The sequence below is a fragment of the Shinella pollutisoli genome, from assembly GCF_024609765.1.
Taxonomy (GTDB): Bacteria; Pseudomonadota; Alphaproteobacteria; order Rhizobiales; family Rhizobiaceae; genus Shinella; species Shinella pollutisoli.
The window spans coordinates 54,342-109,268 of record NZ_JANFDG010000002.1; the positions used below are offsets into that span (position 1 = coordinate 54,342).

The 54,927-nt window shown below is 68.0% G+C and carries 52 protein-coding genes (2 of these 52 running past the window's edge); 12 read left to right on the forward strand and 40 right to left on the reverse strand.

The features are described from left to right. The 8 genes from NNZ72_RS01805 to NNZ72_RS01840 form a co-directional block, all read right to left on the reverse strand. On the reverse strand, positions 1 to 247 hold the 5' portion of the coding sequence (locus NNZ72_RS01805) for a hypothetical protein (RefSeq protein WP_257311823.1). It extends 1,112 nt beyond the left edge of the window; 247 of the gene's 1,359 nt are visible here — the first part of the coding sequence; its start codon is at positions 245 to 247; its stop codon lies beyond the left edge, outside the window. 34 nt (positions 248 to 281) lie between these two features. Beyond that, entirely contained in the window at positions 282 to 587 is a 306-nt protein-coding gene (locus tag NNZ72_RS01810; protein ID WP_257311826.1) for a DUF2249 domain-containing protein, read from the reverse strand. Positions 588 to 794: 207 nt separating this feature from the next. Next, entirely contained in the window at positions 795 to 2,690 is a 1,896-nt protein-coding gene (locus NNZ72_RS01815) for a nitric oxide reductase activation protein NorD (RefSeq protein WP_257311828.1), read from the reverse strand. Positions 2,691 to 2,700: 10 nt separating this feature from the next. Further along, positions 2,701 to 3,513, reverse strand: a complete 813-nt coding sequence (locus tag NNZ72_RS01820; RefSeq protein ID WP_257311830.1) for a CbbQ/NirQ/NorQ/GpvN family protein — start codon at positions 3,511 to 3,513, stop codon at positions 2,701 to 2,703. A 67-nt stretch (positions 3,514 to 3,580) separates the two neighbouring features. Next, entirely contained in the window at positions 3,581 to 4,930 is a 1,350-nt protein-coding gene (locus NNZ72_RS01825; RefSeq protein ID WP_257311833.1) for a nitric-oxide reductase large subunit, read from the reverse strand. Positions 4,931 to 4,952: 22 nt separating this feature from the next. After that, positions 4,953 to 5,405 (reverse strand): c-type cytochrome, encoded by a 453-nt coding sequence (locus tag NNZ72_RS01830; protein ID WP_257311836.1) that lies wholly within the window; start codon positions 5,403 to 5,405, stop codon positions 4,953 to 4,955. 182 nt (positions 5,406 to 5,587) lie between these two features. Then, on the reverse strand, positions 5,588 to 5,863 hold the full coding sequence (locus NNZ72_RS01835) for a cytochrome C oxidase subunit IV family protein (RefSeq protein WP_371747681.1): 276 nt from the start codon (positions 5,861 to 5,863) through the stop codon (positions 5,588 to 5,590). 24 nt (positions 5,864 to 5,887) lie between these two features. Further along, positions 5,888 to 6,442 (reverse strand): cytochrome c oxidase subunit 3, encoded by a 555-nt coding sequence (locus tag NNZ72_RS01840; protein WP_257311841.1) that lies wholly within the window; start codon positions 6,440 to 6,442, stop codon positions 5,888 to 5,890. 102 nt (positions 6,443 to 6,544) lie between these two features. Between NNZ72_RS01840 and NNZ72_RS01845 the strand changes: the two genes are divergently transcribed. The 4 genes from NNZ72_RS01845 to gdhA all read left to right on the forward strand — a co-directional run bounded on the left by NNZ72_RS01845 (position 6,545) and on the right by gdhA (position 9,872). Continuing rightward, positions 6,545 to 6,700, forward strand: a complete 156-nt coding sequence (locus NNZ72_RS01845) for a hypothetical protein (RefSeq protein WP_257311844.1) — start codon at positions 6,545 to 6,547, stop codon at positions 6,698 to 6,700. Positions 6,701 to 6,709: 9 nt separating this feature from the next. Next, the gene (locus NNZ72_RS01850) at positions 6,710 to 7,198 is read left to right on the forward strand and encodes a hemerythrin domain-containing protein (protein ID WP_257311846.1); all 489 of its coding nucleotides are present in this window, start codon (positions 6,710 to 6,712) and stop codon (positions 7,196 to 7,198) included. A gap of 117 nt (positions 7,199 to 7,315) precedes the next feature. Further along, positions 7,316 to 8,464: an HPP family protein gene (locus NNZ72_RS01855; protein WP_257311849.1), complete on the forward strand. Its 1,149-nt coding sequence runs from the start codon at positions 7,316 to 7,318 to the stop codon at positions 8,462 to 8,464. A gap of 52 nt (positions 8,465 to 8,516) precedes the next feature. Then, positions 8,517 to 9,872 carry an NADP-specific glutamate dehydrogenase gene (gene gdhA / locus NNZ72_RS01860; protein WP_257311852.1) on the forward strand — a complete coding sequence of 452 codons (1,356 nt, stop codon included), beginning with the start codon at positions 8,517 to 8,519 and terminating at the stop codon, positions 9,870 to 9,872. Between the two features lie 77 nt (positions 9,873 to 9,949). Here the strand turns inward: gdhA and NNZ72_RS01865 are convergent, their stop codons facing one another. Further along, entirely contained in the window at positions 9,950 to 11,839 is a 1,890-nt protein-coding gene (locus tag NNZ72_RS01865; protein ID WP_257311855.1) for an MFS transporter, read from the reverse strand. Positions 11,840 to 12,206: 367 nt separating this feature from the next. On the opposite strand from NNZ72_RS01865, the gene NNZ72_RS01870 reads away from it, so the two are divergent. From NNZ72_RS01870 to NNZ72_RS01895, 6 genes are all read left to right on the forward strand, one after another. Continuing rightward, positions 12,207 to 13,688 (forward strand): sugar ABC transporter ATP-binding protein, encoded by a 1,482-nt coding sequence (locus tag NNZ72_RS01870; RefSeq protein WP_257311858.1) that lies wholly within the window; start codon positions 12,207 to 12,209, stop codon positions 13,686 to 13,688. Then, the gene (locus NNZ72_RS01875; RefSeq protein WP_257311861.1) at positions 13,685 to 14,710 is read left to right on the forward strand and encodes an ABC transporter permease; all 1,026 of its coding nucleotides are present in this window, start codon (positions 13,685 to 13,687) and stop codon (positions 14,708 to 14,710) included. Before NNZ72_RS01870 ends, NNZ72_RS01875 begins: the two co-directional genes overlap by 4 nt. A gap of 33 nt (positions 14,711 to 14,743) precedes the next feature. Then, positions 14,744 to 15,784 (forward strand): substrate-binding domain-containing protein, encoded by a 1,041-nt coding sequence (locus tag NNZ72_RS01880; RefSeq protein ID WP_257311863.1) that lies wholly within the window; start codon positions 14,744 to 14,746, stop codon positions 15,782 to 15,784. Positions 15,785 to 15,960: 176 nt separating this feature from the next. Next, a complete protein-coding gene (locus tag NNZ72_RS01885) occupies positions 15,961 to 17,205 on the forward strand; it encodes an LVIVD repeat-containing protein (RefSeq protein WP_257311865.1) in 1,245 nt (414 codons plus the stop codon). A 101-nt stretch (positions 17,206 to 17,306) separates the two neighbouring features. Continuing rightward, complete coding sequence (locus tag NNZ72_RS01890) at positions 17,307 to 17,702, forward strand: FAD synthase family protein (RefSeq protein WP_257311867.1); 396 nt, start codon at positions 17,307 to 17,309, stop codon at positions 17,700 to 17,702. 8 nt (positions 17,703 to 17,710) lie between these two features. Continuing rightward, positions 17,711 to 18,916, forward strand: a complete 1,206-nt coding sequence (locus tag NNZ72_RS01895) for a CDP-glycerol glycerophosphotransferase family protein (protein WP_257311868.1) — start codon at positions 17,711 to 17,713, stop codon at positions 18,914 to 18,916. A gap of 33 nt (positions 18,917 to 18,949) precedes the next feature. On the opposite strand, the gene NNZ72_RS01900 is transcribed toward NNZ72_RS01895, so the two are convergent. From NNZ72_RS01900 to NNZ72_RS01990, 19 genes are all read right to left on the reverse strand, one after another. Then, the gene (locus NNZ72_RS01900; RefSeq protein ID WP_257311871.1) at positions 18,950 to 22,540 is read right to left on the reverse strand and encodes a CDP-glycerol glycerophosphotransferase family protein; all 3,591 of its coding nucleotides are present in this window, start codon (positions 22,538 to 22,540) and stop codon (positions 18,950 to 18,952) included. A gap of 87 nt (positions 22,541 to 22,627) precedes the next feature. Beyond that, positions 22,628 to 23,377, reverse strand: a complete 750-nt coding sequence (locus NNZ72_RS25425) for a CatB-related O-acetyltransferase (RefSeq protein ID WP_306766157.1) — start codon at positions 23,375 to 23,377, stop codon at positions 22,628 to 22,630. A 15-nt stretch (positions 23,378 to 23,392) separates the two neighbouring features. After that, positions 23,393 to 23,812: an FAD synthase family protein gene (locus NNZ72_RS01910; protein WP_257311874.1), complete on the reverse strand. Its 420-nt coding sequence runs from the start codon at positions 23,810 to 23,812 to the stop codon at positions 23,393 to 23,395. A gap of 1 nt (position 23,813) precedes the next feature. Next, a complete protein-coding gene (locus NNZ72_RS01915) occupies positions 23,814 to 24,941 on the reverse strand; it encodes a LicD family protein (protein WP_257311876.1) in 1,128 nt (375 codons plus the stop codon). 77 nt (positions 24,942 to 25,018) lie between these two features. Further along, positions 25,019 to 25,849 carry a hormone-sensitive lipase gene (locus tag NNZ72_RS01920; protein ID WP_257311879.1) on the reverse strand — a complete coding sequence of 277 codons (831 nt, stop codon included), beginning with the start codon at positions 25,847 to 25,849 and terminating at the stop codon, positions 25,019 to 25,021. A 15-nt stretch (positions 25,850 to 25,864) separates the two neighbouring features. Further along, positions 25,865 to 26,551, reverse strand: a complete 687-nt coding sequence (locus tag NNZ72_RS01925) for an ABC transporter ATP-binding protein (protein WP_257311881.1) — start codon at positions 26,549 to 26,551, stop codon at positions 25,865 to 25,867. Continuing rightward, positions 26,548 to 27,297, reverse strand: a complete 750-nt coding sequence (locus NNZ72_RS01930) for an ABC transporter ATP-binding protein (protein WP_257311883.1) — start codon at positions 27,295 to 27,297, stop codon at positions 26,548 to 26,550. Before NNZ72_RS01930 ends, NNZ72_RS01925 begins: the two co-directional genes overlap by 4 nt. Beyond that, positions 27,290 to 28,264: a branched-chain amino acid ABC transporter permease gene (locus NNZ72_RS01935; protein ID WP_257311886.1), complete on the reverse strand. Its 975-nt coding sequence runs from the start codon at positions 28,262 to 28,264 to the stop codon at positions 27,290 to 27,292. Before NNZ72_RS01935 ends, NNZ72_RS01930 begins: the two co-directional genes overlap by 8 nt. 3 nt (positions 28,265 to 28,267) lie before the next feature. Next, on the reverse strand, positions 28,268 to 29,188 hold the full coding sequence (locus NNZ72_RS01940; protein ID WP_257311888.1) for a branched-chain amino acid ABC transporter permease: 921 nt from the start codon (positions 29,186 to 29,188) through the stop codon (positions 28,268 to 28,270). A gap of 112 nt (positions 29,189 to 29,300) precedes the next feature. Continuing rightward, a complete protein-coding gene (locus NNZ72_RS01945; protein WP_257311892.1) occupies positions 29,301 to 30,434 on the reverse strand; it encodes an ABC transporter substrate-binding protein in 1,134 nt (377 codons plus the stop codon). Between the two features lie 109 nt (positions 30,435 to 30,543). Next, positions 30,544 to 30,762, reverse strand: coding sequence for a hypothetical protein (locus NNZ72_RS01950; RefSeq protein WP_257311894.1), 219 nt, complete (start codon positions 30,760 to 30,762; stop codon positions 30,544 to 30,546). Positions 30,763 to 30,832: 70 nt separating this feature from the next. Further along, complete coding sequence (locus NNZ72_RS01955; protein WP_257311897.1) at positions 30,833 to 31,600, reverse strand: TfuA-like protein; 768 nt, start codon at positions 31,598 to 31,600, stop codon at positions 30,833 to 30,835. After that, positions 31,597 to 32,790: a YcaO-like family protein gene (locus NNZ72_RS01960; RefSeq protein ID WP_257311900.1), complete on the reverse strand. Its 1,194-nt coding sequence runs from the start codon at positions 32,788 to 32,790 to the stop codon at positions 31,597 to 31,599. Before NNZ72_RS01960 ends, NNZ72_RS01955 begins: the two co-directional genes overlap by 4 nt. Then, positions 32,787 to 33,026 (reverse strand): hypothetical protein, encoded by a 240-nt coding sequence (locus NNZ72_RS01965; RefSeq protein WP_257311903.1) that lies wholly within the window; start codon positions 33,024 to 33,026, stop codon positions 32,787 to 32,789. The genes NNZ72_RS01960 and NNZ72_RS01965 overlap by 4 nt, the downstream gene beginning before the upstream one ends. 30 nt (positions 33,027 to 33,056) lie before the next feature. Then, a complete protein-coding gene (locus tag NNZ72_RS01970) occupies positions 33,057 to 34,868 on the reverse strand; it encodes an AfsR/SARP family transcriptional regulator (protein WP_257311906.1) in 1,812 nt (603 codons plus the stop codon). Between the two features lie 7 nt (positions 34,869 to 34,875). Then, on the reverse strand, positions 34,876 to 35,313 hold the full coding sequence (locus NNZ72_RS01975) for a helix-turn-helix domain-containing protein (protein WP_257311909.1): 438 nt from the start codon (positions 35,311 to 35,313) through the stop codon (positions 34,876 to 34,878). Positions 35,314 to 35,447: 134 nt separating this feature from the next. After that, positions 35,448 to 36,203 carry an amino acid ABC transporter ATP-binding protein gene (locus NNZ72_RS01980; RefSeq protein WP_257311911.1) on the reverse strand — a complete coding sequence of 252 codons (756 nt, stop codon included), beginning with the start codon at positions 36,201 to 36,203 and terminating at the stop codon, positions 35,448 to 35,450. Further along, positions 36,200 to 36,880: an amino acid ABC transporter permease gene (locus NNZ72_RS01985; RefSeq protein ID WP_257311913.1), complete on the reverse strand. Its 681-nt coding sequence runs from the start codon at positions 36,878 to 36,880 to the stop codon at positions 36,200 to 36,202. Before NNZ72_RS01985 ends, NNZ72_RS01980 begins: the two co-directional genes overlap by 4 nt. A 107-nt stretch (positions 36,881 to 36,987) precedes the next feature. Beyond that, positions 36,988 to 37,761, reverse strand: coding sequence for an amino acid ABC transporter substrate-binding protein (locus NNZ72_RS01990; protein WP_257311917.1), 774 nt, complete (start codon positions 37,759 to 37,761; stop codon positions 36,988 to 36,990). A gap of 237 nt (positions 37,762 to 37,998) precedes the next feature. Between NNZ72_RS01990 and NNZ72_RS01995 the strand changes: the two genes are divergently transcribed. Further along, the gene (locus tag NNZ72_RS01995) at positions 37,999 to 39,141 is read left to right on the forward strand and encodes a gluconeogenesis factor YvcK family protein (protein ID WP_257311921.1); all 1,143 of its coding nucleotides are present in this window, start codon (positions 37,999 to 38,001) and stop codon (positions 39,139 to 39,141) included. Here the strand turns inward: NNZ72_RS01995 and NNZ72_RS02000 are convergent. The 9 genes from NNZ72_RS02000 to NNZ72_RS02040 form a co-directional block, all read right to left on the reverse strand. After that, the gene (locus NNZ72_RS02000) at positions 39,119 to 41,788 is read right to left on the reverse strand and encodes a bifunctional diguanylate cyclase/phosphodiesterase (RefSeq protein WP_257311924.1); all 2,670 of its coding nucleotides are present in this window, start codon (positions 41,786 to 41,788) and stop codon (positions 39,119 to 39,121) included. The genes NNZ72_RS01995 and NNZ72_RS02000 overlap by 23 nt on opposite strands. Before the next feature lie 90 nt (positions 41,789 to 41,878). Next, positions 41,879 to 42,199 (reverse strand): Dabb family protein, encoded by a 321-nt coding sequence (locus NNZ72_RS02005; RefSeq protein WP_257311926.1) that lies wholly within the window; start codon positions 42,197 to 42,199, stop codon positions 41,879 to 41,881. Positions 42,200 to 42,207: 8 nt separating this feature from the next. Further along, positions 42,208 to 43,863, reverse strand: coding sequence for a GMC family oxidoreductase (locus tag NNZ72_RS02010; protein ID WP_257311929.1), 1,656 nt, complete (start codon positions 43,861 to 43,863; stop codon positions 42,208 to 42,210). 159 nt (positions 43,864 to 44,022) lie between these two features. Further along, a complete protein-coding gene (locus tag NNZ72_RS02015; protein WP_257311932.1) occupies positions 44,023 to 44,796 on the reverse strand; it encodes a 3-ketoacyl-ACP reductase in 774 nt (257 codons plus the stop codon). Further along, positions 44,793 to 46,301, reverse strand: coding sequence for a GMC oxidoreductase (locus tag NNZ72_RS02020; protein ID WP_257311935.1), 1,509 nt, complete (start codon positions 46,299 to 46,301; stop codon positions 44,793 to 44,795). The genes NNZ72_RS02015 and NNZ72_RS02020 overlap by 4 nt, the downstream gene beginning before the upstream one ends. Before the next feature lie 7 nt (positions 46,302 to 46,308). Beyond that, positions 46,309 to 47,424, reverse strand: a complete 1,116-nt coding sequence (locus tag NNZ72_RS02025) for an ABC transporter ATP-binding protein (RefSeq protein ID WP_257311938.1) — start codon at positions 47,422 to 47,424, stop codon at positions 46,309 to 46,311. A 4-nt stretch (positions 47,425 to 47,428) separates the two neighbouring features. Then, complete coding sequence (locus NNZ72_RS02030; protein ID WP_257311940.1) at positions 47,429 to 48,310, reverse strand: carbohydrate ABC transporter permease; 882 nt, start codon at positions 48,308 to 48,310, stop codon at positions 47,429 to 47,431. Then, the gene (locus tag NNZ72_RS02035; protein ID WP_257311943.1) at positions 48,307 to 49,188 is read right to left on the reverse strand and encodes a carbohydrate ABC transporter permease; all 882 of its coding nucleotides are present in this window, start codon (positions 49,186 to 49,188) and stop codon (positions 48,307 to 48,309) included. Before NNZ72_RS02035 ends, NNZ72_RS02030 begins: the two co-directional genes overlap by 4 nt. A 166-nt stretch (positions 49,189 to 49,354) precedes the next feature. Beyond that, positions 49,355 to 50,566: an ABC transporter substrate-binding protein gene (locus NNZ72_RS02040; protein WP_371747682.1), complete on the reverse strand. Its 1,212-nt coding sequence runs from the start codon at positions 50,564 to 50,566 to the stop codon at positions 49,355 to 49,357. A gap of 369 nt (positions 50,567 to 50,935) precedes the next feature. On the opposite strand from NNZ72_RS02040, the gene NNZ72_RS02045 reads away from it, so the two are divergent. Beyond that, positions 50,936 to 51,988, forward strand: a complete 1,053-nt coding sequence (locus NNZ72_RS02045) for a LacI family transcriptional regulator (protein WP_257311949.1) — start codon at positions 50,936 to 50,938, stop codon at positions 51,986 to 51,988. A gap of 176 nt (positions 51,989 to 52,164) precedes the next feature. Here the strand turns inward: NNZ72_RS02045 and NNZ72_RS02050 are convergent, their stop codons facing one another. The 3 genes in view from NNZ72_RS02050 to NNZ72_RS02060 are tightly spaced (each overlapping or abutting the next) and all read right to left on the reverse strand, a layout consistent with a single transcriptional unit that may run on beyond the window. Next, complete coding sequence (locus tag NNZ72_RS02050) at positions 52,165 to 53,670, reverse strand: aldehyde dehydrogenase family protein (protein ID WP_257311952.1); 1,506 nt, start codon at positions 53,668 to 53,670, stop codon at positions 52,165 to 52,167. Further along, the gene (locus NNZ72_RS02055; protein ID WP_257311954.1) at positions 53,664 to 54,443 is read right to left on the reverse strand and encodes an enoyl-CoA hydratase/isomerase family protein; all 780 of its coding nucleotides are present in this window, start codon (positions 54,441 to 54,443) and stop codon (positions 53,664 to 53,666) included. The genes NNZ72_RS02050 and NNZ72_RS02055 overlap by 7 nt, the downstream gene beginning before the upstream one ends. Beyond that, on the reverse strand, positions 54,436 to 54,927 hold the 3' portion of the coding sequence (locus NNZ72_RS02060; protein ID WP_257311956.1) for an acyl CoA:acetate/3-ketoacid CoA transferase. It continues 1,122 nt past the right edge of the window; the window shows 492 of its 1,614 coding nt (coding positions 1,123–1,614); its start codon lies off the right edge, out of view — the gene reads right to left on this strand; the stop codon is at positions 54,436 to 54,438. Before NNZ72_RS02060 ends, NNZ72_RS02055 begins: the two co-directional genes overlap by 8 nt.

Genomic DNA, 54,927 nt, shown 5'->3' on the forward strand with positions numbered 1-54,927 from the left:
GCGCGAAGCGCCCGCCGACGAGCTGACGGGAGATCAGCACCGGCACGAACTGCAGGAGGGCGCCGGCCATCAGCAAGCTCAGCCAGCCGATGGCGACGACGTGGACGAGCGCCAGGGTCTCGGGCGCGGCCGTCGAGACGGTCGGATAGCCGTAGCCCGCTGCCATCATCCCCTGCCCGAGAATCAGGAAGAGGCAGGCAGCCGCGAAATAGGACATGGTCCAGCGGGAAAGGCTCGCACCGTGCATGTCGTTTCACTCCATCGGCCGGCCGCGCGCCGCATCAGTGTTCGCCGCCGCAGGAGCAGCCGCAGCCGTCGCCGTGCGCATCGGCCTCGGCCTCGCCCTTGGCAAGGCGGCCGATCTCGACGCGCCAGACCTGCGGGCCCTGCTCGAGATAGGACCAGTCGAACAGGCCCGGGAAATTCGTCTCGAGCTGGTAGTGCAGCGGGCGCGGGTCGTGGTCGCTGGTGATCGTCAGCGCATCGCCCGGCGTCAGCGCGCCCAGCGTGTCGAAGATCAGCGGATGGCGTTCGCGCGGGGGGATGGTGCGCACGTCGATGGAGGGTCTGGTGTGTCGTTCCGGCATGGTATCCGTTTCCGTCCGGCCGCGATGATGTCGCTCCGGCGGCGCGGCCCGGCCGCACGGAACCAGCCGACGCTAGCTTTCCGGGCCCGGCGCCACTTTGACGGAGCGCAAACAATTCGGGGATTTCCGGCCGCCCGAGGGCGGACGCGAAGAGGCCCGGCACGGTGGGGACTGTGCCGGGCCTCCTCCATCGCGAGCCTCTTCCCGCTATCCCGCAAGGCCGCGATAGATGGCCGGCAGGGCCGCGGGCAGCCTGCCGATGTTGCCGACGATGGCGTAGCCGCTCTGGCCGAAGATCGCCGGGACGTAGGACTGCGCCTCGCGGTCGACCGTGACGCCGAAGACGCTGACGCCGGACCGGCGCGCCTCGATGACGGCGCGGCGGCTGTCCTCCAGGGCGAAGCGGCCCTCGTAGTGGTCGACGTCGTTCGGCTTGCCGTCGGTGAGCAGCAGCAGGAGCTTGCGCCGGTTCGGCTGCTCGCGCAGGCCCTTGGCCGCGTGGCGGATCGCCGGGCCGATGCGGGTATAGAAGCCGGGTTTCAGCGCGGCGATGCGCGCCTCGACCTTGCCGCTCATCGGCTCGCCGAAATCCTTGACCGTCTCGACGCGCACCCAGGAGCGGCGGCGCGAGGTGAAGGTGAGGATCGAATGGCTGTCGCCGCAGGCGGCAAGCCCGTGCGCCAGCACCATCAGCGCCTCCTTCTCCACGTCGAGCACCCGGCGGTTGTCGAACCAGGCGTCGGTGGAGAGCGACACGTCGACGAGGATGGTCACGGCGAGGTCGTGCGCCTGCGGCCGGCTCATCAGGTGCACGCGGTCGCTGCCGGGGCCGCCGGCGGCGAGGTCCGTGCGCGCCCTGACCACAGCGTCGAGGTCGAGGTCGGCGCCGTCGATCTGCGCGCGCAGCATCTCGTGGCGGGGCCTGAGCACCTCGAACTGCCGGCGCACGCGGCGGATGAGGCTCTTCGTGTCGGCATCGGCCTCGGGAACGATGGCGTCGTCCGGAGCGGGGGCGGCGAGCACCCGGCAATGGTCGGGCAGGTAGGCGGCGGAGCGGTAGTCCCATTCGGGGTAGGTGTATTCGCCGGTCAGCCGCGTGCGGTCGAGCGCCTCCGGCGGCAGGTCGAGGTCGAAGCGGAAGCGCGCGGCGGGACGGCCCTTGCGCTCGCCGAGCGTCATGTCGTCGAGCTCGTCGGCGGCATCGGGGTCGTGGTCGTCGCTGTCGTCGCCGGGGCGGTCGACATTGACCATCTCCGCCATGGCGAGGATCTTCTCGAAGCGGTTGAGGATGAAGGGGCTGCGCTCGGTCTTGCGGTTCTCCGCCTTCTCGCGCACGGCGACATGGCGGCCGGTCTCGGCGGCCTGCGGGTTGCCGCCAGTCGCCGGCTCGTCTTCGCCGCGGCCTTCGCCTTCCTCGCGGATCAGCGCGTCCGGCCAGAGCGGCACGGGCAGCATCGGCAGGTAGCCGGCCGGCGCCCGATGCGGGAAGATCACCGGCAGCGTCGCGTCGGGCAGGCCGGCGCCCTTGCGCAGGAGCGAGAGGATGCGGTTCTCCAGGTGCCGCTCGACGGAGGGCAGCGTGCGCGCCTGCCGGGCCTCCAGCGTCGCGGCGGCGAGCCGGGCATAGCGCTTTGCCATGCCGGGGAAGGCGGCGAGGACCGCGGCGACGGTGCGCTCGGCCCGTTCGAGCCGGGCGAGGTCGCGCAGGAGCGGATCGGTCTCCGTCACCGGTTCGGACGGCATCAGCGCCATGGCGGCGGAAAGCCAGATATAGAGGTCGCGGTTGAGCGTCCGGTCGGGGAAGAGGTCGATCGCCGGCGGCAGCATCAGCGTGGCGTGGTCGCGGCCGGGCTGGACGAGCTTCTCCTCGCCGAGCCCCATGCGCTCGCGCAGCCGCAGGCGATGCGTCGAGGTGCGGCCGCGGGCCGGCGCGATCTGCACCGCGCCCTCGCCGCCGAAGCCGCGGAAGCAGACGCCGAGCACCGGCCGGATCTCCTCCAGCCGGACGGCCTCGGCCGGATGGCGCGGCCAGGAGCCCGCCTGGCCGATCAGGCGGTGCCAGGCGCGGCCGACGGTTTCCTCCAGCTCCAGGAAGTCCAGCATGGTGCGATCCTCAGCGAATGGCCGCGTCGGCGACTTCGAGGAGCGCGGCCTTGACGTCCGGCTCGTCGGTGAGCGGCTCGATCATCGCGGCGCGCACGGCCTCGCGCGGGCTCATGCCGCTGTCGATCAGGCAGGCGCAGTAGACGAGGAGGCGGGTCGAGACGCCTTCCTCCAGATCGTGGCCCTTCAGCGCGCGCAGCCGGTGGGCGAGCGCGACGAGGGGGGCGACACGCGCCGCATCGAGCCCGCTTTCCGAGCACACGACCGCGATCTCCTCCTCCTTCGGCAGGAAGTCGAACTCGATGGCGACGAAGCGCTGGCGCGTCGAGGGCTTCAGCGACTTCAGCAGGTTCTGGTAGCCGGGGTTGTAGGAGACGACGAGCATGAAGGCGGGCGGGGCCTCCAGCACCTCGCCGGTGCGTTCCAGCGGCAGGATGCGGCGGTCGTCGGTCAGCGGATGCAGCACGACGGCGACGTCCTTGCGGGCCTCGACGATCTCGTCGAGATAGCAGACGCCGCCCTGGCGCACGGCGCGGGTCAGCGGCCCGTCGACCCAGACCGTGTCGCCGCCCTTGATGAGGTAGCGGCCGGTGAGGTCGGCGGCGGCGAGGTCGTCGTGGCAGGAAACGGTGGACAGCGGCAGGCCGAGCTTGGCGGCCATGTGGCTGACGAAGCGGGTCTTGCCGCAGCCCGTCGGCCCCTTGAGGAGCAGCGGAAGCTGGCGCACCCACGCCTTCTCGAACAGGGCGCATTCGTTGCCCGAGGGGCTGTAGGCCGGGATGTCGGGCGAAAGGCGCGGCGTATCCTTGAGGAGGATGGTCATTTCGGTCTCCGTGAACGGTGTCTGCGGGAAGAAGCCGGCCCCGTGGGATGACGGGGCCGGCCCTCTCTCACTCGGCGGGCTGCTGCAGCATCCGGCTCAGGCTGTCGCTGCGTTCCTTGCCGGGAACGAGCACGGCCCAGATGAACATCAGCGCCGAGAGGAGCACGACGACGCCGGACCCGAGCCGGACCCAGTAGAACAGCGCGAGCTGGTCCTGCACGTCCATGTAGCTCTCGCCGAGCACGCGCTGGAGATGGGTCTGCACGACGCCGGCGAAGGTGAGCGCGAAGGTCATCACCGACATGGCCGTGCACATCGCCCAGAAGCTGGCGATCGAGAGCCACTGGTTGTACGGCTGGCGGCCGCGGGTCTCCGGGATGGCATAGGCCATGACGGCGAGGTTCAGCATCACGTAGGCGCCGAAGAAGGCGAGATGTCCGTGGGCGGCCGTCACCTGCGTGCCGTGGGTGTAGTAGTTCACCGACGACAGCGTGTGCAGGAAGCCCCAGACGCCGGCGCCGAAGAAGGCCATCACCGAGCAGCCGATCGACCAGAGCAGCGCCGCCTTGTTCGGATGGTTGCGGCCGGCCTTCCAGGTCATCACGAAGGTGAAGATGACCATGGTGAAGAAGGGCGCCACTTCCAGCGTCGAGAACAGCGAGCCGATCCACTGCCAGTAGCCCGGCGCGCCGATCCAGTAGTAGTGGTGGCCGGTGCCGAGGATGCCGGAGAACAGCGCCAGGCCGACGATGACGTAGAGCCACTTCTCGACGACCTCGCGGTCGATGCCGTTGAGCTTGATCATCAGGAAGGCCAGAACCGAGGCCATGATCAGCTCCCACACGCCCTCGACCCACAGGTGGATCACGTACCACCAGTACATCTTGTCGAGCGCGAGGTTCGCCGGGTTGTAGAAGGCGAACAGGAAGAACAGGGCAAGACCCCACAGGCCGAACAGCAGGATGTTGATGACCGTGGTCTTGCGGCCCTTCAGCGCCGTCATGGTGATGTTGAACAGGAACATCAGCACGACGACGACGATGCCGACCTTGGCGGCGAAGGTCTGCTCGAGGAACTCGCGGCCCTCGTGGATGCGGAACATGTAGCCGACCACGGTCAGCCCCGCCGCCACGAAGAACATCCAGAACTGGACGACGGCGAGCTTCGAGCTGTAGAGCTCCGTCTCGGTCTCCTCGGGGATCATGTAGTAGGTCGCGCCCATGAAGCCCATCAAGAGCCAGACGACCAGCGCGTTGGTGTGGATCATGCGCACGATGTTGAAGGGCAGGAGCTCGGAGAGCGTGTTGGGCAGCACGTAGATGAGACCCGCGACGACGCCGAAGAGGACCTGGGCGATGAACAGGCCGAGCGCGCCGTAGAAGTACAGCATCGCGACCTTTTGCGATTGATATTTCATGTCGTTTCTCCTTCCCGCCTCGTCAGCCCGCCTCGTTCGGCGGCCAGTCCTGGGTCATGATGCGGCTGGTCCACTCGAGGAAGTCGGCGAGATCGTCGAGCTCCTGTTCGGTCAGGTTGAACTGCGGCATCTGCCGGCGGCCCTCGATGCCGGTCGGCTGCGCCGCCATCCAGGCCTTGAGGGTGTCGCGCGCGCCCTCGGGATCGTCGACCCCGCCGTATCGCTTCCAGACGTTGCCGAGCTCGGGCGCGAAATAGGCGCCTTCGCCGAGCAATGTGTGACAGTTGATGCAGGCATTCTTCTCCCAGACGTGCTTGCCACGCGTGACGCTGTCCGTCAGCGTGGCCTCGTCGGTGGAGGTGGTCCTGATGTAGTAGTGACTGTGGGCCGTGAGCCCCACGAAGATCGCGAAGAAGAAGATGGACCCGCCATAGAAGACGTTGCGGGCTCCGGTCTTGGTCAGGCGCTCTGCCATCGCTTGCGTCCTTTCATCCGCCGGAAACCCGGCACTAATCCCCCGTCGCATGCTAGGACCGGTGATCGGCCGGCCGGCAGTGCGGGACGTCTTCCTTCTAGCGGTCGGGAAAAAGCGTTCTTTGCTCTCTGGCAAAGAGGGAGGGCAATTGCATGTGCAATCGCCCGAAGGCCGCGGATCGGTCAGCCGAGGACGGAAACGGTAATCGAGCGGACGAGCGCCAGCGCAAGCAGCATCGCCGGCCAGGCGAGCAGCGCCTGGCGCAGCGGCCCGGGCGCCTCGCGCAGCTCCATGAAGTCGAGGACCACGAAGCGGCCCTTCGCATAGGCCATGACGAGGACGGCGGCGATGGGCACGAGAAGCCCGCCGCTGTAGCCGCCGACGAAGGCGCCGCCCGCGGCAAGCGTCAGCAGCATGGCGAGCGTCGCAACGAAGCGTTCGCGGGCCTGTCGTGTCATTGCCTGCCGTGCCATGGCTAAACCTCACGCGAGATAGAGGATGGGGAACATCACGAGCCAGACGAGGTCGATCGCATGCCAGAGCGTGGCGATGAGGAAGACGTTCGCCCGCGACGGCCGCCAGGCGACCAGCAGCAGGAGGACCGATCCGAACAGCACGTGAAGCAGGTGGAAGCCGGTGACGAGGAAGTAGAGCTCGAAGAAGCCGCCCGCCGCCGGGTCGCCGACGAAATCGATCTCGCGCGAATATTCGAGGAGCTTGACGGCGACGAAGGCGAGGCCCAGCATCGCCGCCAGCACGAGCGGCCGGCGCACGGCGAGTCCTTCGTCGCGGCGGCGCACGGCGAGTGCCGCCTGCCAGCCGCTCAGCACGAGGATGAGGGTGTTGGCGCCGGCAAGGCCGGGGCTCAGGTGCCCGCGCAGTGCGGCGGCGCCCTGCGGGTCGAGAGCGGACATGACGAGGAAGGCGGCGAGCAGCGCGCCGAAGGCGACGAGTTCGCTCCAGACCAGTACCCATAGCAGGAGCGAATCGTCGCCCTCCGCCGCCGTCCCCCTGCCGATATCGTCCATCGTGACCATGCGGCTTTCCTACCGCGGGCCGCCGCCGCGGTCTTTGCGCTCGCGCAAAGAGGAGGCGCGCCGGCGGCGGCATGATGTCCGGGACGAACAAGGAACACTGTCATGACCGACGCACAGATCGGGCTTCTGGTCGCCACACCGGTGATCATCGGCTTCGCCCTGACGCTCCATCGCATGGGCGTTCTCCAGGGCGCGGGCACGCTGTCCGCCGTCGCCGCCTCCGTGGCGATCGCCGCCGTGCTCTTCTTCGGACAATAGGAGGCGACGATGCGTGCAGCACTTGCGACGGAAAGCCGGGAATTCGATGCCGCCGACATCGGCCGCCTCGAAGCCCGGCACGAGGAACTGCTCGACCTCTGCCTGAAGCTCGAGGAGGCGGCGGGCGAGATCGGCGCGGCCGGCGCTGCGCCGGAGCTCGACTCGCTGGCGGATGCCATTCCCCTTCTCCTGCGGCAGACGCACGAGCTGGAGGAGCGGGTCTTCTTCCCGGATTTCGACCGCCATGCCGGCTCCTGCTTCGCGGCGATGACGATCGAGCGGCTGAAGGCCGAGCACCGTTGCGACCGGCTCGCGGCGGACGAACTGACGCTGACGCTGAAGGCCGTGGCCGAGGGGCGCTGCGGCCTTTCCGCCGACACGGTCTCGCGCATGGTCTCCGGCTTCCAGGAGAGCCTGCGCCGGCACGTCCAGTCCGAACGGCTGATGCTGGAGGCGCTGCTTGCGGCGCGGGCGGAGGAGCGGGCGGTGTTCGCCTGAGCGCGCCGATGCGATAATGCCGCGCGCACGGGCATTTGCACCGTTTATGCCCTTGCATTGCGGAAATAATGGGCACATAAGCCTGCCCATTATGCACCTCTCCTCGTCCTAGCCTGAATGACAACGCCGCCCTCGACCGACGATGGTCAAAAAACGCGCTTTCTGACCCGATTCAGGCTTTTCAACCCGATTCTGGCGGGCGCGACCTTCAAGGAGCGGTTGATCGGCTGCCTCGGAGCGCTGATCGGGATCGGGCTGACCGGCCTCGTCTGCGCGCTCGTCTTCGGCGACGACCCCCGCCTGCCGCTCATCGCCGCGCCGATGGGCGCCTCGGCGGTGCTTCTCTTCGCGGTGCCGGCGAGCCCGCTCGCCCAACCCTGGTCCATCGTCGGCGGCAACACGATCTCGGCGCTCGTCGGCATCCTGGTCTCCTCGCTCGTCGGCGATCCGATGCTCGCGATCGGCCTTGCCGTCTCGCTCGCGATCCTCGCCATGTCGCTGACCCGCTCGCTGCATCCGCCGGGCGGCGCCGCCGCGCTGACGGCGGTGATCGGCGGCTCCTCCGTGGCCGAGGCCGGCTATCTCTTCGCCTTCGTGCCGGTCGCGGTGAACGCGCTGATCCTCGTCGCCGTCGGCATCCTGTTCCACCGGCTCTCCGGCCGGCAGTATCCGCATCGCCCGGCCGCGCCGGTCAATCCGCACAGGACGGCCGATCCGCCGCCCGCCATGCGCGCCGGCTTCAACGCCGAGGACATCGACGCGGCGATCGAGCGCTTCAACGAGACGCTCGACATCAGCCGCGACGACCTCCACGCGCTGCTGCGGGAGGTGGAGCTGCAGGCGCTGGCGCGGCAGAAGGGGGAGCTCGCCTGCGCCGACGTCATGTCGCGCGACGTGGTGACCGTGCCCGCAAGCGCCACGCCCGCCCAGGCGCAGTCGCTGCTGCTGCGGCACGACATCCGCACGCTGCCGGTGCTCCATGAGGACGGCCGGCTCGCCGGCACGGTGGGGCTGCGCGAGCTCGCGGCACTGGAGGGCGTCGGTGCCCTGCCGGTGACGCCCGCGGCGACGGCAAGCCCGTCCGATCCGGCGATCGGCCTTCTGCCCCGGCTCACCGACGGCGTCGCCCATGCGGTGGTGATCGTCGACGAGGGCGGGCGCGTCGTCGGCATCATCTCGCAGACCGATCTCCTCTCCACGCTCGCCCGCTCGCTCGCCCGGGCGCGGGGCGGCAGCGTCATGCTCGGCGCCGGCCAGGGGATATGACGCCGTGACCCGAAACTGTCCCCGAACCCGACCACATCCAAAGGAGTGCCCCATGGCCGCAATCGACGAAAAGCTTGAGCCCATTTTCGGCAAGGTGCTGCAGCGCAATCCCGCCGAGCCGGAATTCCACCAGGCGGTGCGCGAGGTGCTGGAAAGCCTCGGCCTCGTCGTCTCCAAGCATCCCGACTATCTGACGGACGCGCTGATCGAACGCATCTGCGAGCCGGAGCGCCAGATCATCTTCCGCGTGCCGTGGGTCGACGACCAGGGCCAGGTGCACATCAACCGCGGCTTCCGCGTGCAGTTCAATTCGGCGCTCGGGCCCTACAAGGGGGGCCTGCGCTTCCATCCGTCGGTCAATCTCGGCATCATCAAGTTCCTCGGCTTCGAGCAGATCTTCAAGAACGCGCTGACGGGCCTGCCGATCGGCGGCGGCAAGGGCGGCTCGGACTTCGACCCGAAGGGCCGCTCCGACGGCGAGATCATGCGCTTCTGCCAGTCCTTCATGACGGAGCTGCACCGCCATCTCGGCGAGTACACGGACGTGCCGGCGGGCGACATCGGCGTCAGCGGCCGCGAGATCGGCTGGATGTTCGGCCAGTACAAGCGGCTGACCAACCGCTTCGAGGCGGGCGTCTTCACCGGCAAGGGCCTGAGCTACGGCGGCTCGCTGGTGCGCAAGGAGGCGACCGGCTACGGCGCGGTCTATTTCACCGAGGCGATGCTCATGACCCGCAAGGCCGGCTTCGAGGGCCAGCGCGTCACGATCTCCGGCTCCGGCAACGTCGCCGTCTACGCCATGGAGAAGGCCATCCACTACGGTGCGAAGGTCGTCGCCTTCTCCGACAGCAGCGGCTACGTCCATGACGAGGAGGGCATCGATCTCGATCTCGTCAAGGAGATCAAGGAAGTCCGCCGCCAGCGCGTCTCCGAATATGTCCGACTCAAGGGCAAGGGCACGCATTTCGTGCCGGCCGGCAAGGGCTCGATCTGGGACGTGCCCTGCGCCGTGGCGCTGCCCTGCGCGACGCAGAACGAGCTCTCCGGCAAGGATGCCGCGACGCTGATCAAGAACGGCGTTGCCGCCGTGGCGGAGGGCGCCAACATGCCCTGCACGCCGGAGGCGGTACGCGCCTTCCAGGAGGCGGGCGTGCTGTTCGGCCCCGGCAAGGCGGCGAATGCCGGCGGGGTCGCGACCTCGGCGCTGGAGATGCAGCAGAACGCCAGCCGCGACAGCTGGAGCTTCGAGCAGACGCGCGAGCGCCTCAGCCAGATCATGCAGAGCATCCACGACCGTTGCGCCCAGACCGCCGACGAATACGGCTTCCGCGGCAACTACGTGCTCGGTGCCAACATCGCCGGTTTCATCCGCGTGGCCGAGGCGATGCGCGCGCAGGGCGTGATCTGATCCGTCCCGCCGCGACACGAAAAAGCCCGGCAGGCTGGCGCCTGCCGGGCTTTTTCGTCGGGCGCTAGCCCCTTCGGTCACGTCATCGTGTGGATGTCGCGGTCCTTCGTTTCCGGCAGGAAGAGAAGGCCGATGACGAGGGTGAGGCCTGCGAAGACGATCGGGTACCACAGGCCGTAGTAGATGTCGCCCTGGGCCGCGCTCATCGCGAAGGCCGTGGCCGGCAGCAGGCCGCCGAACCAGCCGTTGCCGATGTGGTAGGGCAGCGACATGCCGGTGTAGCGGATGCGGGTCGGGAAGAGCTCGACCAGCAGGGCGGCGATCGGGCCGTAGACCATCGTCACGTAGATGACGAGGACCGTGAGCACGGCGATGACCATGACCCAGTTCACGGCGGCCGGGTCGGCGACCATGGTGAAGGCCCCGCCGTTGGCGATCGTGTAGACGGCCATGTCGGTGGTGCCGGCGGCTTCCTCGGCCGTCAGCAGCTTGGCTGCGACGAGGTCCTCGGCCGAGAGCGTCGCCTTCTCGCCGGCGCGGATCGCCGCGGCGTCGAGACCGAGTTCCGGGTTGGCGGCGACGAAGGCGTCGAGCTTGGAGTCCGGAACCTTCGCCGCGCCGCGGACCAGCGGATAGCCGTTGTCGTGGAGCGCGATGTTGGTCTGCTTCTGGAAGGCGGCGTCGAGTGCCTTGGCCTGGTCGCCGGCGGCCACCGCGTCATAGCTGTTGATCGTGGTGTCGCCGATCTTGACCGTGGCGGCCGTGCCGGCCGGCGCGGTCGCGACCACGTCGTAGGGCACCGAGTTGCGGGTCAGGAACGAGGTCGCGATGTCGCAGGACGTGGTGAACTTCGCGGTGCCCGTCGGGTTGAACTGGAACTTGCAGTCGCCCGGAGCGGCCGTGACGGTCGCGCGGATCGTTTCCTGCGCCTGCGCCAGCGCCGGGTTGCCGGCCCAGGTCATCGCCTTGAACAGCGGGAAGTAGGTCAGCATGGCGAGCAGCAGGCCGGCCATGATGATCGGCTTGCGGCCGATCTTGTCCGACAGCCAGCCGAAGAAGACGAAGAAGCCGGTGCCGAGCAGAAGCGAGATCGCCACCATGATGTTCGCCGACTGGTTTTCGACCTTGAGCACGCCCGTCAGGAAGAACAGGGCGTAGAACTGGCCGGAATACCAGACGACGGCCTGGCCGACGACGGCGCCGAACAGCGCGAGAAGCGCGATCTTGGCGTTGCGCCACTGGCCGAAGGCCTCGGTGAGCGGAGCCTTGGAACCCTTGCCCTCTTCCTTCATCTTCTTGAAGGCGGGCGATTCGTTCATCTTCAGGCGGATCCAGACGGAGACGCCGAGAAGCAGGACCGACAGCAGGAAGGGAATGCGCCAGCCCCAGGCGGCGAAGGCCTCCTTGCCGACGATGAACTGCACGAGGAGGATGACGACCAGCGACAGGAACAGGCCGAGCGTGGCCGTCGTCTGGATCCAGGACGTGAAGTAGCCGCGCTTGCCGTCCGGCGCGTGCTCGGCGACATAGGTCGCGGCACCGCCGTATTCGCCGCCGAGAGCCAGGCCCTGCAGCATGCGCAGCGCGATCAGGATGATCGGCGCGGCGATGCCGATGGAGGCCGCACCCGGGAGCAGGCCGACGACGAAGGTCGAGAAGCCCATGATCAGGATGGTGACGAGGAAGGTATACTTGCGGCCGACGAGGTCGCCGAGGCGGCCGAAGACGAGCGCGCCGAACGGACGGACGAGGAAGCCCGCCGCGAAGGCGAGGAGCGCGAAGATGTTGCGCGTCGTCTCCGGATACTGGCTGAAGAAGGTCGCGCCGATATAGATCGCCAGCGAACCGTAGAGATAGAAGTCGTACCATTCGAAGACGGTGCCGAGCGAAGAGGCGAAGATCACCTTCTTCTGCTCGCCCGTCATGGGCGTGCTTTTGGCGCCACCCGTCACAGACACATTTGCCATTCTTTCTTTCCTCCTCGAAAGGCCATCCCACTCTCGCCCCCACCCCTCTCCTCAGGGCGGCGGACGGGGATGCGCTTCTTGAAGGATGTCAGAAAACGGATTGTGGCGTCAGCGCACCTTTCGCACTACGACTTTCGTCGTAACCGGACGACCGCTTCCGCACGCCTGGAGGCGACGCTTGCCACAGACGGACGGGAAAAATAGGATAAATCGACACCGCTTGTCGGCCCGGGTGCGGCGCGACCGTTCAAGGGCCGACAAGTCGTTGGAATATTTTTCTTTTCCCTATGCGGGAAGGGCAAAGGCAATGCTTGCCTTCGCGCCGTCTTTCCTGCAATTGGCCATTGTTTAAACCAGACTCGTTCCGATGCCGCTTCTCCATGCCCAAGCTCTTTCCAGGTCGTTCGGCTCGACCCGGGCGCTCGTCGAGCTGACGCTCTCGATCGAGCCCGGCGAGATCGTCGCCCTGATGGGGGCGAACGGCGCCGGCAAGTCGACCTTCGTGAAGATCCTCTCCGGCGTGCTCGCGCCGGACGCGGGCAGCGTTCTCTTCAAGGGGCGGCCATACGCGCCGTCGGTGCCGGCGGAAGCGACGGCGGCCGGCGTCGTCACCGTGCACCAATCCACCGACCTCGTCGGCATTCCGGGGCTGACGGTCGGCGATGCGCTGTTGCTCAACCGCTTCGTCGATCGGCGTGAGCCCTTCTTCGTCTCGCGCCGCCGCGTCCGCCGTGAGGCGCAGGCGATGCTGCGCGAAGCCGGCTTCGACCTGCCGGTCGACCGCAATTTCGCCGAGCTCCCGGCCGCCGACCGGCAGCTCGTCGCCATCGCCCGGGCGCTCGTCAACCGGGCCGAGCTGCTGATCCTCGACGAGCCGACGGCAAGCCTCTCGGCCGCCGAATCCCGCCGTCTCTATGCGACGCTCCTCGACCTGAAGCGGCGCGGGATGGCGATCCTCTACATCTCGCACCGCACCGCCGACCTCGCCGCGCTCGCCGACCGGGTCGCCGTGCTGCGCGGCGGGCGCGTCGTCGAGACCTTCGCCCGGCCGGTCGATTTCGACGCGGCGATCGAGACGATGATCGGCCGGCCGCTCGCCTCCGCCCGGCCCGATGCGAGGCGCGCGGACGGCGATCCGGTGTTCGAGATCTCCGGCGGACGGCTTCTGCCGGGGAGCGAGCCCTTCGACCTGGCTCTTCGCCGCGGCGAAGTGGTGGCGATCACCGGCGTGCTCGGCGCCGGCAAGAGCCGGCTGCTGTCGGCCGTCTTCGGTGCCGGACGGCTGGCGGAAGGCGCCATGCGGCTCGACGGTGCGCGCTATGCGCCGGAAAGCCCGCGCGAGGCCATCGCCGCCGGCGTCGCCATGGCCGGCGAGGACCGGCACCGCTCCTCGCTGATGCCGGCCGGCTGGCCCGGCGAGACCATCGCGGAGACGATCAGCCTGCCGCATCTTTCCCGCTGGTATCCCTCGGGCTTCATCCGGCCGCGCAGGGAGCGGGCGAAGGCCGAGGCGGCGATCGACCGGCTCGGCATCCGCGCCGCCGGCCCGACCGCCTCCGTCTGGACGCTGTCGGGCGGCAACCAGCAGAAGGTCGTGCTCGGCCGCTGGGAGGCCGAGCCCGGTAGGCTGCTCCTGCTCGACGAGCCGTTCCAGGGCGTCGACGTCGGCGCCCGCCACGACATCATCACCGCCATCCGCAGCCGCACCGACCGCGCCACGCTGATCGCCACCTCCGATCCGGAGGAGGCGATCGAGGTCGCCGACCGCGTGCTGACCATGGACCACCACACCATCCGCGAGGGCCGGGCCGGCGCCGGAGCTCGACGTATCGGGGAAGACGCACGATGACGACCGCACATGACGACACCGCATCGAGGCCGGGTGCCGGCGAGCACCTGCGCGAGTTCCTTCGCGCCGGCGCCGTCTTCATCCTGCTCTTCGCCATGGTCGTCGGCTTCACCGCGGCGCAGCCGGCCTTCATCAACATCAACAACCTGATGAGCATCCTGCAGGCGGTCTCGGTCGTCGCCATCCTCGGCGCGGGCGTGACCGTCACGCTCGCCGTCGGCGGCTTCGACCTGTCGATCGGCGCCGTCGCCGCCTCCAGCGTCATGGCGGCGAGCTACGTCATGATCGTCTGGGGGCTCGGCGCCTTCGCGACGATCCCGCTGGTGCTGCTGCTCGGGGCGGCGATCGGCTTCGTCAACGCCTTCCTTATCGTCCGCCTCAAGGTGCCGGACCTGCTCGCCACGCTCTCCATGATGTTCCTGCTGACCGGCCTCCAGCTCATCCCGACGGCGGGGCGCTCCATCTCGCCGGGCCTGATCCTGCCCGACGGCACCACTGCGACGGGAGCGTACGATCCGCTCTTCCTGCTGGTCGGCCGCTCCAGCCTGTTCGGCATCGTGCCGCTGCCGGTCGTCATCATGGGCGTGGTCGCCGTCCTGCTCTTCGTGCTGACGGAGCGCACGCGCATCGGCCGGCTGCTCTTCGCCACCGGCGGCAACGAGCTGGCCACGCGGCTTGCCGGCGGGCCGACGGACCGGCTGAAGACGCTCGCCTATGTCATCTCCGGCACGCTCGCCTCGCTCGGCGGCATCGTCGTCGCCGCCCGCGTCGGGCGCGGCGACGTCTCGTCCGGCGCGTCGCTGCTGATGGATTCGGTCGCCGCCGCCCTGATCGGCTTCGCGGTGCTCGGCCTTCGCCGGCCGAACGTCTTCGGCACGATCGTCGGCGCGGTCTTCGTCGGCGTGCTGCTGAACGGGCTCACCATGCTCAACGCGCCCTACTATGCGCAGGATTTCGTCAAGGGCGCCGTGCTGGTCGGCGCGCTGGCGCTCACCTATGGCGTCGCCCGCGGGCGCGCCTGACATCACGATCAGAATCGAACCGTGGAGATACTTATGAACGCATTGCTGAAATCCCTGACCGGCGCGCTTGCCGGCGCCCTCTTCCTCGCCGGGCAGGTCTCCGCCGCCGGCATCGAGGGCGCGCCGGCGCCCTTCGACAAGGGCGACGTCGACATCGCCGTCGTCAGCTTCCTAGGCTCGGGCGACTGGCTGCAGGCCTTCGAGGCCGGCGTGAAGCGCCAGGCCGATGCGCTCGGCGTCAACCTGACGATCTCGCAGGCGCGCAACGACAACGACACCCAGCGCAGCCTCGTCGAGCAGGCGATCAACCTCGGCGTCGACGGCATAATCATCAACAACGGCCGGCCGGAGGTGCTGAAGGACGTCGCCCAGAAGGCGCTCGACGCCGGCATCAAGGTCGTCGCCTACGACGTCAACCTCGACAATCCGCAGATCCCGCAGATCGAGCAGTCAGACGCCGACATGGCCCGCCTCGTGCTGGAACAGGCGGTCAAGGACAAGGGCGACGGTTTCGTCGGCGGCGCGGTCTATGTCGCCGGCTTCGCGCCGCTCGACCGCCGCTACGCCGTCTGGCAGGACTTCGTCAAGACGCACAACCTCACGGAAAAGGCCGTCTGGGGCGTCGTCAACGACACGGTGCCGGCCTCCGTCGCCGACCAGACCAAGGCGATCCTGCGCGCCAACCCGGACATCTCGGTGATCTTCACGCCCTGGGACGAGTTCGCCAAGGGCGTCAAGCTCGCCATCGACGAGCTGGGCGTCGCCAAGGACGTCAAGATCTACGGCGTCGACATCTCCACCGCCGATATCCAGCTGATGACCGAGCCGGACAGCGCCTGGGTCGCCACCGCCGCCACCAACGCCGCCGTCGTCGGCGAGGTCTCGGTGCGGGCCGTCTCGCTCGCCATCGCCGGCGCGTTCCCCGGCCAGTCGGTGCTGCTCCAGCCGACCCTCGTCACCCGCGACGACCTCGTCAGCAACGAGATCTCGACGATCGAGGACCTGCAGCAGAAGTTCCCGGCCTTCCTGAAGAGCGATGCCGCCACCGCATCGTGGATTCCGGCCGTCAACTGAGACCCGTTTCACCTTCTCCCCGGCGGGGGGAGGTGGCCCGAAGGGCCGGATGAGGGGGCGAGCTAACCGTATCGCGCCTACGGCGCCCCCTCATCCCGCTGCCGCGACCTCTCCCCGCCGGGGAGAAGGGATGGACGGCACAATCCGAATTCCATTTCCAGACGAAAGAACCCGCCATGACCCTGCCACCCCCCGATTTCGCCCGCAACATGAAGCTGGTCGGCCACTCCGACATCGGCGGCCGCGGCGACGGGCTGCAGCTCATGGTCCATCGCGGCTATGCCTATGTGGCCCATCCCTGGTCGCAGGGCTTCTCCATCGTCGACGTGCGCGACCCGCGCAATCCGGGCGGGACCACCTATGTCCCCGCGGCTCCGAACACCTGGAACATCCATCTCCAGACTCATGACGACCTGCTGCTCGTCATCAACGCGCTCGACCTCTTCGCCGACGTCGAGACCTTCGCCGACGAGAAGACCTATTACACGAAGTCCGTCGGCGAGAGCGTGGCGGGGGCGCGGACGAAACGTGCCTGGACGGCGGGCATGACGGTCTACGACATCTCCAAGCCCGACAAGCCGCGCAAGATCGGCCAGCTCGACGTCGACGGCGTCGGCTTCCACCGGCTCTGGTATGTCGGCGGCCGCTACGCCTATGCCTCGGCGCTCCTCGACGGCTTCACCGACTATATCTTCGTCACCATCGACATGGCCGATCCCACCCGGCCGGAGCTCGTCGGCCGCTGGTGGCTGCCCGGCATGAACAAGGCGGCGGGCGAGGTCTCCGCCACGCCGGAGGGCAAGCGCCATGCGCTGCACCATGCGCTCGTCGCCGGCGACACGGCCTATGCCTGCTGGCGCGACGGCGGGCTGACGCTGCTCGACATCAAGGACCATGCCGCCCCGAAGCTCATCAAGCACCACAACTGGTGCCCGCCCTACGGCGGCGGCACGCACTCCGCCCTGCCGCTCGCCGAGCGCGGCCTGCTCGTCGTCGCCGACGAGGCGGTGCTCGACAACGAGGCGGACGGGCGTAAGCATACGTGGGTCTTCGACATCCGCGAGCCGTCGAACCCGATCAGCATCTCCACCTTCCCGATCCCGGACGAGATCGACTATGCGAAGAAGGGCGGCCATTTCGGCCCGCACAATCTCCACGAGAACCGCCCGGGCAGCTTCGTCTCCGACACGCTGATCTTCGCCACCTGGCAGAACGCCGGCATCCGCGCCTTCGACATTTCCGATCCGTACCGCCCGGTGGAGACCGGTGCGCTGGTGCCCGCCGCCCCGAGGACGATGACGGACAAGCGCCCGGGCCGCCCGCGGGTCATCCAGTCGGCCGACGTCTTCGTCGACGCGCAGGGCCTCATCTACGCGACGGACTACAATGCCGGCCTTGAGATCATCGAATATGGCGGCTGAGGGCGGCGCTGCACGGCATGGTTGGTAAACATTTTGCGGCCTGGCCGTTGCATCCCTGGCACAAATCCTTCATGGTGGCGCCCGCGAAGCTGGAGAGGCATATGAAGCGGGTCATCACTTTCGGTACTTTCGACGTCCTTCATGTCGGGCACGTCCGTATCCTTCAGCGCGCCAGGGCGCTGGGCGACTATCTGATCGTCGGCGTCTCCACCGACGCGCTGAACTTCTCCAAGAAGCAGAAGAGACCCGTATACTCCCAGTTCGACCGTCTTGAGATCGTCAAGTCCATTGCCGGCGTCGACGAAGTGTTCTTCGAGCACTCCCTCGAGCTGAAGGGCGAGTACATCAAGCAGTTCTCGGCCGATGTCCTCGTCATGGGCAATGACTGGGAAGGCCGGTTCGACGAGTACAAGAGCCTTTGCGAGGTCGTCTATCTTCCACGCACCGAGGGCATTTCGACGACCGAACTGCTGGCGGAGATCAGGGCTTCTGCGTAAGCGCCACCATGCCTGCGAAGCCCTGCTTTGTCGTCAAGAACAAGTTCCAGATCGCGCAGTTCGAAAATCTCGCCAGAGCCTATCCTGACGCCCGCTACCTGCTGCTGAGACGCCGGACGCTGTGGAAAGAGTTCAAGCGTTCGGAAATCCGCGCCTCCGAGATACCGATAAAGCTGGTGGACGGCGACAACGTCGCCCGCATCGCCGCCGGTTCCGACGTCGTCTTCTTCCAGACGCTGTTCTCCGGGATCGAGCGGGTCAAGCGCCCGCTGGTTTCCGTCCAGTACGGCCTTGCCAAGGAGCGCCACAACTACGGCGAATGGCGCGCGCTCGCGGACATGAACCTGATGTTCGGGCCCTATTCCGCCGACAGGGTGGCGCATTTCTCGCCGAGCTACGGCGTCGGCAACATCAAGTTCGCCGACTGGGAGCCTCATCGTGCGGCGGAGGGCCGGGCGGAGGCCAAAAGGGCGATCGGGGCCGATCCCGGCAAGCCGCTGGTGCTCTATATGCCGACCTACGGCGCGCTGGGATCCTTCGGCGAGCTCATCGATTCGCTCGCCCGCCTTGCGGGCGAGTTCGAGGTGGTGATCAAGATGCACCACAACAACGAGATCAAGGGGCGCTCCTGGAGGGGCGAGGCGAAGAAGCGCGGGCTCACGCAACTCTATTCGGGTGGCGCCGACCAGAAGTCCCTGCTCGCGGCGGCGGACGTGGTCGTCAGCGACTTTTCGGGAGCGATCTTCGACGCCATCTATGCGCGCGTGCCGGTCGTGCTTTTCCAGGACGACGCCGCCCGCAGGGTGGGTGTGCAGAAATTCGATCTCAGCTCGATAGAATTCAGCCGCCGGTCCGAGCTCGGCGTCGTCTGCGAGCGGCCGGGAGAGCTCGCCGCGGCGATCCGGACAGCGCTCAGCCGGCCGCCGGAGGCGATTGCGCAGGTGGAGGCCGTGCGAGCGCAGCTCTTCGCGGATGCCGCCGGGAGCGTCGCCCGCAGCACCGAGCTGGTCGATCGGCTGCTGCAGGGCGATATCCCGCGGCTGACGTCCCCGCAGCTCTATGTGCGCGAGGCGGTGAGGGCGCTCACCGTGTCGCGGGCGATGCGCAGGCAGGCGGAGGTACCGACGTTCTGCCAGCGTTTCGAAGCGGCCGTCATGAAGCCCATATTGCGGATCTACTCCGCCGTGACGGGGCGGGGAGACGAGGACGATTGACGGAAGGCGGGCCGTCGCCTTTCGCTGCCGGCCCTAGCGGTCTTCCGTCCGGCTTTCGCCGTCGATGAGGGTATAGAAGCGCTCGATGGCGGCGTGCTGGTAGTCCTCCACCGCGAACGTGCCGGTGAAATTGCCCTTGCCGGAAAGGAACATCTCCATCGCGCCCGTCAGGCCGGCGACCGAATTGTCGACCAGCATCCCGTAACGGTCCGCAAGGACGCCCCTGTTGCCCGTGATGTCCGTTGCGATGACCGGCGTGCGGAGCGTCATCGCCTCCAGCAGGACCATGGGCTGGCCTTCATGGTTCGACGACAGCACGAGGCAGGAGGCGCGCTTCATCGCGGGGAACGCGTTCTGCCGGTGTCCGGCGAGGTAGACCTCGTCGCCGATATCGCGCGACTGGACGAGGTCGGCCAACGTTCCGCGCAGCGGTCCGTCGCCGATGACGACCAGCTTGGCCTGGTAGCCTGACGCACGGACGCGCAGGAAGGCGTCCACGAGCTTCTGGTGATCCTTCTCCGGCGACAGCCGGCCGACTGCCAGGAAGGTGGGATGCTCGCCGAACCACGGGACAAGGTCCTCCTCGAGCGGCTCCCGGCTTCGCTCCTCGATATCCCGGGCCGAGATGAGGTTGGGGCAATGCGAGAAGCGCTCCGCGGGCAGATCGAAGGCGCCGGACATCATTTCCCGGTTGTGGGTGCTGATCGCCTCGCTGACCGAGATGAACCGGTCGTGGTAGTCGAACGTACGGAAGAGCTGGCGCAGGGCCGGGTTCTTCGTGAACCATTCCTGGTACATGTCGTTGTGAAGGTAGATCACGCTGCGCGAGCTGGTCCCGTTGCCGAAGAGGGCCGACCAGAAATAGTTGTAGCCCTCGAAGTGGATGGCGGCGTCGAAATGCGTCTCGCCGAAGATCCGGACGAATTCCGTGGCATGCGCATCGTCGAAGATCGCCTTCATGCGCTCTGTCGGGAACGCGCTCATGGAGGCGGCCTTGGAGATCACCCAGCGCTGTTCGGGCGTCGCCAGCATGAGCCCGACGCGGCCGATGATCTGCAGTTCCGGCGGTAGCCGGTCGACCTGCACCTGCCTGTCCTCGCGGCCGTCGATGGCGTTGGGATCGATCCCCAGATAGGCGTCGTAGGTGCCGAAGTCGATCGCGCGCGCCAGGTTGACGAAGGACGCCGTGATGCCGTTGGCCATGAACGGCCCGGCGAAGAACAGGATGCGCTTCTTCGCCGGCGGCCCGGGCTGCGGCGCCGTATCGAAGAAGAACTGCTTGGTGCGCAGGGTGGCCTTGCCGTCGTCGTGCAGGCAATAGGCCGCGGCCGCCTTCTCGTGGCCCTGCAGGCCGACCGGCTTCGCCTTGACCGCGGCGACCAGCTCCTCGATCGTGCGCACGACCTTGCCCGGCATGTCGTGGATGTCGAGGTAGAAGCCGCGCGTGGCCGTGTAGTGCTCGTAGTCGTAGGCGTAGTAGAAGATCGGCTTGTTGGCGGGGATGAAGTCGAAGAACACCGAGGAGTAGTCCGTCACCAGCACGTCGACGACCGACAGCAGTTCGTTCGTGTCGAGCTGCGGCGGCGCGATGATGGCGTTGAACGACTTGCCCTTGAGCGCCTGCTGTTCCATCACGTGGCCGCGATAGACGACATGGTGGCCGGTGGCCGCCATCGCCTTGAGATCGGCCCTCAGCCGGTCGACGTCGGTATCGACCTCCTTGTGCGTCCCGCGCCAGGTCGGCGCGTAGAAGAGGATGGGCCGCTTGTCGGTGATGCCGAGAAGCCGGCGGATTTCCCGCTTGCGCGCCGGCGAGGCGTTCAGCATCAGGTCGATGCGCGGATAGCCCGTTTCCCTGAGCTTGTATTCGAGCAGGCCCTGCCCGCCGAAATCGCGCAGCGTGCACAGCGTCGTATGGGGATTGGGCGTGACGAGGTGGGTGGCCTGGATGAAGTTGCGGCCGCCGTTGGCGTGCTCGAGGAAACGGCCTTCCATGCGGACGCCGAGAGTCTTCAGCGGCGTGCCGTGCCAGCTGTTGAGGTATTTCTGCTCCGGGCGCCGCGTGAAATAGGAGGGGAACGTGCTGTTGTTCACCAGGTGGCTGGCGGTCGCGAGGTGCCGGCGATAGGCGTCGGTCTCCTTGCGCACGAAGACGATGTTGCCGCGGTCGCGGTATTCGGGCGGGATCGCCTCGGCTTCGTTCACCACCCAGATGTGGAGCCAGTCGGCATAATCGGGATCGGAAAGGAGATTGCGGAAGAGCGCGAGCGGCGTGCAGCTCATCGCGCTGCCGCTGTAGGATTCGTAGACGATGGTCTTGGGCCGGATCGCGAAGTTCGACCGCATCATGGCGTAGTTCTGCAGGCCCCTCCGTTCCTTCTGGACCCTGAAGATGCGGTGATCCATCCCTCGCGAACGGATATCCGGGTAAGCCTCCAGCATCGCCTGGAGCGCCGCGTCCAGCTTGCCCTGCCGCAGGAGCGCGAGGCCGCGGGCGCCGAAGACGAGAGGGCGGTGCCCGCTCAGGCGGTCGGCGAGCGAGGAAAGCCTGCGTTCGGCAAGCGGCCAGTCCTGCGACCGGAGCGCCTGGCAGGCCTTCGCGAGCGCGTCGCCGAGGTCGTCCCGCGCCGCCGATTGCTCGGCGTCTTCCAGAACGGCCTTGGCGGCATCGGTGCCGGCCGGGAAGAAATGCGCAACGAGCGTTTCGGCGGCTTCCTGCAAGCGCCCGTTCTTGAAGAGCACGTATCCGAGGCGATAGAGCCAGCCCGGTTCCGCCTCGCGAGCGAGCGCCGACCGGTAGGCCGCCTCCGCTTCGTCCCACTGTTCGAGCCGTTCCAGCACGAAGCCCAGATGGGCGCTCGCCAGCGCGTAGGCGGGATCGATGCGGCAGGCCTCGCGATAGCGTTCGGCGGCGCGTTCCCACCGATAGCAATGGTCGTGCGCGAAGGCGGCGCGATGGACGAGCTCGGCGTCGCCGGAGGCGGCCCGGGCGAGCGTCAGCTCGTAGGCGTCGGCCGCCGCCGCCCAGTTGCCGACCTGCTCGTGCAGGTACCCGATGCCGAAGCGGGCGACGTTCTCGTCCTTGGAGGCCCGGGCCGCTTCCGCGAACTGGGCGTCGGCATCCGCCGGCCGTCCGGCAGCGGCGAGCGCGAGGCCGTATTCATAATGCCATTCCCAGCGGGAAGGGTCCGCCTCGACGGCGCTCCGGAAGGCTTCGATGGCCTCCTGCAGGCGGTTCATGTCGGCGTTCACCTTGGCGAGCTTGTATTGCCGCTCGGCGGTCGGCGCGAGCTCCACCACCCGCTGCAGCGCCTCGAGCTCCTGCCAGGGCTTCTTCCGGTCGCGATAGGCGCCGGCCAGCATCTCCAGGATCTTCACGTTGCCGCGGTCGAGCACCGCCGCGCGCTCGAAGGCGGCGACCGCCTCCTCCTTGCGTTCGAGAAGGCTCAGCCATTTCCCCTGGCTGTAATGCAGGAAGCTACTTTCCGGCCATCTGTCGAGCAGCCGCTGGATCAGCTCCACCATGCGCTCCGCAGTGGTCTTGGCGATCCTGTAGGCCGCTCGGCCCATGGGGCTGGACTTGTATCGGAGGACGACTTGCTTGATGGCTCGTGTGGCTTGCATGTTGGTCTTCTGTCGCGCCTTTGAGGTTTCTTTCGGGCCGCTATCGGTGGATGTCGTTCGGCACGCCGGGCCGGGAGAGCGGTCCGCTCACCGGCCGCTCCGCTTCAGGAAGGAAAACGGTCGCGGCACCTTGGCGGGGGGTGGGTCTGCCGCCTGGCTCCAGGTCAGGTAGTCGTCGGTGCGCGGGCGCAGCGTCCCGGCCGCGACGCGCTCGGAAATCTGGTCGAGCGCCCGGTGGATGTCGGAAAAGTCGACGCCCATGAGGTCGAGGATGTCGTAATCCCACCACTTCACCTGCTGCAGCCTCGCGACGGTCTCCTCGTCGAAGCGCATGCGGATCGGCTTGGCGGGGACCCCGCCGACGATGGCGAAGGGGGCGACGTCCTTCGTGACGATGGACCCGGCCGCGACGATCGCGCCGTCGCCGATCGTCACCCCCCTCAGCACCGTCACGTTTCCGCCGATCCAGACGTCGTTGCCGATGACGGGCGCGGCCTTGCGCGTGTCCATGTCCTTCTTGAGCGCGACATGGGCCGGGTCGGGGATGAAGCGCGTCTTGTAGGGCTGGTACCAGTTGAAGCGCGTCTTCGTGTAGAGCAGGCCGGCGGTGGAGAGCCAGTCGACCGGATGATTGGTGTCGCCCACCGTGAAGCCGGGGCCGATCGAGCAATAGTTGCCGATGGAATTCAGCGAGGCGACGAGGCCGGACCGGATGTAGGAATAGTAGCCCGCCTTGAAGGAACGCTTGACCTCGACATTGCCGACAAGGCTGAAGGGAGCGCGGTATCTTATGACGACATTCTTCGAGATCAGCTTCGGCGACTTTATCTGGATCATCTTCAAGGGTGCGCTCTACACGTTGAAATGATTGATGATTTCCCGAATTTTCGTGCTTGAGGTCTGTTGCGTGTAGGGGAAGTAGACGACCGCCACGCCGCGGGCGGCGAACTCCTTCTCGAGCGCGAGCCACTTGGGCGTGCCCTTCCAGTCGTCACCCTTGAAGGTCACGTCGAAGCCGAGGTCGTTCAGCGCGTCGAACTTGTCGATGGTCGCCTCGGTATAGACGTCGTCGACGCACTTGATGTTGCGGACGATGTCGATGCGCTCCTCGAAGGGGATGATCGGATACTTGCCCTTGAGCTGGAAGACCAGCTCGTCCGTCGTCACGCCGACGATCAGGCGCTCGCAATGCTCCTTCGCACGGCGGACCACGTTGAGATGCCCGATATGGAACAGGTCGAAGACGCCTGCGGTGTAGCCCAGTTTGTACATGTCAGACTTTCTTGAGGAGAAGCCGTCCGAGTACCGCCTTCGTCGCGGCGGACGGGGACTGGACGCGGTAGCCGGGATCGGGGGTCCGCCACGTCTTGCCGTATTTCTTTTCGAGGAATTCCTCGGTGCGGTTGGGGATGAGAACCTGGTGGCCCTGGAAATCGGCGGTCCTGAGCGGCAGGATCAGGTCGGGGCCGGCCGTGATGCAGGTCGTGTTCGGGGCGAAGAATTGCTTCCCGTCGTGCCAGGAGGGGAAGATGTCGATCTTCGTGTTCTTGTTGACATAGTGCAGCAGCTTCGGCGCCTTGGCGGGGGCGAGCCGGACGGTCTTGCCGGCTTCGCGCAGCCGCGCGGCGATCTCCGAGGCCTCGTCGCCGACGGCCTCGGGCGTGGTTTCGCGCGAGAAATAGGCCGTGTCGAGATCGTCGTCGTGGGCGATGAACTCCCCGGAGCGGACGAGGCCGAGAAGCGTGCCGTAGATCAGGAAGATATCGTAGTTGAAATGCCTGGCGAAGAGCTCGCGCGCCTCGTCATGCGCGGCGAGAACCAGATCCTGCCAGCCCTGGTTCTGCGAGAGACAGCTGATGAGCATGCCCTTCTTGTTGACGAAGCTGCCTTCGGGAATTTGGACGCGTCCCTCGTCCGTCCCGACGTCGTTGTCGAAGGCCTGTTCCTCGTTTCCCGTCTCCTCGGAATAGAGGGCTCCCTTGTCGCACGTGATGGACAGGACCAGTTTCTTCGGCCATTTCGCCATGAGGATGCGGTTGAAGGCGAAGTGCAGGCCGCCCTTGGGATTGGCGACGACGTCCTTGATGAAAACATCGTCGAGAAAGATGAAATAGCGCGTCGGCTTGACCAGGAGCCGCGGCATCGCCGTGATCGTCACTCCGCCCGTCTCGTTGTTTGCCAGCTTGAATGTGCCGGCGACGTTCTGGTGCGGAAGATTGGCGGGAACGAGGCCGTTCTCCTTCAGCAGCCGGAAATTGTAGTTCTGCGCGTTCTGCGCGACCTTCTGCGCCAGGGACCGGACGGAGGGGAGGGCGAAGATCGGCACGCGCTGCTCGAACTTCAGCGACCAGTTCTGAACCTTCAGCCTGCGAATTGCATCCCCACCAGTCCAGTCCATCATCCTGCCCCGCTTCTCGGTCGTAGTCTCTTAGACGCCAACGAAATGCAAGGCAAGTCGGGCGATGGGCACCCTCGCGGCTATGGCGCGACCAGCAACCGGGTCATCGGATGGGCCGGATCGGCAAGGCCGTCGACGATGTTGAAATGGTGCCGGTCCGGCTCTTCCACGGTTGTCGTCGTGGCGCCGAGGCCGGTCCAGACATTGGCGAGAAGCGCGTTCTGGCGCAGGAACTCGGCGCGCTCGGCGGCCCCCGCCCAAGAGGTCAGGCGGACGTCGCCCGACGGGCGAAGAAGCGCCGGGCTTTCGGCGACCGCCTCGGCCTCGTCTATGCGCAGGCGCTCGTTCATCGCGGTGTTCATCAGCGGGCGCAGGTCGTGCAGGCCCGAGAGCGAGAGGACATGGCGGATGCGCGCGCGGACCGGCTCGGCGAGCGGCGAGGGAGCCGAGACCATGCGGGTGACGAGATGGCCGCCCGCGGAATGGCCGGCGAGGAGGATCGGCCCCGCAACCTCGTCCGCTGCCGTCCCGATTGCCGCCGCGATCTCCCGCACGATGCCGGCTATGCGGATCTCCGGGCAGAGCGTGTAGGAGGGCATCGCCACGGCAAGGCCATGGGCGAGGGGGCCTTCTGCCAAATGCGACCAGTAGCTCCTGTCGAGCCGAAGCCAGAAGCCGCCGTGCACGAAGACGACGAGGCCGCGTGGGCTCCCCTCCGGCAGGAAGAGGTCGAGGCGGTTGCGTTCGGCCGGGCCGTAGGCGCGGTCGAGCCTGGCGCGGCCGGCGGCGGCAAGGCGCTCGCGAAAGAGGCGGGCGGGTTCGATCCAGGCGGCCGGCCAGCGCTCGCCGCGCGGAATGTTGCCGCCGTTGTCGTAGGCGTCGTCCCAATCTGCGACCCTGTAGCCGAACATGCCGTCCTTCCTTTCTCAGACGCCGAGATAGCGGTCCTGCAGCGCCGGCGTCAGCTCGCCCGGCCGGCCGGCGAAGACCGTCGCTCCCTTCTCCAGCACGAAGCAGCGGTCGGCGACGGGCAGGAGCTCGGCGAGCGTCTTGTCGACCACGAGGATCGACTGGCCGCCCGCCTTGAGGCGGCGGATCGCCGCCCAGATGTCCTGCCGGATCACCGGTGCCAGACCCTCCGTCGCCTCGTCGAGGATAAGAAGCCTTGGATTGGTCGCGAGTGCCCGGCCGATCGCCAGCATCTGCTGCTCGCCGCCCGACAGCGTATCGGCATACTGGCCGAGCCGCTCGCCGAGGCGCGGGAAGAGGTCGACCACCCTCGCCATCGTCCACTCGCCCTTGCGGGCGGAGGCGGCGAGGTTTTCCGCGACCGTCAGGTTGGAAAAGCAGCGCCGGCCCTCCGGCACGAGGCCGATGCCGAGCCGGGCGATGCGGTGCGGCGGAAGCGCGGCGATCGGCCGGCCGGCGAAGGTGATGCGGCCGGTGCGGGCCGGCGTCAGGCCGAGGATCGCGCGGATCGTCGTCGTCTTGCCCATGCCGTTGCGGCCCATCAGCGCCACGACCTCGCCTTCGCCGACGGCAAGCGACACGCCGTGGAGCGCCTGCGAGGCGCCGTAGAAGGCCGTGACGTCTTCGAGGGCGAGCAGGCTCATGCGGCGTCTCCGAGATAGGCGCGGCGCACCTCCGGGTCGCTGCGGATCTCGGCAACGCTGCCGCTGGCGATCACCTGCCCGTAGACGAGGACGGAGACCCGGTCGGCAAGCGCGAAGACGGCATCCATGTCGTGCTCGACGAGGAGGATCGGCGCTTCCTGTCGGAGACCGTCGAGGAAGGCGGTCAGCGTCTTCGAGCCTTCCGGTCCCATGCCGGCCATCGGCTCGTCGAGGAGGAAGGCCTTCGGCTGCATGGCGAGCGCCACGGCGATCTCCAGCTGGCGGCGCTCGCCGTGGGAAAGTTCCGCCGCCGGCACGTCCGCGCGGGCGGTAAGTCCGACGCGCGCGAGGATCGCCATCGCCGGCTCCGTCAGCGTGCGGTCGGAGAGGACGGGGCGGAGGAATCGCAGGCTCGATCCCTGCCGTGCCTGCGCGGCGAGCATGATGTTGCGGAGCGCGGAGAAGTCCGGCAGGAGCGAGGAGACCTGGAAGGTGCGGGCGAGGCCGAGGCGGGCCCGCGCCGCGGTCGAAAGGGCGGTGACGTCGCGGCCGAGGAAACGGATCGTGCCGGCGTCGGGGGCGAGCGCGCCGGCGATCTGGTTGATCAGCGTGCTTTTTCCCGCGCCGTTGGGGCCGATCAGCGCGTGGATCTCGCCGGGGCGGAGATCGAGGCTGACGCCGTTCGTCGCCTTCAGGGCGCCGAAGGCCTTTTCGAGCCTGTCGACGGCGAGGACCGGCTCAGCCATGGCGGGGCCTCCCGGCAAGAAGGCCGATCAGCCCGCCGCGGGCGAGGAAGACGACGGCGAGCAGCACGAGGCCGAGGAAGAATTGCCAGCGCTCCGTCAGCCCGCCGAGCACATGCTCGAAGGCGACGTAGAGGGCGGCGCCCGCGAGCGGGCCGGCAAGCCGGCCCTTGCCGCCGAGGATCACCAGAACGATCAGCTCGCCCGACATGTGCCAGGAGAGCATCGACGGGCTGACGAAGCGGTTGAGGTCGGCGAAGAGCGCGCCGGCAAGGCCCGTCACCATGGCCGACAGCACGAAGGCGACGAGGCGGATCGAGAAGGGGGAGATGCCGAGGGCGGCGAGCCGTACCGGGTTCTGCCGGGAGGCTTCGAGCGCCGCGCCGAAGCGGGAGGCCTGCAGGCGATGGAAGAGGGCGAGGGCCGCAAGCAACAGGGCGAAGACGAGGACGAAGAAGGAGAAGGGCTTTGCCGTCTCGACGCCGGGAAAGGCGTTGCGGACATAGATCGACAGACCGTCCTCGCCGCCATAGGCCGGCCAGGAGATGGCGAAATAGTAGATCATCTGCGCGAAGGCGAGCGTGATCATGATGAAATAGACGCCTGAGGTGCGCAGACTGACGAGCCCGATGGGCAGCGCGACGAGGCCGCACAGCAGGACGGCGACGAGCGAGATCGCCGGCATCGAGGTCGTGCCGGCAAGGCCGAAGGCGAGCGGCTCGGCGTTGAAGGCGTTCGTCGCGAGCACGCCCGCGGCATAGCCGCCGAGCCCGAAGAAGGCGGCATGGCCGAAGGAGACGAGCCCGCCGAGGCCGAGGGCTATGTTGAGGCCGACCGCGGCGAGCGCCAGCACGGCGATGCGGGTGGCGAGCGTGATGTAGAAGGTCTCGCCGAGGAGGAGGGCGGCAAGGGCTGCGGCGGGCAGCAGGGCGAGGAGGGCGAGGGTGGCGGCCTTTTCGCGTGGGCTCATCGGTCACGACCTCGCGGAGAAGAGGCCGCTCGGCCGGAAGGCGAGGATCAGCGCCATCAGGATGTAGATGAGCATGGAGGCGATCGCCGCGCCGACCGGACCGGCCTGCGTCGCCGGCAGGGCGAGCGCCAGCAGCTTCGGCAGCAGGAAGCGGCCCATCGTGTCGACGAGGCCGACGAGCACCGCGCCGACGAGCGCGCCCTTGATCGAGCCGATGCCGCCGATGACGATGACGACGAAGGCGAGGATCAGCGCCGGCTCGCCCATGCCGACCTGCACCGATTGCAGCGCGCCGACGAGCGCCCCGGCAAGGCCGGCGAGTGCGGCGCCAAGCGCGAAGACGAGCGTGTAGAGCGCGCGGATGTCGACGCCGAGTGCTGCGATCATCTCGCGGTCGGTCTCGCCGGCGCGGATGCGCATGCCGAGCCGGGTGCGGCCGATCAGCAGGTAGAGGCCCGCCGCCACCAGCACGCCGACGGCGATGATGGCGAGGCGGTAGAGCGGGTATTGCCCGCCGCCCGGCAGCGCCACGGCGCCCTGCAGGACGGGCGGGATGTCGAGATAGAGCGGGAAGGAGCCGAACAGCCAGCGCGTGCCCTCGGAGAAGACGAGGATCAGCGCGAAGGTGGCGAGCACCTGGTCGAGATGGTCGCGCGCATAGAGCCTGCGGATGACGGCGACCTCCATCAGCGCGCCGGCCGCGGCCGCAGCCGCGAGGCTCGTGACGAGCCCGAGCCAGAAGGAGCCGGTCGTCGCCGCCACGCTCGCGCAGGCGAAGGCGCCGACCATGTAGAGCGAGCCGTGGGCGAGGTTGATGAGCCCCATCACGCCGAAGATCAGCGTCAGCCCGGCGGCGATGAGGAAGAGCATCACGCCGAGTTGCAGGCCGTTCAGGAGTTGCTCGATCAGGAGGGCTAGCGACAAGGGGATCGGTCCGGCGGGCTGGAGCAATTCCGGCAAAGGTGCGTAGCGGTCCTGCGTCCGGAATTGCCCGGAAACAAAGGCGGCCACCGGCAGGCGGCCGCCCTCATGGGGATCACATCGCGCACTGGTCGGCGTAGGCGTCGCCGTGGTCGGTGAAGGCGGTGCCGATGATCCGGTTGGTCAGCACGTCGCCGTCCTTGACCACCTCGCGAACGTAGATGTCCTGGATCGGATGGTTGTTCTTGTTGAACTTGAATTTCCCCCGCACGGAGGCGAAGTCCGCTTCCTTCAGGGCGGCGCGGAAGGCTTGCCTGTCCTTCACGCTCGCCTTGCCGAGCGCCGCGAGGATCAGGTTGGCGGTGTCCCAGCTCTGCGCGGCGTAGATCGAGGGCAGGCGGTTATATTCCTTGCTGAAGGCCTCGACGAAGGCCTTGTTGGCCGCGTTGTCGAGGTCCTTCGCCCAGGTGGCGGAGTTCTTGACGCCCAGCGCCGCATCGCCGATCGCCGGCAGAACGTCCTGGCTGAAGGAGAAGCCGGGGCCGGTGACGGGGATGTCGACGCCGGACTGGGCATATTGCTTCATGAAGGCGATTCCCATGCCGCCGGGCAGGAAGAAGTAGACGGAATCGGCGCCCGAGGCGCGGATTTCCGCGATCTCGGCGGCATAGTCGGTCTGGCCGACCTGGGTATAGATCTCGCCGGCGAGCTCGCCCTTGTAGTAGCGCTTGAAGCCGGTCAGCGCGTCCTTGCCGGCCGGATAGTTCGGCGCGAGGATGAAGGTCTTCTTGTAGTCCTTGTTGTCGTATTCGCCCATCGCCTCGTGGAAATTGTCGTTCTGGTAGGCCACGTTGAAATAGTTCGGATGGCAGTTGGCGCCGGCAAGCGCCGAGGGACCGGCGTTCGGCGACAGGTAGATGACGTCCTGGGCCACCGTGTTCGGGATGACGGCCATGGCGAGGTTGGACCAGATGATCCCCGTCATCAGGTCGACCTTGTCGCTCTGGATCATCTTCTCGGCGATCTGCACGGCGAGTTCCGGCTTCTGCGCATCGTCCTCGACGACGAGCTCGATCTCGCTGTTGCCGGACTGCTTGATGGCGAGCTGGAAGGCGTCGCGCATGTCGATGCCGAGCCCCGCGCCGCCGCCCGAAAGCGTGGTGATGACGCCGATCTTCACCGGCTCCGCCTGCGCAGCACCCGCCGCCAGCACCAGCGCGGCCGCGCCGGCCGCCAGAATCTTCCGCATGTCGTTCTCCTCCTGTCGGTCCTGAAACCGTTTCTTGTCGGCAGAGAACTTTTCAGAGTTCCGGCAACAGTGCAACCGTGTGTTTTCGCTTCGCAATCCGAATGTGCGCTCAGCAGAGCGCCGAGCGGTTCATCAGCATGATGTCGCTCGACGTCAGCGCGGCGCGCGTGCGGTCGCCGATCTGGTCGAGCACCGCGTGCAGCGCCTTGTCGAGGCAGAATTCCACGACTTCGGCCTCCAGCGAACGCGACGATTCCAGCGCATAGGCGACGAGACGCGCCAGCGCGATCAACTCGGTTTCCCGGTCGTCGGACTTCAAGGTTTCCATGTCCATGCTTTTCACGCCCCCGTGCCCGTGCATGTGTCCCCCTATCGGACACTATAGGCGCATCACGTGATCATGGCGCGTGACTCGGGCGTGACACACGTTGAATGGGAAAATCCGCGGCCGGCCCCGTCGGCGGTTGGTCCGCCGCCGCGCGCCAGAGCGAGGTGGCTTGGAAGCGCCAGTTTCCGCGCCTGGCGGGGGTTTGCGGCGGAAAATCCGCCATGGCGGCGACGAGGAGGAGCGCGTCCTCCCGCTTCCGGTCGACGGCGCTTGCGTGGAGAAGTTGCAAGAGGCGAGGTCCGTCTTCCGCCATTCCCGCCGTCTCGACGATGCGGGACCAGGTGCGCGTCTTGTAGAAGAGGCCGGCGGCGGCCTCGCGGAGACGCGCGAGGCGCGCCGCATCCAGCCTCTTTTCGTCGGCGATCCGGTCGAGCGTGGCGTCGACGTTGACGAGCGGGAGCGAGAGGGCGGGATAGCCGAGCTCGGCCGGGCCGTGCAGGAGGGCGACGTCCGCGTCGTCCACCCGCCGGCCGGTGGCGAAATCGGCGTAGATGCGGCCGATGCCGATCATGCCGAAGCATGCGCATTCGGCGGCGCGCAACGCGCCCATGCTGGCGGCGCCGAAGACATGGACGCCGCTGTCGAGCGCAAAGAGGATCTCCTTGTGCCAGACCGGGGCGACATGCTCGAAACTGCCGTCGACGATGCCGATCGCCCTGGCGCCCGCCCGCACGGCGGCAAGCGCGTCGCCATGGGCGGCCGGCGGGCGCACGGTGAAGGCATCTCCGCAGATCCGGGCGGCATCGGGCAGGCTGGGTCCGGCGAACAGGATCTTCATGACGCCTCGAACAGCAGGCGCGACAGGGCGCGCGGCCCGAGCGGCAGGCGGCGTGCGCCTTCCGGGCCTTCGAGATCGGGGACGACGACCTTGACGACGGAAACGGGCAGGGCGGCATCGGCGAGCGGCACGGCGACCACGCGCGTGACGCCCGCCGCCGCAAGCCGCGCGCGGCAGTGGATAAGGAGCGTGGCGGCATCGCCATCCGGCGCGTCGGGCGCGTCCGCCGGCCGTGGCTCGGCCGCAAACAGCGCCAGCGTCTCCGGCGCGAGCGGCCGGGAGAAGGTCTCGGCGAAGAGGTCGTCGCGCGCGCCGCTGATATAGGTGAGGCGCGACTGCGCCACCTCAGTGAGCGCGCGGACCGCCGCGCGGGCGGCGGCGGGATGGGCGCCGTAGCCGATCGTCGCGTCGTGGAAGAGCGGAGCCTTCTTCACGAGGATGTCGGGCTCGCCGAGGAGGGCCGCGAAGGCCGGAACGCGGGTGTCGCTGGTGATGTCGAAGAGGCGGAGCTCCAGCCCGTTGCCGCGCATGACGCGGGCGAGACGGTCGACGGTCGCGTCGCCGAGCGAGGCCGGTTCGACGGCCGTCGCGAGCCGGCGGGTGCGCGGCAGCAAGCGCCACAGCCGGTCCGCGTCCCGCTCGATGCGCTCCAGGAGACCGTGCAGGATCGCCTCCGTCTCGTCGTTGCCGGAGGCGAGGCCGTCGGAGGATTGCCAGAAGCGCGGCGCCGTCTGCGTCCGGTCGAGGGCGACGGCGTCGCGCGGCACCCAGACGCGGCTCTCCGTCGCAAGGTCGCGGCCGGCGAGCCAGTCGGCGGGCTCGTCCCCGGCGAGCACGGGCCGGCGCGCGGCAACGAGGCCGTCGAGCGGCAGGCAGGCCTCGCCGTCCCGCGCAAGCCCGTTCCGGCTCGCCCGGCGCATCGCGACGAGCGGCCTGCCGGCCACGGCCCGTTCGAGCGCCTCCATGGCGGCGGAGACCTTCGCGTCGAGGTCGGTGACGCCCTTGCCCTGGTTGATGACGATCGACCGGGCGTTGGGGCTGACGGCGTTCCAGACCGGTATGCCGAGGCGGTCCAGCCCGGTCAGCCGCGAAAGCCGGGTGATGCCGAAGCGGGGCAGGAGCGCCTCGATCCGGCTCCAGGTCTCCTCGGGACGGCGGATGCGGTCCGAGACGCCCTCCACGGCGGTCAAGTGTCCATGAAGCCCCCGGAAACATCCATGAAGCCGCCGGAGACCGCATCCGCGGACGAGGCGAGGGCCGCGAGGTTCACGCCCTTGACGACGGTCGCGCCGGCCTTGCGCAGGTCGTCCGCCTTCTTGAGGTCGCCGCCCGTCGGGGCGTCGACCCCGGTGACGGTTCCGGCATCGAGGTCGGCGACCCAGAGCCCGTCTTCGCCTGCAATGCCGAGAACAACAATCCTTGCCATCTCATCGTCTCCCTTTGCCCAAGCGCTTCGTCAGAAACCCGCCTTCTTCAGTCCTTCGCGATAGTGCTCCCGCTGCCATTCCTCCTTGAACGGCACCACGGCCATCCAGGCGTCGAGGTCGAAATCGGGATTGATGTCATAGGCCCGCCGCACGAACTGCCGTGCCTTGCGCGTGTCGCCGAGCATGCCCCAGCAGGCGGCGGCGAGGCGATGGACGGGCGAGCGGTCCTTCATGCGGCCGATGCAGGAGAGCGCCTCCTCGTAGCGGCCCATCGAGTAGTTCGCACCGGCCGCCGTCCAGAAATACTCGTCCGGCGGCAGCGGGTTGAGATCGATGGCGTGCTCGATCTTGGCGAGGCCGAGACCCGGCGCGGAAGCCTGCACCAGCGTGTCGGCGTAGCTGGCGATGACATTGGCATAGTGCGGGCTCAACTGCTCGGCCCGGTCGAGATAGGCGGCGCTCTCGTCGAAGCGGCGGGCATAGAGCTTGACGACGCCGAGCTCGCGATAGCCGGAGGCGAGCCGCTCGTCGGCGCGCACGGCCTCGTGGGCATGGATCTCCGCCTGCCTGAGTAGGTCCTCGTCGCCGCGCGCGGTGACAAGCCATTCGAGGAAATAGGTGCGGGCGAGGCCGCCGAGCGCCGGCGCGAAGCCGCTGTTGCCCTGCAGCGCCTCGCGGAAGCTCTTGCGCGCCCGGCGCACGTCGCGCAGGTCGAGGTTCTTCAGGTGCCCCTGGCCGACCAGGAAGCTGCGATAGGCGTCGGGATCGCCCTCGTAGTCGCCGCGCACCAGCTCGTTTTGCTCGATCTCGGTGGCGATGACGCCGGCGATCTGGCGGGCGATCATCTGCCGCGAGCGCAGCAGGCCCTCGCTGGAAAGCGAGAAGCGGTCCGCCCAGATGACCTCGTCGCTGCCGAAGAAGATCAGCTGCGTGAAGAGCGTGTGCGTGCTGCCCTCGTCGTGCAGGCGGGTCTCCAGGATGTAGCTGATCGCGTGGCGCTCGTAGGTGGCGGCCTTGTCGGACTGGTGCGAGATCTGGGCGGCGGTGTGCGGGGCGATGATGGAGATGGAGCGCAGGCTGCAGAGCCCGATCGTCACGTCCTCGATCAGCGCCTCGCAGAAGCGGGCGGGCGCGCGGGCGGCATGCGCCGTGACCGGCGGCAGGAGCACGACGCGCGGCGGGTTGCGGCGCGGTGCGGCGATGCCGGCGTCCTCCGGCTGCGCGGCGCGCGCGGGCGGCCGCGGCGCCATGAGGCCCGCGTCGGCGGGAGGCCGGCCCGTCAGCAGGGCGCGGATCTCCTCGTCGCCGGGATCGGCCTCGAGGAGCCGCAGCGCGGCCGACGACAGCGCCTGCCTATCGGCCGCCTCGCGGCGATCCGCCTGCCGCAGCAGCGCGCGGCGCAAAAGGCCGGTCTGCGCCTCGCGCTGCACGGCGATCCAGGTCGCGAGCGTCTTCGTCCCGGGGCGGACGTGTTTCAGGAAATCCTCGGCGAGGAGGCGGGCGAGCAGGGGCAGGTCCGCTTCCTCGCGCACGGCGGCGATGTCGCTCTCCACCGGATCGGCGCCGCGTGCGACGGAGGTCTCGGTGAAGGCAAGGTAGGCGTGGCCGAGTTCGCGCTGGCGCTTCTGCACGCGGGCGAGTGTCTGGCGCAGGTTGGCGAGCGCCGTGGCGGGGTTGCCGTCGTCCCAGAGCAGGGCGGCGACATCGGCCCTCGGGATCTCGTCGAGCCCGCGCGCATGCAGGTAAGCGAGGATGAGGAGGGCCTTTTCCGGAAAGACGATCTCCTCGCCGCCCTCTCCGAGCAGCCGCAGATGACCGAACGTCTGCAACCGCGCCGGCATCGGAAAGTCAGATCCGCAGTTCCGGGATGTCGCCCGCCTGCGTGCGCTCGCCCGCCTGCTCGCCGGCCGACAAGGCCGTCGCGAGCGCGATGATCGAGCGGCGCACGCGCGCATCCCCGATCTTCAGGAAGGCGCGGTTGAGGTCGAGGCCCTCCTTCGACGAGACGAAGGCGGACACGTCGCCCGGCTGGCCGGCACCGGCGAAGGATGCGGGCGCATCGTCCTCCTGGAAGAAGAAGCTCGGCGGCACGCGGAACACTTCCGCGATCGCCTGCAGGCGGCTGGCGCTGATGCGGTTCGTGCCCTTCTCGTATTTCTGCACCTGCTGGAAGGTGACGCCGAGCCGGTCGGCCAGCGCCTCCTGGCTCATGCCGACCATGAGCCGGCGCAGGCGGACGCGGGAACCGACGAAGACATCGATCGGATTCGGGGTTTTCTTGTTCATGGCTGCTACTCCTATGGGCGGCATGTCCGCAGACATGGCGGGGCCCTCGGCCGACTGTGCTTGAATCGCGGCGTCGATGCAACCGCCGCGTCAGGCATTTTCTTTTTCCCGCGTCTGGCAGTGCGAGGCGGTCGTCAGTGGCTTTGCGGTGCGCTCAGCGAGGCGACGAAGCGCCGGGTGCGCTCCCGTTCCGGCGCGGTGAAGATGGCGCGGGGCGAGCCCTGCTCGACGATGACGCCGCCGTCGAGGAAGACGACGCCGTCGGCGACGCGCGAGGCGAGCCTAAGGTCGTGGGTGGCCATGATCATCGTCGTGCCCTCGCGGGCGAGCCGGCTCAGCACCTCGACGACCTCCTCCGAGAGTTCCGGGTCGAGCGCGGAGGTGGGTTCGTCGCAGAGCAGCACGCGCGGCGAGGGGGCGAGCGCGCGGGCGATCGCCACGCGCTGCTGCTGGCCGCCGGAAAGCGTCGCCGGCCAGGCCTCGGCCTTGTGCGCCATGCCGACCTTTTCGAGCAGCTCCATGGCGCGGGCGCGGGCCTTGTCGGCCGGCCATTTCAGCACGGTGACGAGGCCCTCCATGACGTTGGCGATCGCCGTCTGGTGCGGGAAGAGCTGGAAGTTCTGGAAGACCATGCCGGTCTGGCGGCGCAGCTTCTGGACCGCCGGCCAGCCGATCTTGCGGCCGGGCGCGAATTCCAGCCTCTCCTCGCCGAGGCGGATGGCGCCGGAGGTCGGGATCTCGAGCAGGTTGACGCAGCGCAGCAGCGTGCTCTTGCCGCCGCCCGAGGGGCCGACGAGCGCCGTCACGGTGCCCTCGCTGAGCCTGAGGCTGATGTCCTGCAGCACCACGTGGTCGCCGAAGCGTTTCTCGACATGCTCGAGCTCGATCATGTGCGGGCCTCCAGGAAGCCGCCGTAGCGGGAGAAGCGCCGTTCGAGCCGCACCTGCAGGGCGGAGAGGACGGAGCTCAGCGCGAGGTAGATCAGCGCCGCCTCGATATAGAGGATCAGCGGCTCGTAGGTGGTGGCGACGATGCGCTGCGCGGTCTGGAACAGCTCCGGCACGGTGATGGCGGCGGCGAGCGAGGTGTCCTTGACAAGCGAGATGAAGGTGTTGGAGAGCGGCGGCACGGCGACGCGCGTCGCCTGCGGCAGGATCGTGCGGCGCATCGCCTGCGACCAGCTCATGCCGATCGAATAGGCCGCCTCCCACTGCCCGCGCGGCACCGACGAGATGACGGCGCGGATGATCTCCGACGTATAGGCGCCGACGTTGAGCGTAAAGCCGATGAGCGCCGCCGTAAAGGCGTCGAGCAGGATGCCGGCGCTCGGCAGGCCGTAGAAGATGACGAAGAGCTGCACGAGCAGCGGCGTGCCGCGGAACACCCAGACATAGAAGCGCGCCGCGGCGACCACCGGCTTCGGCCCGAACAGGCGGGCGATCGCCGTCACCAGCCCGAGCACGAGCCCGAAGGTGAAGGAGAGCAGTGTCAGCGGAATGGTGAAGACAAGGGCGGCCCACAGGAGCGTCGGCAGCGAGTCCGTCATCAGTTGGAGCCAGGGCGGCACGGGCGGGTCCTTCGCAAAGGCACTGGCCGGGGCGGTCCCCGGCCATCGTCGGCGATATTATGGATCAACGGGCGGCGGAAGCGAAACCGCCGCCGCGGTTGCCCCGGTTATTTCGACACGTCCTGGCCGAAATACTTCTCGGCGATCTTCAGGTAGGTGCCGTCGGCCTTGATGTCGGCGAGCGCCTTGTTGATCGCCTCCAGCAGCTCCGGCTCGCCCTTGCGGATGATGACGCCGGAATGGTCGGCGTCGGCCTGTTCGGCGGCGATCTTCACATTGGCGTCGGGCTTGTGCTTCTTGAAGTCGAGGAAGGACAGGCTGTCGTTGATCGTCGCGTCGGCGCGGCCGGTCAGCACGAGCTGGATCGACTGGTCGAAGCCGTCGGTGCCGACGAGCTCGGCGCCGGACTGCTCGGCGAGCTTGCCGAAGTTGCTGGTCAGCGACTGGGCGGACTTCTTGCCCTTGAGGTCCTCGAAGCCCTTGATGCTGTCGTCGTCGGCGCGCACGATCAGCACGGCCTTGGAGGCGATGTAGGGCTCGGAGAAGTCGTATTTCTTCTTGCGCTCCTCGGTGATGCCGACCTGGTTGATCACCGCGTCGTAGCGGTTGGCGTCGAGGCCGGCGATGAGGCCGTCCCACTTGCCTTCCAGGAACTCGGCCTTGACGCCGAGGCGCTCGGCGATCGCTTCGCCGATCTCGACGTCGAAGCCGACCAGCTTGCCGGTCTCGTCATGGTAGGTGAAGGGCGCGTAGGTGCCCTCGGTGCCGATCTTCAGGGCGCCCGCAGCCTGGATCGCGGCGAGGTTCTCTCCGGCATGGGCGGGGGCGAGGAGGGCCGCCTGCAGGGCCGCTGCGGCGGCGATGGTCTTCAACCAGTTCATCTTGAAACTCCGTTCCGGTGTTCGATGGGGCGATAGATCGCAGAAAACGCCGCAGAACGATGGGCAGAAAACTGCGAATAAAATCGGCAAATGCGAATATTTTTCTCAGCCGACCACAGGTTTCCCGCGCCGCTGCCTTCGTCCGTGAAAGATAGGGCGGCCGGGGCCATTTCCAGAGCGGCGCGCGCGGATTATACGGGAATCCGGATCGGGACCGCCCGAAGGACAGGGGGAAGGATGGCCGCAAGCCGTTTGCCGCATATCGTGCTCTTTTCGGGCGGGACGGCCTGCCGCGCCCTCAACATCGCGCTCTGCGCCCTGCCGGTCCGGCTGACGCGGGTCGTGCCGGCCTGGGACAGCGGCGGCAGTTCCAAGGTCATCCGCGACAGCCTCGACGTGCTCTCCGTCGGCGATATCCGCCAGGCGCTGATGACCATGGCGCACGGCGAGGGCCGGGCGGGCGACGTGGTGAAGGTCTGCAACGTGCGGCTCACCAGCGGCAGCGAGGCGGACGCGCGGACGGAATTCGCCTTCTACGCCGAGGGGCGGCATCCGCTGCTCGAACGCATGGAGCCCGGCCTGCGCGGCGCGATCCTCAACTACCTGCGCATCTTCCGCGCGGCGGTGGGGCCGGATTTCGACTTCCGCAACGGCAGCGTCGGCAATTTCATCCTCACGGGCGCGCATCTCGCCCACAACGGCGAGATCAACACGGCGATCTTCGTCTTCCGCAAGCTCTGCGACATCGCCGGCCATGTCTGGCCCTCCTCGGCCATGAGCGGCCTCGACCTTTCCGCCGCGCTGAACGACGGCCGGACGGTTGCCGGCCAGCACCGGATGACGGCGCTGGAGGACAGGGACGGCGCGGCCGGTATCCGCGAGATCGCGCTCGCCGGCCCGGACGGCGGGACGGCGCGCGCCAACGAGGCCGTGCTGGAGAGCCTTGAGAGCGCCGACGCGGTCGTCTTCGGCCCGGGCAGCTTCTTCACCAGCGTGCTGCCGCATCTCCTGGTGGAGGGCATCGTGCCGGCGATCGCCCGCAACCGGCAGGCCCGGCGGGTCTTCGTCGGCAATATCCTGCAATGCCGGGAGACGCGCGGGCTTGACCTCGCGCGGATGGTGGAGATCGCCGGCGCCCTCTGGCGCGGGAACGGCGGCGGGGAAAGGCGTCCCTTCACCGACATCCTGGCGAACCGCCAGCTGCTTCCCTTCGAGAAGACCGTGGGCGCCTTCGCCTATCTGTCGACGGGAGCCCTGGAGAAGGCCGCTTCCACGCTGGGCGCGACGGTGACGACCGGCGAGTTCGAGGATCCCTGGCAGCGCGGCCACCACGACGGCGCGGCAGTCGCGAACGCCCTCATTTCGCTCCTGCCCGGCTGAGCCGTTCGCCGTTTGCCGGCATCCACTCGCGCGCCTTCGCGAAGGTGAGGAAGGCATCGGCGGCCATCGGCCGGGCGAAGGCGTAGCCCTGCAGGGCGTGACAGCCGAGCGCCCGCAGGAGTTCGGCATGGGCGATCGTCTCGACGCCCTCGGCGACGATCTCGATGCCGCGCACGCGGCCGATGTCGATGATCGAGCCGACGAGGCTCTGCTGCGCGCGCGATTCGATCAGCGGCAGGATGAGGCGCCGGTCGATCTTCAGCCGCTTCGGCGAGAGCTCGAGCAGGCTGACGATGGAGGCGTGGCCGGTGCCGAAATCGTCGATCTCGATGTCGATGCCGAGTGCCTTGATCTCCTCGATCGACCGCTTCAGCGCGTCGTCGGCGCCGTCGAAGGAGATCGATTCCAGGAGCTCGAAGGTGAGCGTGCCGGGGCGGATGTTCATGCCGCGCAGCTTCTCGACCAGCGTCTCGTCGCGCAGGCGCTGGCAGGAGACGTTGACGGAGACGCGCGGGATGTCGAGGCCCTGCGCCTTCCAGCGCGTCGCCTGGAACAGCGCCTGGTCGAGGATCGTCTCGTCGATCTTCGCCACGACGTTGAGCGTCTCGGCGACCGGCAGGAACGTGTCGGGGGCGATGAAGCCGCGCGTCGGGTGCTCCCAGCGCGCGAGCGCCTCGACGCCGACGATCTCCAGCGTCCGGGCGTCGAACTGCGGCTGGAAGAAGGCGCGGAACTCGCGCCGTTCCAGGCCGCGCAGGATGTCGTCGCTGAGCCGCTTGATCTCGACCGTCTTGAGGCGCAGCTCGTCGTTGAAGGATTCGACGCGGTTGCGGCCCCGGCGCTTGGCCTCGTAGAGGGCGATGTCGGCATTGACGAGGAGCTGCTCGGCCGATTCGCCGGGCTCGTTGCGCGTGGCGATGCCGACGCTGGCGCCGATGCGGCAGTCGTGGCCCTCGATGGTCATCGGCTCGCTGATCGCCTCGACGAGGCGGGTGGCGAGCGCGGTGAAGTCGGCCGCCTTCGGATCGCGCCGCGAGAGCAGCACGAATTCGTCGCCGCCGATGCGGGCGATGAAGTCCTCCGCCGGAATATGGTCGCGCAGCACGGTCGCGGCGTGCTTCAGCACCTCGTCGCCGGCGGCGTGGCCGAGCGTGTCGTTGATGTCCTTGAAGCGGTCGAGGTCGATGTGCAGCAGCGTGAGCGGCCCGCCGCCGCCGGCGAGCGACAGCTGCTGGTCGAGGAAGCGGCGGTTCGGCAGGCGCGTCAGGGCGTCGTGCAGCGCGTTGTGCTCCATGACGAGATGGGCGTCTTCCAGCGCCTTGTTCTGCGCCTCGGCGGTGAGCTTCGCCTTCAGCAGCTCTTCCCTGAGGCGGATGTCCTCGGTCACGTCCCAGTTGGCGCCGACGATGCCCATGCCGCCGCGCGCGGTGCGGCGGGTGATGCCGTGGGCGCGGATGTGCCGCGTCCGGCCGTCGGCCGTGATGACGCGGAACTCGGTGATGTAGGACTTCTCCTTCTCGATGGCCTCGGCGAAGACGCGCTCGGCCTCCTCGATGTCGTCCGGATGAAGCGCGGCCCGCCAGTCCTCGTAGCTGCAGATCGGCTTGTGCGGCGAGACGTTGTAGAGCTCGCGCATGCGGCCGTCCCAGGAGAGCGATCCGGTGTCGGCGTCGTATTCCCAGACGCCGACCTTGGAGGCGTCGAGGGCGAGCTGCAGGCGCTGGGAGACCGTCTCCAGCCGGTCCTCGCGGTCCTGCAGGGCGAGGATGTGGCGGTGGCGGTCCTTCATCAGGTAGCCGACCCAGATCATCGGCGCGACGACGATGAGGACGAGCAGCGTCAGGCCGCCGCGGAAGAGGCCGAGGTCGGCCGAGGGCTGCTGCCATCCGTTGAGCGGCGAGGCGGAGAGCACCCATTCCTCGTGGCCGAGGTCGACGGTCATGACGACGGGGTTCGTGTCGACCGGCCTTGCGGTCCGGAAGAAGGTCTTCGTGGTGTTCCCGTCGTGCGGGCGGCTGGTGATGGAGACGGCGATCTTCAGGTCGTCGTCGAAGCCGCTGTTGGCGAGCAGCCTGTCGAGGTCGATCACGGCGGAGGCGATGCCGTGGAAGGTGCGGCTGCCGTCCTTGCCGGCATAGATCGGATAGCGGGCGATAACGCCGAGGCCGCCCTGCACGAGCTCGACCGGGCCGGTGACGATCAGCCGCCCGAGATCGCGCACGCGCATGGCGGCGGCACGCTGCGCCTCCTTCTTGCGGTAGTCGAGGCCGATGGAGCGCTCGTTGCCCTTCAGCGGATAGGCGAGCGTCACCACGAAATCCGGCGCGATGGCGAGGTTGCGCAGCTGCGTGTCCTCGCGGAAGATGCGGCTGGCGAGATCGGCGAAGCGCTCCGGCGGCATGTCCGGCTCCGTCGAGAGCGCGGCGACGAGGCCTTGGACGAGCTTGATGTCGCCCTGGATATTGCCCTGCAGGCGCGATTGCAGCAGCGCGAGCTGCTCGGTGGTGAAGGAGCGCAGGTACTCCTCGTCCAGCCTGCGCTTCTGCATGTCGGTGAAGACGGCCGCGAAGAGGACGGCGACGGCGACGATCAAGGCCGGGACGTAATATCCCAGCCCCTCGAAGGATGTGCGCTCGCTGCGGTTCATCAGGCGTCCCGTTGACCTTTCGCCCCGCAGAGTGGCACGCGCTGCTTAATATTTGCTGACGAAACGCAGGCGATCCGGCGGATCGGGCGGCTAGCGGTCGGCGGTTTCGAGGTCGTAGACGAGAATGCCTCCGATGCCGCCCTCGGCCGCGGCGACGAGCCGCGCGCCGGTCTCCCGATGGCCCGGATCGTCCAGGTAGGCGTCGCGGGAGAAGCTGTCGGCGAAGTCGACGATGAAGCCGTCGGCATAGCCCTTGTCCATGCCGGTCTCCGGGCTGACGTTGCCGCCGATATGCACGGCGAGGATGCCGGGCAGGCGGTTCCTGAGGGCGGCGATCTCCTCGAACAGCTCCGCCTTGTAGGCGGCGGAGATGACGGGCTTGAAGCGGATGAAGACGCAATGGCGGATCATGGCGGCACCTATCGGATGTCGGCGCGGGCACGCGGGCGCGCGTCGTTGCGTTCGTGGAGGAAGACCTGGGCCGGCAGCGGCGGCAGATCGCGGATGATGTCGGCCCCCTTCTCCCCCACCATGATGGTCGGCGCATTGGTATTGCAAGAGGGAACGCGCGGCATGACGGAACTGTCGCAGACGCGCAGGCCCTCCAGCCCGCGCACCTTCAGGTCGAGGCCGACGACGGCGTCCGGGCTCGTGCCCATCCTGCAGGTGCCGACCGGGTGGTGGTCGGTCTTGGCGTTGGCGCAGCCGTAGTCGAAGAGGTCCTCGTCGGTCACGGCCCTCGGGCCGGGCAGGCGCTCGGCCAGCACGTAGGGTTTCAGCGCCGCCTGCTGCATGATCTCCCGGGCGATCTTCAGCCCCTCGATCGACATCTTCCGGTCGTGCGGGTCCTCCCAGTAGTTGGGGTCGATCAGCGGCGCGGCGGCGGGATCGGCGGAGGAAAGCCGGACCGTGCCGCGCGAGCGCGGATGGAGATAGGCGGAGTTCAGCGTCACGCCGGCGTTCTTCAGCCGTTCGACGCCCGCCTCGATGCCGGAGCCGAGGCCGAGATGGAACTGGATGTCGGGCGAGCGGGCGTCCGGATCGGCGTACCAGAAGCCGCCCGTCTCGAAGAGCGAGGAGGCGACGGGGCCGGAGCGGAACAGCACGTACTGGATGCCGGCCCAGAGCGTGCGGTGCAGCTTCGCCACGCCGTCATAGGTATGGTCGCCCGTGCATTCGCAGATGACGAAGAGGTCGAGATGGTCCTGCATGTTCGAGCCGACGCCGGGCAGGTCGTGCTTCACCGCGACGCCGACGGACCGGAGGTGATCGGCCGGGCCGATGCCCGATTGCAGCAGCAGCTTCGGCGAGCCTATGGCGCCGGAGGAGACGAGCACCTCGCGTTCCGCGCGGATCGTCTCCAGGCCCTTGCCCGTCACCACCTCGACGCCGACGGCGCGGGTTCCCTCCAGCACGATGCGGGCGACGCGGGCGCCGGTGCGGATCGTCAGGTTCCTGCGTCCCTTGACCGGCGAGAGATAGGCGAGCGAGGCGGAGGAGCGGCGGCGGTTGCGCTGCGTCAACTGATAGAAGCCGACGCCCGCCTGTCGGCGGCCGTTGAAATCGGCGTTGTAGGGGATGCCGAGCTCCTGGCCGGCGCGGATATAGGCGTCGCAGATCGGCAGGGCCGAGACCGGCATGGAGACGCCGAGCGGCCCGCCATAGGCATGGTAGTCGTCGGCGAAGCGCTGGTTGTCCTCGGCGCGCTTGAAATAGGGCAGGACCGAGCGGTAGTCCCAGCCCTCGCAGCCCTCCTCACTTGCCCAGAGGTCGTAGTCGGCGGCATTGCCGCGGGTATAGAGCTGGGCGTTGATCGAGGAGCCGCCGCCGATCACCCTGGCCTGGGTATAGCGCAGCACGCGGCCCTTCATGTGCTTCTGCGGCACGGTCTCCCAGCCCCAGCTCGCCACCCCCTTGGTCATCTTGGCGAAGCCCGCCGGCATGTGGAACAGCGGGTTCCAGTCGCCGCCGCCGGCCTCCAGCAGCAGCACCCGCACCGTCGGGTCCTCGGAGAGGCGATTGGCGAGCACGCAGCCCGCAGGCCCGGCGCCGGTGATGATGTAGTCGTAGGTCATGCCCTGGTCCTCAGAATTTCGGTGCCGTCGACGGCTGTGAATTGCCCCTCATCCGGCCTGCCGGCCACCGTCTCGCGCGGCGGGGGAAGGATATGCCGCACCGTCTCGTCGCCCTCTCCCCGCATGCGGGGAGAGGGCGGGGTGAGGGGCGAAGCTTGCTCAAAGCCGCCCGATCGACAGGCCGCCGTCGAGATTGATCACCGAGCCGGTGGCGAAGGCGAACCTGCCGCTGGCGAGAGCCGCGGCGGCCTTGCCGATGTCGTCCGGCTCGCCCCAGCGCTTCATCGGCACCAGCCCGTCCGCGATCAGCGCGTCGTATTTCGCCGAAACCCCGGCCGTCATGTCGGAGCGGACGATGCCGGGGCGGAGCTCGAAGACGGAAATCCCGGTCTCCGCCAGCCTCAGCGCCAGCCCCTGGCTGAAGGCCGAAAGCCCCGCCTTGGTCATGCAGTAGTCGAGCCGCTCCGGCGAGGAGAGCGCGGCCGAGACGGAGGTGATGTTGACGATCGCGCGCGGCCCCACCGCCTGCCTGCCGTGCAGCATCGCCCGCACGACGGCCTGGGTGAAGAACACCGTGCCGCGCAGGTTCGTGGCGACGATCGTGTCGAAATTCTCCGGCGAGAGATCGAGCAAGTCGCCGCGCACGACGGAGGCGATGCCGGCATTGTTGACGAGGCAGGCGATGGCGCCGAGCCGGTCCTCGATCTCGGCGACCGTCGCCGCATGGCCGGAAAGGTCGGCCAGATCGCCCTTGACGTAGAGCGCCCGGCCGCCGTCGCCGGCAAGCTCCGCGAGCATGGCGTCGGTCGCCGCATCGCCGTCGCCGATGCCGGTGACGGCGATGTCGAAGCCTTCGGCGGCAAGGGCTCTCGCGACGCCGAGGCCGATGCCGCGCCGGCCGCCGGTGACGATGGCGACGGGCCGCCCGCTCATGCCGCGAACTCCCGCGCGCGGATGTGGTCGGCGACGCGCATCGCCTGGGCCGCGACGGTGAGAGCCGGGTTCACCGCGGCCGAGGTCGGCAGGAAGGAGGCGTCGACGACGAAGAGGTTGGGATGATCGAAGGCCCGGCACCAGACGTCGAGCGGGGCCTCCGCCGGGTCGGCGCCGATGCGCACCGTGCCACACTGATGCGAGGGCGTGCGTTTGTCGAAGGCGCGGGCGAGCACGACCGGGAAGCCGGCTGCCTTCAGCGCCTGCTTCAGCCTGGCGACGAGGTCGAGATGCGCCTGCCAGTTGGTGCGCGTCCATTTCATGACGATGCGGTCGCGGTCGACCGTGATGCGGCTTTCGGGATGCGGCAGGTCCTCGCTCATGGCGTAGAAGTCGATCGTGCGCGCGGCGACCCGTTCCAGCAGCCATTCCGGCATCGACGGCATGTTGGCCTTGAGGATGCGGCCGGAGACGCGGCCGAGGAGCTGCACGTTGCCGAGCGGCGGGCCGCCGGCGCCGTCCGAGAGGTAGTAGTCGTTGAAGCCGAAGGTCTTCTGGTAGACGGAATCGTTGCGGTAGAAGGGCGAGAGGCCGATCACCGCGCTCGAATTGTGGTTCATGAAGTTGCGGCCGACCTGGTCGGACGTGTTGGCGAGCCCCTTCGGGAAGGCTTCCGAGGCCGAGCGCAGCAGGATCGCCGCCGACATCACCGCGCCCGCCGACAGGATGGTGAGCTTGGGCGAGACGCTTTCGGCCGCGCCGTCGCGCCGGTAGTGGACCGTGGCGATGGTGCGGCCGTGCGGGGCGGTGGCAAGCCGGGTGACACGGCAGCCGGTCATGAGCCGCACGTTCGGGTGCTTCAGCGCCTCGGCGAGCGCGACGCTCTCGGCGTCCATCTTGCCGTCGTCGCAATTGGGATGCGCGTCCCACGGCGTCCGCGCCTTGGCGAGCCAGCGGTCGATGTCGACGCCGAGCGGCAGCGAATAGGGATGCAGGCCGTTTTCCTTCATCCGCGCGCGCACGCGGGCGATGGCCGGTTCGTCCGGCACCGGCGGGAAGGGATAGGGGGCCGAATGCGGCGGTTCGGTCGGGTCCTCGCCGAGTGCGCCGCGCACGTTGTAGAAGCGCTCGGCCGCCGTGTACCAGGGCTCCAGCTCCTCGTAGGGGAAGGGCCAGGCGGGCGAGACGCCGTCGCGGTGGCGCATCTCCTCGAAATCCTCGCGGCGGTAGCGCACCAGCACCGCGCCGTAGAATTTCGAGTTGCCGCCGACATAGTAGTAGTTGCCGGGGTTGAAGGCGGTGCCGTCGGCTTCGTACCACATCTCCTTCGGGCGGAAATGGCCGCGCTGGAAGATCGCGCGCTGGTCGCGGTTCTCCGGCCGGTCGCCGATGTGGTCGCCCGCTTCCAGGATCAGGATCTTCGCGCCCGTCGGCGCGAGGCGCGCGGCCATGGTGGACCCGCCGATGCCCGAGCCGATGATGACGATGTCCGGTTCGTTGCTCATGGCGGTCTCAGGCGATGCGAAGCTGGCTCGCCGGGTCGAAGAACACGGCCTTGTCGAGGTTGAAGGCGAGGCGCGCGGTCTGGCCCGCGGTGATCGGCACGTCGGCGCGAAGCCGGGCGACGATCTCCTTGCCGCCGAGGTTGGTGACGGCGAAGGTGTCGGCGCCGGCGGGTTCGACCACCTCGATCAGGCAATCGCCCTCCGCCACGGTGCGGGCGTTGCGGTCGGCGCCGTCGGGGTCGGTGAGCGCCTCCGGGCGGATGCCGAAGATCACGTCCCTGCCGCGATAGGCGGAAAGGCCGGCGGGCGCGTGCGGCACGGAGAGGAGCAGCGGCTCGGCCTTCGGACGGGCGAGCGAGACGGCGAGGTTTCCGCCGTCCGCCTCGATCGTGCCCTTGAGCAGGTTCATCGCCGGCGAGCCCATGAAGTCGGCGACGAAGGTGTTGGCGGGGTTGTTGTAGATCTCGGCCGGCGAGCCGAACTGCTGCAGCACGCCGTCCTTCAAGACGGCGATCTTCGTCGCCAGCGTCATCGCCTCGATCTGGTCGTGCGTCACGTAGACGATGGTCGTCTTCATGCGCTGGTGCAGGCGCTTGATCTCCGTGCGCATGTCGACGCGCAGCTTGGCGTCGAGGTTGGAGAGCGGCTCGTCGAACAGGAAGAGCTTCGGGTCGCGCACGAGCGCCCGGCCCATGGCGACGCGCTGGCGCTGGCCGCCGGAGAGCTGGCCGGGCTTGCGGTCGAGGAGATGGCCGATCTGCAGCATGTCCGCCACCTGCCGGATCGCCTTGTCGCGCTCCTCCTTCGGCACGCCGCGGATCTCCATGCCGAAGGCGATGTTGCCGGCGACCGTCATGTTCGGATAGAGCGCGTAGGACTGGAAGACCATGGCGATGTCGCGCTTGGACGGGTGCAGGCCGGCGACCGAGCGGCCGTCGATGGCGATGTCGCCGGAGGTGATCGGCTCCAGCCCGGCGATGGTGTTGAGCAGCGTGGACTTGCCGCAGCCGGACGGGCCGACGAGCACGAGGAAGCCGCCCTCCTCGATCTCCAGGTTGATGTCCTTCAGGATTTCGAGCGCACCGTAGGACTTGCGCAGGTTGCTGATCTTGAGGAACGACATGGGACTATCCTTTCACGGCGCCGGACATCAGGCCGCGCACGAAATAGCGTCCGGAGACGATGTAGACGATGAGGGTGGGGAGGGCGGCGAGGATCGCGCCGGCGAAGTGGACGTTGTATTCCTTCACCCCCGTGGACGAGGAGACGAGGTTGTTGAGCGCCACCGTCATCGGCGTCGTCGACGCGCCGGAGAAGGAGGCGCCGAACAGGAAGTCGTTCCAGATGTTGGTGAACTGCCAGATGACGGAGACGACGATGATCGGCCCGGAGGACGGCAGCAGGATGCGCCGGAAGATCTGGAAGAAGCCGGCGCCGTCGATCTGCGCGGCGCGCACCAGCTCGGTCGGGAAGTTCTCGTAGTAGTTGCGGAAATAGAGCGTCGTGAAGCCGATGCCGTAGACGACGTGGACGAGGATCAGGCCCCAGAGGGAACCGGCGAGCCCGATCCAGCCGAGGATGCGCGCCATCGGGATCAGCACGATCTGGAACGGGATGAAGCAGGAAAGCAGCAGCAGGCCGAAGAAGACATTCGAGCCCCTGAACTGCCACTTCGTCAGCACGTAGCCGTTCAGCGCACCGATGACGGTGGAGATCGCCACGGCCGGCACGACCATCAGGATCGAGTTGATGAAGAAGGGCTTGAGGCCCGTCGGCTGCACGCCGATCTGCGCCGTCGACCAGGCGGAAAGCCAGGGCTCGATCGTCCATTGCCGCGGCAGGTTCAGCATGCCGCCCTGGCGGATCTCGTCGAGCGGCTTCAGCGAGTTCACCACCATCACGTAGAGCGGCAGCAGGTAGTAGAACGCGAAGAGGATGAGGGCGGTGTAGATCAGCGCACGCGTCAGCCGGCCGTGCGAGATGATGTTGTCGGGGCTTTGCGCGCTCATCGGCCTTTGCCTCCGCGGATCTCGGAATAGAGGTAGGGGATGATGATCGAGAAGATCATCACCAGCATGATGATGGCCGACGAGGCGCCGATGCCCATCTGGTTGCGGGTGAAGGTGTAGGAATACATGAAGGTCGCCGGCAGCTCGGTCGCCTGGCCGGGACCGCCGCCAGTCAAGGCGACGACGAGGTCGTAGGCCTTGATGGCGAGGTGGGCGAGCACGACGAAGGCGGAGAGGAAGATCGGGCGCATCAGCGGGATGATGATGCGGCGGTAAACGGTGACGGTGGAGGCGCCGTCGATCTGGGCGGCCTTGATGATCTCGTTGTCGACGCCGCGAAGGCCCGCGAGGAACATCGCCATGACGAAGCCGGAGGACTGCCAGACGGCGGCGATCACCACGCAGTAGATCGCGTAGTTGCGGTCCTTGATCCAGTTGAAGGAGAAGCTCTCCCAGCCCCACAGATGCATGGTGTTCTCGAGCCCGATGCCGGGGTCGAGGAACCATTTCCAGGCGGTGCCGGTAACGATGAAGGAGAGCGCCATCGGGTAGAGGTAGATCGGCCTCAGCACGCCTTCGGCGCGGATCTTCTGGTCGAGCAGGATCGCAAGCCCCAGCCCCAGCACCGAGCAGATGGCGATGTAGAGCGAGGCGAAGATCGCGAGGTTCGAGATCGCCCGCCACCAGTGCGGCAGTGCCCAGAGCTTCGAATAGTTGCTCAATCCCACGAAATTGTAGGAGGGCAGCATCTTGCTGTCCGTCATCGACAGGAAGCCCGTATAGGCGATGAAGCCGTAGACGAAGACGAGCACGATGAGGAAACTGGGCGCCAGCACGAGCTTCGGAAGAAGCTCCTGCAACCGGCTTCGGCTATCCATGGTCGTTACCACCGTTGAAATCTGGTTTTGGGCGGCGGGTACTGCCCCTCATCCGCCTGCGGGCACCTTCTCCCCGCAGGCGGGGAGAAGGAGATATGCCGCGCCCTCTCTGTTCCCTCTCCCCGCAAGCGGGGAGAGGGTTAGGGTGAGGGGCAAAGCCCTTCGCTTACTTTGCGGCCTCGACGGCGGCGGCCAGTTCCGTCACGGCTTCCTCGGAGGTGAGCTCGCCGTTGAAGTGACGGGTCACGACGTCGTAGATGGCGTTCTTGACGGAGGCCGGGTTGGCGTGGCCGTGCGCCATGGAGCCGTAGAGCGAGCCATTGGTGTTGGCCTCGGCCAGGTCCTTGATCGCCTTCTTGCCGCAATCGTCGAAGTCGGTGTCCGGAACGTCGGTGCGTGCCGGCGCCGAGCCCTTGACCACGTTGAAGGCCGACTGGAAGACCGGGCTCTCGATGGCCGACGCCATCTTGAGCTGGGCCGGGACCTTGTCGTCGGCGACCTTGAACATCGCGAACTGGTCGGAGTTGAAGGTGACGGAGCCCTGCGTGCCGGGGAAGCGCATGCAGACGAAGTCCGCACCCGGCTTCTTGCCGGCCTTGATGAACTCGCCCTTCGCCCAGTCACCCATGAACTGCAGGCCGGCCTTGCCCTCGATCACCATGGCGGAGGCGAGGTTCCAGTCGCGGCCCGAGAAGTTGTCGTCGACGTAGGAGCGCAGCTTCGCCATGCGGTCGAAGGCCTCCTTCATCTGCGCGCCGCCGAGCGTTTCGGCGTCGAGGTCGATGAAGGCCTTCTTGTAGAAGTCGTTGCCGAAGGAGAGCACGACCGCGTCGAAGATCGTCGCGTCCTGCCAGGCCTGGCCGCCATGGGCGACGGGCGTGAGGCCCTGTTCCTTGAACTTGTCGAGAAGGGCGACGAGCTCGTCCCAGTTGGCCGGTTCCTTGCCGCCGGCCGCATCGAGCGCCGCCTTGTTGATCCAGACCCAGTTGGTGGAGTGGACGTTGACGGGCGCGGCGATCCAGTGGCCGTCATACTTGGAGAACTGCTGCAGCGCGGTCGGGATCACCTTGTCCCAGCCCTCCGCGGCAGCGACCTCGTCGAGGTTGCCGAGCGCGCCTTCCTTGGCCCAGTCGAGGATGTCGAAGCCGAGCATCTGCACGGCCGTCGGCGCGTTGCCGGCGGTCACACGGGCGCGCAGCACCGTCATCGCCTCCGTGCCGCCGCCGCCGGCGACCGGCATGTCGGTCCAGGAGATGCCCTTGGACTCGAGGTCCTTCTTGAGCACGTCGAGGGCCGCGGCCTCGCCGCCGGAGGTCCACCAGTGCAGGACCTCGACGCCTTCCTCCGCCTTGGCGGCAAGGCCGCCCATCGTCATCATCACCGCGGCGATCGCGGTCGTCGTCAGAAACTTGCGCATCGATATCCTCCCGTTTGCAAGTTCGAGGGCGGGGGCTCCCCCGCCGATGTCCCCGATGCCCCCCGGGCATCGGTATTCCGTTTTTCGGCTCAAAGCGCCATGTCAATTTAAAACGTTGCAAATTTGCAGAGTCAAGCCATTGCACGCTTGCCGGATGGCAGGCTTCGCAATTGCGGAAAACCCGCGGGCATCCGGAGAATCCGGGATTTGCGGCCGGTTTGTGCGCCGCATGGAAAACGTTTTAAATTCTGTGCGGCGCAAGATTGCCGAAAAGGTGTCCGCCCGGTATGGTTCGGCCGATCGACTGCCGCCATCCGAAGAACCCTGCCCGTGTCCCGAAGCGAAAAGTCCGCCGACATCGAAACCGCCCGCAGCACCGTCAGAACGGCCAAGCCGACGCTGAAGACCATCGCGGAGCTGACCGGGCTTGCGATCACCACCGTCTCGCGGGCGCTCGGCAACGATCCGAGGATCTCCGAGACGACGCGCCGCCGCGTGCACGCAGTCGCCGCCGAGGTCGGCTACCTGCCCGACCGCGCCGCCCAGCGCCTCAAGACCGGCCGCACCAACGTGATCGCCGTGCTGCTCGACCCGCACGAGGAAATCCTCGGCTTCGGCACCTCGATCATGCATGGCCTCGCCCGCGCGCTGCAGGGTACGCCCTATCATCTCATCGTCACGCCGAACTTCCTCGACGGCAGCAATGTCGACGCGGCCAACTACATCATCCGCAACGGCATGGCCGACGGCCTCATCTTCTCGCGCACCGAGCCCTTCGACCCGCGCGTGCGGCTGCTCAACGAAAATGGCTTTCCCTTCGTCACGCACGGGCGCACGGAATTCTCCACGCCGCACGCCTATGTCGACTACGACAACGTCGCCTTCGCCTACGAGGCGACGAAGCGGCTGATCGCCAAGGGACGGCGCAAGGTGACGATCATCCTGCCGCCGAAGCGGCTCACCTTCCACCAGCACATGCTGCACGGCTTCATGACCGCCGTGCGCGAGGCGGGCGTCGCCTACGAGATCCCCGAGGGGCTCGACCTCGACTGCCCGGCCGACCAGATCCGCGACTACGTCCGCCGCCGCTCCGCCGGACCGGATGCGCCGGACGGCTTCGCCTGTCCCGGCGAGGTCTCGGCGCTCGCAACGATCACCGGCATGAGCGACAACGGCTTGACGCTCGGCGCCGAATACGACATCGTCGCCAAGCAGACCTCGCGGCTGCTCACCCAGATCCAGCCCAAGGTCGAGACGATCTACGAGGACCTGACGGCCGCGGGCGAGGCGATGGGCCGGCTGCTCCTGCGCCGCATCGCCGGCGAGCCGGCGGAGGGGCTGCATCTGATGCAGGCGCCGCAGATCGGGTTTGCGGCGGGGTGATGAAATACCCCTCTCTGGCCTGCCGGCCATCTCCCCCTCAAGGGGGGAGATCGGATGGGGCAATGTTTCGCCCATCTCCAACGTCGCTATTGAAACGAAGAGCAAGCGCCTTGCCGATCTCCCCCCTTGAGGGGGAGATGGCCGGCAGGCCAGAGGGGGGCGGATACGCCTGCTCATCACCGTGCCCACCAATTCGTGCGCGCGCCGATATGCATGTTGAGCGTCTTCGTCTCCGTGTAGTCCTCCACCGCGTGGCGGCCGAGCTCGCGGCCGAGGCCGGACTGGCGGTAGCCGCCGAAGGGGAGCTCCGAGGCGCCGTCCATGAAGGTGTTCATCCAGACCGTGCCGGCGCGCACCTTGCGGCCGATCGTCAGGCAGGTGTCGAAGTCGCGGCTCCATACGCCGGCCGAAAGACCGTAGTCGATGGCGTTGGCGATGCGGATCGCCTCCTCGGTCGTCTCGAAGGTCAGCACCGAAAGGACGGGGCCGAAGACCTCCTCGCGGGCGACCGCCATGTCGGACGTCACGCCGGAGAGGATCGTCGGCGCCATGAACTGGCCGAGGCCGAGATCGAGCGCCTCGCCGCCGAGCGCCACGGATGCGCCGGCCTGCGAGGCGCCCGCCACGTAGCCGCCGATCTTTTCCAGATGCTGCGGCGTGATGATCGCGCCCACCTGCGTCGCCGGATCGAGCGGATCGCCGACCTTCACCTTGCGCGCCAGTTCCGCGATGCGGGCGGTGGCGTCGGCCGCGATGGATTTGTGCAGGATCAGCCGCGAGCCGGCATTGCAGCATTCGCCGGCATTGAAATAGGCGCCGAAGACGGCGGCGTCGACGAATTCGTCGAGGTTCGCGTCCGGGAAGACGATCTGCGGGTTCTTGCCGCCGAGCTCGAGCGAGACCTTCTTGAGCGTCTGCGCGGCGTTCGCCATGGTGAGGCGGCCGACGCCGGTCGAGCCCGTGAAGGAGATCATGTCGACGTCCGGATGGGTCGTCATCACGCTTCCCACCTCCGGGCCGGTTCCGGTGAGGATGTTGACGACGCCGGCCGGCACGCCGGCCTCGAGCAGGATCTCGCCGAGCACCAGCGTCGAGCCGGAGGTCAGTTCCGAGGGCTTCACGACGGTCGTGCAGCCGGCGGCGAGCGCGAAGGGCAGCTTCTGGCTGACGATCAGGAAGGGGAAGTTCCAGGGCGTGATGATCGAGACGACGCCGATCGCCTCGCGCAGCACGACGCCGAGCGTGCCTTCGCCGAGCGTGTTGTAGCTCTCGCCGTGCAGGTCGCGGGCAAGTGCCGCCGCATAGCGCCAGATGTCGACGGCCCCGCCGAGCTCGCCCTTGGCCTGGGAGATCGGCTTGCCGCTCTCGATCGTGTCGAGGAAGGCGAGCTCGTCGGCGCGCGCAGCAATGAGGTCGGCGGCCCTGAGCAGGATGTTGGAGCGCTCCGCGCCGGTCATGTTCGGCCAGGGGCCGTCGTCGAAGGCTTTTCGCGCGGCGGCGATGGCGCGCTCGGCATCCGCCCTCGTGCCGGCCGGATAGCGGCTCACCACGCTGCCGTGGCCGGGCGCGACGCGCTCGATGACGCCCGCGCCTTTCGTCCAGGCGCCGTCGATCAGCATGCGGAAATCGCGCGGCTTGTAGTCGGTCAGGGCCTTCGGTTTCACATGCGCGGTCATCACCATTCTCCCTTGAAGGCGGCGGGGCGCTTTTCCGTGAAGGCGGCGACGCCCTCCTTCAGGTCCCCGGTCTTGGCGACGAGCATGGAGCCCAGCGCCTCGACCGCCGCGCCGTTGTCCTCGCCGTTCGCGATCGTGACCATCAGCTTGGAGACCTCCGTCGCCGCCGGGCCGCGCGCGGCGACCCGCGCCGCATAGGCCTTCGCCGCCGGGACGCCCATGCCGGTCTCCACGACCTGATCGACGATGCCGAGCGTCTGCGCTTCCGCCGCGGTCAGCACCTCGCCGCCGATGAGCATGCGCCGCACGGCCTGTGCGCCGAAACGCTTCACCAGCCGCTGCGTGCCGGACCAGCCGGGCACCATGCCGAGGCCGGCTTCCGGCAGGCCGATCTTGACCTGCGTCTCGGCGATGCGGATGTCGGCGGCGGCGGCGAGCTCCAGCCCGCCGCCGAGCGCATGGCCGTTGACGGCGGCGATGAGCGGCATGCGCAGCGTCGCCAGCCGCTCGAAGACGCGATGGCCGAAGCGCACCCAGGCATGGCCGAATTCGTTCGGCTCCATGCCCGCCCACGCCCTGATGTCGCCGCCGGCGGAGAAGGCCTTGCCCTCGCCGGTGAGGATCGCCACGCGCACGGCGGCGTTCGCCTCGACCGCGTCGCAGGCGGCCGAAAGCTCCTGCAACATGGCGATGTCGAAGGCGTTGAGCTTCTCCGGCCGCGCGACGGTGATCGTCGCGACGGCGTCTTCCACCTCGACGCGGATGCGCGGCTCAGCCATGGGCGGCTCCTTCCAGCGTGCGTCGCGGCTTTTGCGGCAGCGTCAGGCCGATCGGCGCGTCCTTGAACAGCGCGGCGTCCATCGTCCGAAGGTCCGCCGGGACGACGAGGTCGAAGTCCGCCTGATCGAGGATATGCGCCTTAAGGTCGACGCCCGGCGCGATCTCGGTGAGCACGATGCCCCGCGGCGTCAGCTTCATCACGCAGCGTTCGGTGACGTAGGTGATGTCCTGGCCCTGTGCGACGCCGCGCGGGCCGGAGAAGGTGACGTGCTCGACCTCGTCGACCAGCTTCTTCAGCTTGCCTTCCTTCTCGATGACGAGCCTGCCGTCCGCCACGGCGAGCTTGGCGCCGGCATTGAACATGCCGGAGAAGACGATCTTCCTCGCCCGCGCGGTGATGTCGACGAAGCCGCCGCAGCCGGCGGTCACATGCGGGCGGAAGGAGAGCTTCGAGACGTTGACCGAACCGTCGCGGCCGATCTC

What these genes read in the sequence shown, in the direction of transcription:
- NNZ72_RS01955 (WP_257311897.1), bottom strand. Translation starts at nt 31,600, where the DNA reads ATGAAGATCCTGTTCGCCGGACCCAGCCTGCCCGATGCCGCCCGGATC.
- NNZ72_RS02030 (WP_257311940.1), bottom strand. Translation starts at nt 48,310, where the DNA reads ATGAGCGCGCAAAGCCCCGACAACATCATCTCGCACGGCCGGCTGACG.
- NNZ72_RS01830 (WP_257311836.1), bottom strand. Translation starts at nt 5,405, where the DNA reads ATGGCAGAGCGCCTGACCAAGACCGGAGCCCGCAACGTCTTCTATGGC.
- NNZ72_RS01850 (WP_257311846.1), top strand. Translation starts at nt 6,710, where the DNA reads ATGCGTGCAGCACTTGCGACGGAAAGCCGGGAATTCGATGCCGCCGAC.
- NNZ72_RS01825 (WP_257311833.1), bottom strand. Translation starts at nt 4,930, where the DNA reads ATGAAATATCAATCGCAAAAGGTCGCGATGCTGTACTTCTACGGCGCG.
- NNZ72_RS01815 (WP_257311828.1), bottom strand. Translation starts at nt 2,690, where the DNA reads ATGCTGGACTTCCTGGAGCTGGAGGAAACCGTCGGCCGCGCCTGGCAC.
- NNZ72_RS01835 (WP_371747681.1), bottom strand. Translation starts at nt 5,863, where the DNA reads ATGACACGACAGGCCCGCGAACGCTTCGTTGCGACGCTCGCCATGCTG.
- NNZ72_RS01855 (WP_257311849.1), top strand. Translation starts at nt 7,316, where the DNA reads ATGACAACGCCGCCCTCGACCGACGATGGTCAAAAAACGCGCTTTCTG.
- NNZ72_RS25425 (WP_306766157.1), bottom strand. Translation starts at nt 23,377, where the DNA reads ATGATCCAGATAAAGTCGCCGAAGCTGATCTCGAAGAATGTCGTCATA.
- NNZ72_RS01925 (WP_257311881.1), bottom strand. Translation starts at nt 26,551, where the DNA reads ATGAGCCTGCTCGCCCTCGAAGACGTCACGGCCTTCTACGGCGCCTCG.
- NNZ72_RS01995 (WP_257311921.1), top strand. Translation starts at nt 37,999, where the DNA reads ATGGCCGCAAGCCGTTTGCCGCATATCGTGCTCTTTTCGGGCGGGACG.
- NNZ72_RS01875 (WP_257311861.1), top strand. Translation starts at nt 13,685, where the DNA reads ATGACGACCGCACATGACGACACCGCATCGAGGCCGGGTGCCGGCGAG.
- NNZ72_RS01840 (WP_257311841.1), bottom strand. Translation starts at nt 6,442, where the DNA reads ATGGTCACGATGGACGATATCGGCAGGGGGACGGCGGCGGAGGGCGAC.
- NNZ72_RS01895 (WP_257311868.1), top strand. Translation starts at nt 17,711, where the DNA reads ATGCCTGCGAAGCCCTGCTTTGTCGTCAAGAACAAGTTCCAGATCGCG.
- NNZ72_RS01865 (WP_257311855.1), bottom strand. Translation starts at nt 11,839, where the DNA reads ATGGCAAATGTGTCTGTGACGGGTGGCGCCAAAAGCACGCCCATGACG.
- NNZ72_RS01935 (WP_257311886.1), bottom strand. Translation starts at nt 28,264, where the DNA reads ATGAGCCCACGCGAAAAGGCCGCCACCCTCGCCCTCCTCGCCCTGCTG.
- NNZ72_RS01870 (WP_257311858.1), top strand. Translation starts at nt 12,207, where the DNA reads ATGCCGCTTCTCCATGCCCAAGCTCTTTCCAGGTCGTTCGGCTCGACC.
- NNZ72_RS01890 (WP_257311867.1), top strand. Translation starts at nt 17,307, where the DNA reads ATGAAGCGGGTCATCACTTTCGGTACTTTCGACGTCCTTCATGTCGGG.
- NNZ72_RS02005 (WP_257311926.1), bottom strand. Translation starts at nt 42,199, where the DNA reads ATGATCCGCCATTGCGTCTTCATCCGCTTCAAGCCCGTCATCTCCGCC.
- NNZ72_RS01820 (WP_257311830.1), bottom strand. Translation starts at nt 3,513, where the DNA reads ATGACCATCCTCCTCAAGGATACGCCGCGCCTTTCGCCCGACATCCCG.
- NNZ72_RS01945 (WP_257311892.1), bottom strand. Translation starts at nt 30,434, where the DNA reads ATGCGGAAGATTCTGGCGGCCGGCGCGGCCGCGCTGGTGCTGGCGGCG.
- gdhA (WP_257311852.1), top strand. Translation starts at nt 8,517, where the DNA reads ATGGCCGCAATCGACGAAAAGCTTGAGCCCATTTTCGGCAAGGTGCTG.
- NNZ72_RS01810 (WP_257311826.1), bottom strand. Translation starts at nt 587, where the DNA reads ATGCCGGAACGACACACCAGACCCTCCATCGACGTGCGCACCATCCCC.
- NNZ72_RS02015 (WP_257311932.1), bottom strand. Translation starts at nt 44,796, where the DNA reads ATGAGCGGGCGGCCCGTCGCCATCGTCACCGGCGGCCGGCGCGGCATC.
- NNZ72_RS02020 (WP_257311935.1), bottom strand. Translation starts at nt 46,301, where the DNA reads ATGAGCAACGAACCGGACATCGTCATCATCGGCTCGGGCATCGGCGGG.
- NNZ72_RS02000 (WP_257311924.1), bottom strand. Translation starts at nt 41,788, where the DNA reads ATGAACCGCAGCGAGCGCACATCCTTCGAGGGGCTGGGATATTACGTC.
- NNZ72_RS01880 (WP_257311863.1), top strand. Translation starts at nt 14,744, where the DNA reads ATGAACGCATTGCTGAAATCCCTGACCGGCGCGCTTGCCGGCGCCCTC.
- NNZ72_RS02055 (WP_257311954.1), bottom strand. Translation starts at nt 54,443, where the DNA reads ATGGCTGAGCCGCGCATCCGCGTCGAGGTGGAAGACGCCGTCGCGACG.
- NNZ72_RS01965 (WP_257311903.1), bottom strand. Translation starts at nt 33,026, where the DNA reads ATGGCAAGGATTGTTGTTCTCGGCATTGCAGGCGAAGACGGGCTCTGG.
- NNZ72_RS01990 (WP_257311917.1), bottom strand. Translation starts at nt 37,761, where the DNA reads ATGAACTGGTTGAAGACCATCGCCGCCGCAGCGGCCCTGCAGGCGGCC.
- NNZ72_RS01920 (WP_257311879.1), bottom strand. Translation starts at nt 25,849, where the DNA reads ATGTTCGGCTACAGGGTCGCAGATTGGGACGACGCCTACGACAACGGC.
- NNZ72_RS02035 (WP_257311943.1), bottom strand. Translation starts at nt 49,188, where the DNA reads ATGGATAGCCGAAGCCGGTTGCAGGAGCTTCTTCCGAAGCTCGTGCTG.
- NNZ72_RS01930 (WP_257311883.1), bottom strand. Translation starts at nt 27,297, where the DNA reads ATGGCTGAGCCGGTCCTCGCCGTCGACAGGCTCGAAAAGGCCTTCGGC.
- NNZ72_RS01950 (WP_257311894.1), bottom strand. Translation starts at nt 30,762, where the DNA reads ATGGAAACCTTGAAGTCCGACGACCGGGAAACCGAGTTGATCGCGCTG.
- NNZ72_RS01970 (WP_257311906.1), bottom strand. Translation starts at nt 34,868, where the DNA reads ATGCCGGCGCGGTTGCAGACGTTCGGTCATCTGCGGCTGCTCGGAGAG.
- NNZ72_RS01900 (WP_257311871.1), bottom strand. Translation starts at nt 22,540, where the DNA reads ATGCAAGCCACACGAGCCATCAAGCAAGTCGTCCTCCGATACAAGTCC.
- NNZ72_RS01885 (WP_257311865.1), top strand. Translation starts at nt 15,961, where the DNA reads ATGACCCTGCCACCCCCCGATTTCGCCCGCAACATGAAGCTGGTCGGC.
- NNZ72_RS02025 (WP_257311938.1), bottom strand. Translation starts at nt 47,424, where the DNA reads ATGTCGTTCCTCAAGATCAGCAACCTGCGCAAGTCCTACGGTGCGCTC.
- NNZ72_RS01980 (WP_257311911.1), bottom strand. Translation starts at nt 36,203, where the DNA reads ATGATCGAGCTCGAGCATGTCGAGAAACGCTTCGGCGACCACGTGGTG.
- NNZ72_RS02010 (WP_257311929.1), bottom strand. Translation starts at nt 43,863, where the DNA reads ATGACCTACGACTACATCATCACCGGCGCCGGGCCTGCGGGCTGCGTG.
- NNZ72_RS02040 (WP_371747682.1), bottom strand. Translation starts at nt 50,566, where the DNA reads ATGATGACGATGGGCGGCCTTGCCGCCAAGGCGGAGGAAGGCGTCGAG.
- NNZ72_RS01915 (WP_257311876.1), bottom strand. Translation starts at nt 24,941, where the DNA reads ATGATGGACTGGACTGGTGGGGATGCAATTCGCAGGCTGAAGGTTCAG.
- NNZ72_RS01845 (WP_257311844.1), top strand. Translation starts at nt 6,545, where the DNA reads ATGACCGACGCACAGATCGGGCTTCTGGTCGCCACACCGGTGATCATC.
- NNZ72_RS01910 (WP_257311874.1), bottom strand. Translation starts at nt 23,812, where the DNA reads ATGTACAAACTGGGCTACACCGCAGGCGTCTTCGACCTGTTCCATATC.
- NNZ72_RS01975 (WP_257311909.1), bottom strand. Translation starts at nt 35,313, where the DNA reads ATGAACAAGAAAACCCCGAATCCGATCGATGTCTTCGTCGGTTCCCGC.
- NNZ72_RS02050 (WP_257311952.1), bottom strand. Translation starts at nt 53,670, where the DNA reads ATGGTGATGACCGCGCATGTGAAACCGAAGGCCCTGACCGACTACAAG.